50 protein-coding genes, 1 tRNA gene and 5 pseudogenes (2 of these 56 running past the window's edge) are annotated in these 57,671 nt (G+C 36.9%); 28 read left to right on the forward strand and 28 right to left on the reverse strand.

Going from position 1 to position 57,671, the window contains the following annotated elements:
• The 6 genes from pstB to QSG86_RS14695 all read right to left on the reverse strand — a co-directional run.
• On the reverse strand, positions 1-851 hold the 5' portion of the coding sequence (pstB, locus tag QSG86_RS14670) for a phosphate ABC transporter ATP-binding protein PstB (protein ID WP_410487475.1). 70 nt of this gene lie to the left of the window's left edge; only the first 851 of its 921 coding nucleotides appear in the window; its start codon is at positions 849-851; its stop codon lies beyond the left edge, outside the window.
• Positions 852-864: 13 nt separating this feature from the next.
• A complete protein-coding gene (gene pstA, locus QSG86_RS14675) occupies positions 865-2,253 on the reverse strand; it encodes a phosphate ABC transporter permease PstA (RefSeq protein WP_317032177.1) in 1,389 nt (462 codons plus the stop codon).
• Positions 2,253-3,632: a phosphate ABC transporter permease subunit PstC gene (gene pstC, locus QSG86_RS14680; protein WP_317032178.1), complete on the reverse strand. Its 1,380-nt coding sequence runs from the start codon at positions 3,630-3,632 to the stop codon at positions 2,253-2,255. Before pstC ends, pstA begins: the two co-directional genes overlap by 1 nt.
• Positions 3,633-3,736: 104 nt before the next feature.
• The gene (locus QSG86_RS14685; RefSeq protein WP_317032179.1) at positions 3,737-4,762 is read right to left on the reverse strand and encodes a substrate-binding domain-containing protein; all 1,026 of its coding nucleotides are present in this window, start codon (positions 4,760-4,762) and stop codon (positions 3,737-3,739) included.
• A gap of 402 nt (positions 4,763-5,164) precedes the next feature.
• A complete protein-coding gene (locus QSG86_RS14690) occupies positions 5,165-6,697 on the reverse strand; it encodes an aspartate aminotransferase family protein (RefSeq protein ID WP_317032180.1) in 1,533 nt (510 codons plus the stop codon).
• Positions 6,697-8,070, reverse strand: a complete 1,374-nt coding sequence (locus QSG86_RS14695; RefSeq protein WP_317032181.1) for a diaminobutyrate--2-oxoglutarate transaminase — start codon at positions 8,068-8,070, stop codon at positions 6,697-6,699. The genes QSG86_RS14690 and QSG86_RS14695 overlap by 1 nt, the downstream gene beginning before the upstream one ends.
• 556 nt (positions 8,071-8,626) lie before the next feature.
• Between QSG86_RS14695 and QSG86_RS14700 the strand changes: the two genes are divergently transcribed.
• A complete protein-coding gene (locus tag QSG86_RS14700; RefSeq protein ID WP_317032182.1) occupies positions 8,627-9,331 on the forward strand; it encodes an SIMPL domain-containing protein in 705 nt (234 codons plus the stop codon).
• Positions 9,332-9,807: 476 nt separating this feature from the next.
• The gene (locus QSG86_RS14705) at positions 9,808-10,404 is read left to right on the forward strand and encodes a phosphatase PAP2 family protein (RefSeq protein ID WP_317032183.1); all 597 of its coding nucleotides are present in this window, start codon (positions 9,808-9,810) and stop codon (positions 10,402-10,404) included.
• Positions 10,405-10,557: 153 nt separating this feature from the next.
• Here the strand turns inward: QSG86_RS14705 and QSG86_RS14710 are convergent, their stop codons facing one another.
• Positions 10,558-11,433 carry a LysR family transcriptional regulator gene (locus tag QSG86_RS14710; protein ID WP_317032184.1) on the reverse strand — a complete coding sequence of 292 codons (876 nt, stop codon included), beginning with the start codon at positions 11,431-11,433 and terminating at the stop codon, positions 10,558-10,560.
• Positions 11,434-11,801: 368 nt separating this feature from the next.
• Between QSG86_RS14710 and QSG86_RS14715 the strand changes: the two genes are divergently transcribed.
• Complete coding sequence (locus tag QSG86_RS14715) at positions 11,802-12,623, forward strand: AEC family transporter (protein ID WP_317032185.1); 822 nt, start codon at positions 11,802-11,804, stop codon at positions 12,621-12,623.
• A 396-nt stretch (positions 12,624-13,019) separates the two neighbouring features.
• Positions 13,020-13,553 (forward strand): GNAT family N-acetyltransferase, encoded by a 534-nt coding sequence (locus tag QSG86_RS14720; RefSeq protein ID WP_317032186.1) that lies wholly within the window; start codon positions 13,020-13,022, stop codon positions 13,551-13,553.
• 124 nt (positions 13,554-13,677) lie between these two features.
• On the opposite strand, the gene QSG86_RS14725 is transcribed toward QSG86_RS14720, so the two are convergent.
• Together QSG86_RS14725 and QSG86_RS14730 are read right to left on the reverse strand one after the other, a co-directional pair.
• Positions 13,678-14,103: a GNAT family N-acetyltransferase gene (locus QSG86_RS14725; protein ID WP_317032187.1), complete on the reverse strand. Its 426-nt coding sequence runs from the start codon at positions 14,101-14,103 to the stop codon at positions 13,678-13,680.
• A gap of 230 nt (positions 14,104-14,333) precedes the next feature.
• Positions 14,334-14,738, reverse strand: a complete 405-nt coding sequence (locus QSG86_RS14730; RefSeq protein ID WP_317032188.1) for a hypothetical protein — start codon at positions 14,736-14,738, stop codon at positions 14,334-14,336.
• A gap of 110 nt (positions 14,739-14,848) precedes the next feature.
• On the opposite strand from QSG86_RS14730, the gene QSG86_RS14735 reads away from it, so the two are divergent.
• Complete coding sequence (locus tag QSG86_RS14735; protein WP_317032189.1) at positions 14,849-15,232, forward strand: MerR family transcriptional regulator; 384 nt, start codon at positions 14,849-14,851, stop codon at positions 15,230-15,232.
• Positions 15,233-15,627: 395 nt separating this feature from the next.
• Here QSG86_RS14735 and proB read toward each other — a convergent pair whose 3' ends face one another.
• The 4 genes from proB to QSG86_RS14755 all read right to left on the reverse strand — a co-directional run bounded on the left by proB (position 15,628) and on the right by QSG86_RS14755 (position 21,432).
• Positions 15,628-16,761 carry a glutamate 5-kinase gene (gene proB / locus QSG86_RS14740; protein WP_317032190.1) on the reverse strand — a complete coding sequence of 378 codons (1,134 nt, stop codon included), beginning with the start codon at positions 16,759-16,761 and terminating at the stop codon, positions 15,628-15,630.
• A gap of 34 nt (positions 16,762-16,795) precedes the next feature.
• Positions 16,796-18,007 carry an Obg family GTPase CgtA gene (gene cgtA / locus QSG86_RS14745; protein ID WP_317032191.1) on the reverse strand — a complete coding sequence of 404 codons (1,212 nt, stop codon included), beginning with the start codon at positions 18,005-18,007 and terminating at the stop codon, positions 16,796-16,798.
• 289 nt (positions 18,008-18,296) lie between these two features.
• The gene (locus QSG86_RS14750; RefSeq protein ID WP_410487476.1) at positions 18,297-20,795 is read right to left on the reverse strand and encodes a penicillin acylase family protein; all 2,499 of its coding nucleotides are present in this window, start codon (positions 20,793-20,795) and stop codon (positions 18,297-18,299) included.
• A gap of 274 nt (positions 20,796-21,069) precedes the next feature.
• Positions 21,070-21,432, reverse strand: a complete 363-nt coding sequence (locus tag QSG86_RS14755) for a helix-turn-helix domain-containing protein (protein WP_317032599.1) — start codon at positions 21,430-21,432, stop codon at positions 21,070-21,072.
• Between the two features lie 534 nt (positions 21,433-21,966).
• On the opposite strand from QSG86_RS14755, the gene ybgC reads away from it, so the two are divergent.
• The 6 genes from ybgC to pal all read left to right on the forward strand — a co-directional run bounded on the left by ybgC (position 21,967) and on the right by pal (position 27,298).
• Positions 21,967-22,377 carry a tol-pal system-associated acyl-CoA thioesterase gene (gene ybgC, locus QSG86_RS14760; RefSeq protein ID WP_317032192.1) on the forward strand — a complete coding sequence of 137 codons (411 nt, stop codon included), beginning with the start codon at positions 21,967-21,969 and terminating at the stop codon, positions 22,375-22,377.
• 25 nt (positions 22,378-22,402) lie between these two features.
• A complete protein-coding gene (gene tolQ, locus QSG86_RS14765) occupies positions 22,403-23,101 on the forward strand; it encodes a protein TolQ (RefSeq protein WP_317032193.1) in 699 nt (232 codons plus the stop codon).
• Complete coding sequence (tolR, locus tag QSG86_RS14770; protein WP_317032194.1) at positions 23,101-23,553, forward strand: protein TolR; 453 nt, start codon at positions 23,101-23,103, stop codon at positions 23,551-23,553. Before tolQ ends, tolR begins: the two co-directional genes overlap by 1 nt.
• On the forward strand, positions 23,554-24,984 hold the full coding sequence (gene tolA / locus QSG86_RS14775) for a cell envelope integrity protein TolA (RefSeq protein ID WP_317032195.1): 1,431 nt from the start codon (positions 23,554-23,556) through the stop codon (positions 24,982-24,984). It begins immediately after the preceding gene.
• 187 nt (positions 24,985-25,171) lie between these two features.
• Positions 25,172-26,455, forward strand: coding sequence for a Tol-Pal system beta propeller repeat protein TolB (gene tolB, locus QSG86_RS14780; RefSeq protein WP_317032600.1), 1,284 nt, complete (start codon positions 25,172-25,174; stop codon positions 26,453-26,455).
• 267 nt (positions 26,456-26,722) lie between these two features.
• The gene (gene pal, locus QSG86_RS14785) at positions 26,723-27,298 is read left to right on the forward strand and encodes a peptidoglycan-associated lipoprotein Pal (RefSeq protein ID WP_317032196.1); all 576 of its coding nucleotides are present in this window, start codon (positions 26,723-26,725) and stop codon (positions 27,296-27,298) included.
• A gap of 618 nt (positions 27,299-27,916) precedes the next feature.
• Here the strand turns inward: pal and QSG86_RS14790 are convergent.
• A complete protein-coding gene (locus QSG86_RS14790; protein WP_317032197.1) occupies positions 27,917-29,518 on the reverse strand; it encodes an isocitrate lyase in 1,602 nt (533 codons plus the stop codon).
• Between the two features lie 796 nt (positions 29,519-30,314).
• Here QSG86_RS14790 and QSG86_RS14795 point away from each other — a divergent pair.
• The 3 genes and pseudogenes from QSG86_RS14795 (at position 30,315) to QSG86_RS14805 (ending at position 34,478) form a co-directional block, all read left to right on the forward strand.
• Positions 30,315-31,304 carry a LysR family transcriptional regulator gene (locus QSG86_RS14795; protein ID WP_317032198.1) on the forward strand — a complete coding sequence of 330 codons (990 nt, stop codon included), beginning with the start codon at positions 30,315-30,317 and terminating at the stop codon, positions 31,302-31,304.
• A 186-nt stretch (positions 31,305-31,490) separates the two neighbouring features.
• Positions 31,491-32,813 carry a hemolysin family protein gene (locus QSG86_RS14800; RefSeq protein ID WP_317032199.1) on the forward strand — a complete coding sequence of 441 codons (1,323 nt, stop codon included), beginning with the start codon at positions 31,491-31,493 and terminating at the stop codon, positions 32,811-32,813.
• A gap of 321 nt (positions 32,814-33,134) precedes the next feature.
• Positions 33,135-34,478: pseudogene (locus QSG86_RS14805) on the forward strand (CitMHS family transporter).
• An 81-nt stretch (positions 34,479-34,559) separates the two neighbouring features.
• On the opposite strand, the gene QSG86_RS14810 reads toward QSG86_RS14805, so the two are convergent.
• Both QSG86_RS14810 and QSG86_RS14815 read right to left on the reverse strand, forming a co-directional pair.
• Positions 34,560-35,069 (reverse strand): hypothetical protein, encoded by a 510-nt coding sequence (locus QSG86_RS14810; RefSeq protein WP_317032200.1) that lies wholly within the window; start codon positions 35,067-35,069, stop codon positions 34,560-34,562.
• Between the two features lie 237 nt (positions 35,070-35,306).
• The gene (locus QSG86_RS14815; RefSeq protein WP_317032201.1) at positions 35,307-36,299 is read right to left on the reverse strand and encodes an NAD(P)H-quinone oxidoreductase; all 993 of its coding nucleotides are present in this window, start codon (positions 36,297-36,299) and stop codon (positions 35,307-35,309) included.
• Positions 36,300-36,540: 241 nt separating this feature from the next.
• Between QSG86_RS14815 and QSG86_RS14820 the strand changes: the two genes are divergently transcribed.
• Positions 36,541-36,879 carry a thioredoxin family protein gene (locus QSG86_RS14820; protein ID WP_410487477.1) on the forward strand — a complete coding sequence of 113 codons (339 nt, stop codon included), beginning with the start codon at positions 36,541-36,543 and terminating at the stop codon, positions 36,877-36,879.
• Between the two features lie 8 nt (positions 36,880-36,887).
• On the opposite strand, the gene QSG86_RS14825 is transcribed toward QSG86_RS14820, so the two are convergent.
• From QSG86_RS14825 to QSG86_RS14835, 3 genes are read right to left on the reverse strand one after another with little or no spacing between them, the layout of a single operon-like run.
• Positions 36,888-37,157, reverse strand: a complete 270-nt coding sequence (locus QSG86_RS14825) for a DUF2798 domain-containing protein (protein ID WP_317032202.1) — start codon at positions 37,155-37,157, stop codon at positions 36,888-36,890.
• Positions 37,158-37,195: 38 nt separating this feature from the next.
• Positions 37,196-37,498: a DUF3861 domain-containing protein gene (locus tag QSG86_RS14830; protein ID WP_317032203.1), complete on the reverse strand. Its 303-nt coding sequence runs from the start codon at positions 37,496-37,498 to the stop codon at positions 37,196-37,198.
• 9 nt (positions 37,499-37,507) lie between these two features.
• On the reverse strand, positions 37,508-38,026 hold the full coding sequence (locus QSG86_RS14835; protein WP_317032204.1) for a PadR family transcriptional regulator: 519 nt from the start codon (positions 38,024-38,026) through the stop codon (positions 37,508-37,510).
• 342 nt (positions 38,027-38,368) lie between these two features.
• Between QSG86_RS14835 and QSG86_RS14840 the strand changes: the two genes are divergently transcribed.
• Positions 38,369-40,759: a glycerophosphodiester phosphodiesterase family protein gene (locus tag QSG86_RS14840; protein ID WP_317032205.1), complete on the forward strand. Its 2,391-nt coding sequence runs from the start codon at positions 38,369-38,371 to the stop codon at positions 40,757-40,759.
• 137 nt (positions 40,760-40,896) lie between these two features.
• On the opposite strand, the gene cysN is transcribed toward QSG86_RS14840, so the two are convergent.
• Positions 40,897-42,516: a sulfate adenylyltransferase subunit CysN gene (cysN, locus tag QSG86_RS14845; protein WP_317032206.1), complete on the reverse strand. Its 1,620-nt coding sequence runs from the start codon at positions 42,514-42,516 to the stop codon at positions 40,897-40,899.
• A gap of 42 nt (positions 42,517-42,558) precedes the next feature.
• Positions 42,559-43,467 (reverse strand): sulfate adenylyltransferase subunit CysD, encoded by a 909-nt coding sequence (gene cysD, locus QSG86_RS14850; protein ID WP_317032602.1) that lies wholly within the window; start codon positions 43,465-43,467, stop codon positions 42,559-42,561.
• Positions 43,468-43,791: 324 nt separating this feature from the next.
• On the opposite strand from cysD, the gene QSG86_RS14855 reads away from it, so the two are divergent.
• Positions 43,792-44,334 carry a hypothetical protein gene (locus tag QSG86_RS14855; protein WP_317032207.1) on the forward strand — a complete coding sequence of 181 codons (543 nt, stop codon included), beginning with the start codon at positions 43,792-43,794 and terminating at the stop codon, positions 44,332-44,334.
• A 66-nt stretch (positions 44,335-44,400) separates the two neighbouring features.
• On the opposite strand, the gene lysS is transcribed toward QSG86_RS14855, so the two are convergent.
• Positions 44,401-45,927 (reverse strand): lysine--tRNA ligase, encoded by a 1,527-nt coding sequence (gene lysS / locus QSG86_RS14860; RefSeq protein WP_317032208.1) that lies wholly within the window; start codon positions 45,925-45,927, stop codon positions 44,401-44,403.
• Between the two features lie 404 nt (positions 45,928-46,331).
• On the opposite strand from lysS, the gene QSG86_RS14865 reads away from it, so the two are divergent.
• Entirely contained in the window at positions 46,332-46,844 is a 513-nt protein-coding gene (locus QSG86_RS14865; RefSeq protein ID WP_317032209.1) for a YqiA/YcfP family alpha/beta fold hydrolase, read from the forward strand.
• A 142-nt stretch (positions 46,845-46,986) separates the two neighbouring features.
• On the opposite strand, the gene QSG86_RS14870 is transcribed toward QSG86_RS14865, so the two are convergent.
• Entirely contained in the window at positions 46,987-47,526 is a 540-nt protein-coding gene (locus tag QSG86_RS14870) for an adenine phosphoribosyltransferase (protein ID WP_317032210.1), read from the reverse strand.
• A 243-nt stretch (positions 47,527-47,769) separates the two neighbouring features.
• Here QSG86_RS14870 and QSG86_RS14875 point away from each other — a divergent pair.
• The 3 genes from QSG86_RS14875 to QSG86_RS14885 all read left to right on the forward strand — a co-directional run bounded on the left by QSG86_RS14875 (position 47,770) and on the right by QSG86_RS14885 (position 49,587).
• Positions 47,770-48,521 (forward strand): IS5 family transposase gene (locus tag QSG86_RS14875; RefSeq protein WP_410487449.1). Its coding sequence is split into 2 segments (ribosomal slippage): positions 47,770-47,992 and positions 47,992-48,521, totalling 753 coding nucleotides; the frame shifts between segments, so codons are not numbered across the junction.
• Positions 48,522-48,974: 453 nt separating this feature from the next.
• Positions 48,975-49,050: transfer RNA gene (locus tag QSG86_RS14880), tRNA-Asn, on the forward strand.
• Between the two features lie 57 nt (positions 49,051-49,107).
• Complete coding sequence (locus QSG86_RS14885; RefSeq protein ID WP_317032211.1) at positions 49,108-49,587, forward strand: DUF2726 domain-containing protein; 480 nt, start codon at positions 49,108-49,110, stop codon at positions 49,585-49,587.
• Between the two features lie 30 nt (positions 49,588-49,617).
• Here QSG86_RS14885 and QSG86_RS14890 read toward each other — a convergent pair whose 3' ends face one another.
• The 5 genes from QSG86_RS14890 to glnA all read right to left on the reverse strand — a co-directional run bounded on the left by QSG86_RS14890 (position 49,618) and on the right by glnA (position 53,294).
• Positions 49,618-49,869 carry a hypothetical protein gene (locus QSG86_RS14890; protein WP_317032212.1) on the reverse strand — a complete coding sequence of 84 codons (252 nt, stop codon included), beginning with the start codon at positions 49,867-49,869 and terminating at the stop codon, positions 49,618-49,620.
• 88 nt (positions 49,870-49,957) lie between these two features.
• The gene (ubiA, locus tag QSG86_RS14895; protein ID WP_317032213.1) at positions 49,958-50,842 is read right to left on the reverse strand and encodes a 4-hydroxybenzoate octaprenyltransferase; all 885 of its coding nucleotides are present in this window, start codon (positions 50,840-50,842) and stop codon (positions 49,958-49,960) included.
• 12 nt (positions 50,843-50,854) lie between these two features.
• A complete protein-coding gene (locus QSG86_RS14900) occupies positions 50,855-51,364 on the reverse strand; it encodes a chorismate--pyruvate lyase family protein (RefSeq protein ID WP_317032214.1) in 510 nt (169 codons plus the stop codon).
• Between the two features lie 145 nt (positions 51,365-51,509).
• Complete coding sequence (locus QSG86_RS14905) at positions 51,510-51,785, reverse strand: hypothetical protein (RefSeq protein WP_317032215.1); 276 nt, start codon at positions 51,783-51,785, stop codon at positions 51,510-51,512.
• 93 nt (positions 51,786-51,878) lie between these two features.
• On the reverse strand, positions 51,879-53,294 hold the full coding sequence (gene glnA, locus QSG86_RS14910) for a type I glutamate--ammonia ligase (protein ID WP_317032216.1): 1,416 nt from the start codon (positions 53,292-53,294) through the stop codon (positions 51,879-51,881).
• 524 nt (positions 53,295-53,818) lie between these two features.
• On the opposite strand from glnA, the gene QSG86_RS14915 reads away from it, so the two are divergent.
• The 7 genes and pseudogenes from QSG86_RS14915 to QSG86_RS14940 all read left to right on the forward strand — a co-directional run.
• Entirely contained in the window at positions 53,819-54,403 is a 585-nt protein-coding gene (locus QSG86_RS14915; protein WP_317032217.1) for an aminodeoxychorismate/anthranilate synthase component II, read from the forward strand.
• 17 nt (positions 54,404-54,420) lie between these two features.
• Positions 54,421-55,467 carry an anthranilate phosphoribosyltransferase gene (trpD, locus tag QSG86_RS14920; RefSeq protein WP_317032218.1) on the forward strand — a complete coding sequence of 349 codons (1,047 nt, stop codon included), beginning with the start codon at positions 54,421-54,423 and terminating at the stop codon, positions 55,465-55,467.
• A gap of 20 nt (positions 55,468-55,487) precedes the next feature.
• Positions 55,488-56,294, forward strand: a complete 807-nt coding sequence (gene trpC, locus QSG86_RS14925; protein WP_317032219.1) for an indole-3-glycerol phosphate synthase TrpC — start codon at positions 55,488-55,490, stop codon at positions 56,292-56,294.
• Positions 56,295-56,539: 245 nt separating this feature from the next.
• Positions 56,540-56,621: pseudogene (locus QSG86_RS16700) on the forward strand (DNA mismatch repair protein MutS); the annotation flags it as partial.
• 71 nt (positions 56,622-56,692) lie between these two features.
• Positions 56,693-57,229 (forward strand): annotated as a pseudogene (locus QSG86_RS14930) (Smr/MutS family protein); the annotation flags it as partial.
• A gap of 88 nt (positions 57,230-57,317) precedes the next feature.
• Positions 57,318-57,386 (forward strand): annotated as a pseudogene (locus tag QSG86_RS14935) (GTP cyclohydrolase I FolE); the annotation flags it as partial.
• A gap of 31 nt (positions 57,387-57,417) precedes the next feature.
• Positions 57,418-57,671 (forward strand): annotated as a pseudogene (locus QSG86_RS14940) (Smr/MutS family protein); its annotated part runs 142 nt beyond the window's last position; the annotation flags it as partial.

Genomic DNA, 57,671 nt, shown 5'->3' on the forward strand with positions numbered 1-57,671 from the left:
GAATTCACTTCAATTAAATCGCCCAAATGGAAATATGCTGTACGATCAGATACTCGTGCAGCTTGTTGCATCGAATGCGTCACAATAGCAATGGTATATTGGGTAGAAAGCTCTGAAATTAATTCTTCAATTTTTGCTGTTGCAATCGGATCCAGTGCAGAGCATGGCTCATCCATCAAGATCACTTCTGGACTAACCGCAATCGTACGCGCAATACACAAACGCTGTTGTTGACCACCCGATAAACCTGTACCGGGTTGATTTAAACGATCTTTAACCTCATCCCACAACCCTGCTTTATGTAAACTATTTTCAACAATTTCTTCTAAATCATATTTATCACGTGCTAAACCATGTAGCTTAGGGCCATAAGCGACATTATCAAAAATAGATTTCGGGAATGGATTCGGCTTTTGGAAGACCATACCAACCTGTGCACGTAATAATACAACATCAAGATTAGGATCGTAGATATCCTGATGATCTAGCATCACTTTACCTGTCACACGACAACTATCAATAGTGTCATTCATACGATTTAAGGTACGTAAAAATGTTGATTTACCACATCCTGATGGACCAATAAATGCAATCACTTCATTTTCATAGATATTAATATCAATACCTTTAATTGCCTCTGAAGTACCATAATACACATGGACATCCGAAGCACTCAATTTGACTTGAGAATGTTGGGGGTCTTTTTTGGTTGAGGTTTGCGTATCAAATTGTGAGATAAACGAGGTCACTGGAGGTTTATCTGGATCAGAAGACGTAAACTGTTTTGGTTCTGAATTCACTGATTTATCCTGTTGAACAGTATTTTCTGTCGATGCCGTTGTCATATTCATATCATCTTCTCTCTTACCAACGCACTTCAAATTTTTTACGTAGCCAGATTGCTAAACTATTTAAACCAATCATTAAAGCCAGTAATACAATAATGGCTGCTGCAGTTCGACCTTCAAAGAAGTTACGCAACTCATTACCTTGCCATAGAAAAATTTGTACAGGTAAAGCGGTCGATTGATCTAATGGTGTTGCAGGAATACTGGCAACAAAAGCACTCATACCAATTAACAGTAAAGGTGCTGTCTCACCTAGCGCTTGAGCGACACCAATAATTGCACCAGTTAAAATACCAGGTAATGCTAACGGTAGGACATGATGAAAAACCGTTTGTAAGCGTGATGCACCTAAACCCAAAGCGGCTTGTCGAATGGAAGGTGGTACTGCCTTAAGTGATGCACGTGTGGTAATAATCACGGTCGGTAATGTCATTAAACTCAATACCAGTCCACCGACCAATGGTGCTGATAATGGCATATGCATCCAGCCGATGAAAATTGCAGCCCCTAACAAACCAAAAACAATCGATGGGACAGCAGCGAGATTATTAATATTGACTTCAACAATATCTGTAATGACATTTTTAGGCGCAAATTCTTCTAAATAGATAGCAGAAGCAACACCAATCGGAATCGAAATTAAAATAACGATCAACATCATAAACAATGAACCCATAAAAGCACCTGCTAAACCGGATGTTGCAGGAGAGCTTCGCGAATCTGGGCTAAAGAAAATATTGGTATTAAACGTTTTTTCAAGAATACCTTGAGTCTTTAATTGATCTGCTAAATGACGTATTTCAGGACTTAATTGCTGTTGCTCAGCCGGTAAATTTCGATCAATATTACCAGATAACCAAACATCGACATTAGCATCAGCCAATATCTTAATTTCTTTGGTTTTACCAATTAAGCTTGGATCCTTCATCACCATATCACGCAAGGTATAGGCTTCTGAACTGGTATAAATTGAAGAAAGCTCATCACGATCTGCTTCAAGTTGACGATCTTGATGAATTAAACTATTTACAATCAAACCATCCCAATCCACCATCCCTAAATCAGTTTGCCAAGCAATCAAACGTTGCTCAAACTGAACAGGTGCTTCATTGGCCTGAGGCACTGGCTTCGGCCCAACTTGTATTAATGCAGGATCAAAATAAACTGGAACCGTGAAACTATATTGCCAAAATGCAGGCAATCCTTTGGCAAGAATACTACTAAAGAGCAATATCACAAAAAACAAACCTGCAATTACGGCAGAAAAGCCGAAAATCCTAAAGGTTTTTTCCTTGCGATGTCGTTTAGCCAATGAACTTTCAATGGTACGCTTACGCTTTTCTCTTAAATCATTTGCTTGTCGTGGATCAATTTGATCCAATGAATTCGTATCTATCTTACTCATTAGTCATATTGCTCACGATATTTACGCACAATATAAAGTGCTACAATGTTTAAACCTAAAGTAATTACAAATAAGGTTAAACCCAAAGCAAAAGCCACCAAAGCTTGTGGGCTGGCAAAATCTGTATCCCCTGTCAGCTGATTAACAATCGTCATGGTGACTGTGGATACCGCTTCAAATGGATTAATATGTAATAATGGACTGTTTCCGGCAGCCAATACCACAATCATGGTTTCACCAATCGCTCGTGAAGCAGCCAATAGAAATGCACCAATAATCCCAGGCAGTGCTGCAGGTAAAACCACTTGACGAATCGTTTCAGATTTAGTTGCACCCAATCCCAAAGAACCATCACGTAATGATCGAGGTACTTGGGTAATAATGTCATCAGATAAAGATGAAACAAATGGAATAATCATAATTCCCATGACAAAGCCCGCTGTCAGCGCACTGGTTGCATTGATATCTATGCCAATAGATGCACCTAATGCCTTCATAAATGGGCCAATCACCATCAAGGCAAAAACACCATAAACAATAGTTGGAATTCCTGCCAATACTTCAATGGTAGGTTTCGTCCAAGCACGAAATCGAGGAGAGGCATATTCGGCTAAATAGATCGCAATCATGAGTCCCACAGGAACGGCAACCAAGAGTGCAATTGCACTCACCATTAAGGTTCCCCACAATAATGGCACTAAGCCATAACTGCCATCTGCATTTCCAGTCGTACTAAAACCAGGATTCCATTGCGTACCAAAGAAGAAATCAATAGGACTTACAAAGCTAAAAAAACGCAAGGTTTCACTAAACATGGACATCACAATGCCCACAGTCGTCAAAATAGCAACACCAGAACATAATGCTAAAGCAAAATTAATGACTTTTTCGACTTGATTACGCGCACGATATTGCTTACCAATGCGTTTTTTGGCCCAAACCAAACAGATTAATGCGGTACAGATCACCACTGCTAACTTGGCAAATGAAGCAATCATTTCAATCTGTGCCAGCTGTGCTGCTGCTTGAAGTTCATAGGGTAATGGGGTATCTGTTACGCCAAAGCCTGACGCAATCGCTTCAACACGATCAATCAATACGCTAGTACTGGCCTGATCTAATGTCGCCGCCATATTGGCTGGGACATGACTTAAAATCACATGCTTTAAAATAGCAGGTTCAGCAATATTCCATACCATTAGAATTAAAAAAGCTGGAATACCACACCAGAGTGCAACCAATGCACCATAATAACCGGGACGCGAATGCAGCATTGCCGAGTTATTGCCCTTACCTGCCAAATTGCGACTTTTGGTTAAACCAATTTGATAGGCGATAGCCATAATGGCCAATAAGACACCTATAAGTAGCAAGTTCATGTATTCTCCACGATTTTCCAATTGTGACTGTTTGGAAAATTTTGTTAAGACAAATCACCAATGATCACGACGAATCATTGGTGAATTTACATCAAAGACAACGATTATTTCACTGTTTTACCAGCTTTAACATTCGCCAGTATTTGTGCTCTTTCTTTATCAGATAATGAAATTAATCCTGCTTTATCTAATTTAGAGCCTTTACCTGATACTTTTTTACTTAAAAAATATTCTGTAAATTGAGGTAAACCTTTAATTGCTTTTAAATGCTCGCCCTTGACATAAAAATACAATGGACGTGACACTGGATAAGAACCATTAAGAATGGTTTGCTCAGATGGACTAACATTATTGACCGTTGCAACACGTAATTTATCTTTATTTTGATCGTAGAAACCTAGACCAAATACGCCTACTGCACTTGGTGAAGTTTTTAGACGTGCTAGCGTTTCAGTATAGTCACCAGAAATTTCAATTACACGACCATCTTTACGGAAATTAGAACATGCTTTCTTTTGTGCATCTTTATCTAAAGCTTTAATCGCAGCATAGGTTTCACAACCTACATCTACCATTTTCTCTTGGAATACTTCACGTGTACCATGATTTGAAGCAGGAATCACCAAAGTAATCGGTTCATTTGGTAACGATTTATCAATTTGATTCCAACGAGTATATGGGTTTGGAATCATTTTACCATTGGCTGGTAGTTCAGCTGCAAGCGCAGCATAGACATGCTGTGGACGTAGTTTATAAGCTGCTTTTTTAGCATTTGAGGCAAAGACGATACCGTCATAACCAATTTTAACCTCAATGACTTGATTTACACCTGCTTTTTTACATGCAGCAAGTTCAGTATCTTTAATTTTGCGCGATGAATTGGCAATATCAATGGTGTTATCACCAGTACCATTACAAAACTGTTTCAAGCCACCTGATGAACCACCAGAACCTACCACTGGGGTTTTAAATTGTGGAAATGTATTACCAAATTCTTCAGCAACAATACTGGCATATGGCAAAACAGTTGAAGATCCAGCAATTTGAATAGTGTCTCGAGCTGCATTTGCCGTAGTTGCTAGAAGTTCCCCAGAAACTGTTAAAGCTAGTGCGATATACGTTAAGCGCATTGTCTTCTCTCTTTATGAAGCGTTAATTCAAGTACGCCACTTTTTATTGTGTGTTGTACTTTTGGTCAGGTTCATTTTGAGTTTGAAATATGACAATGAGATTACAACAATATGACGCTTTAATGATAATTAAAATGAATATCACAATTTTAAATGAATGAATTTAAACTGTGGTCTTTGTTGTTGTCATCTATTTTCAATATATTAATTTTTAAAATTATCAATTATATTTCATTTTATGTATATGCATCATATCGATTGAATATCCTATAAAACACAGCAATACCAGAATGCTCTACCAGATATATCATCGTTGCGGTTTATACGATATTTCAACTCTTAAATAAACCTATATAAAAAAGCATCCAGTTGGATGCTTTTTTATAGATTCAAGAGTGACATTTAGTCAATCGCAGGGGTATAACAACCATCAGCAATTGCACCTTTAATCCGTTCAGCCTCAGCAAGCACCAGTGCAAGTAAATTTTTTACATTCTCTAATGTTGCAACAGGGCTCAAGGTGGTCATTTTCAAAGATTGAACTTGACCTACTTTAGTTACACCAATATTGGCTTCACCACGTGCAAATAGCTCATCAGCAACATTTTGATTTAAACTATCGAGCAATTCGACTGGATAGCCTTCTGGCACAACCCGGAATAATACAGAAGCAAATTGTGGTTCAACCAATAGTTCTAAACCATCCGTTGCTTGAATATAATCTGCAACTTGACGTGTCAGCACGACACCATGATCAATCATTGAACCATATAGCGTTTCACCCAATGCCTCAACGGTCATCCACAATTTTAGTGCATCAAAACGACGTGTAGTCTGCAATGATTTTGATACTAAATTCGGCACACCATGTTCTTCATCATATGCAGAATTTAAATATTCGGCTTCATAATGCATAAAACGATAGTTAGCTTCATCTTTAAGTAAAAAAGCACCACAAGAGATAGTTTGGAAATAATGCTTATGGAAATCTAAGGTCACAGAGTCAGACAATTCAATACCATCTAACATCGAGCGATAATCATTCGATAGAATTAATGCACCGCCCCATGCAGCATCAATATGCATCCATGTGCCATATTGCTGGGTAATGTCACGAATTTCTTTTAATGGATCAATCGCACCAGCATCAGTTGTCCCAGCAGTTGCCACCACACATGCCACAATCTTACCTTCAGCATGAAGATGCGCCATTGTTTTCGCTAATGCATCAACATCCATTTGCGCACGGTCATTCACTGGAACAGTGACCACTGACTGAAAGCCCATGCCCATCATCGCCATATTCTTTTGTACAGAAAAATGTGCGTTTTCAGAACAGATTACTTTCACATTCCGCATTGCATCAGCAGGGATACCATCACGCTGTACCGACCAAGGCTGGCCATGTTCATCTTGCCAATGTTTTGCAATACAAGCATCACGTGCCAGCAATACGCCCATCAAGTTAGATTGAGTTCCACCAGAGGTAAATACACCTGCTTGACCAGAACCATAACCCACTTTTTGACGTAACCAGTCAATTAACTGCACTTCCATTAATGAACCCGCAGGACTTTGATCCCATGAATCCATTGATTGGTTCGTCGCATTAATCAAAACTTCTGCGATCTGACTGGTCACCATTGTCGGACAATGTAAGTGTGCCAATGAATGAGGATGATGAACTTTTAAACTTTTATTGAGAAAAAGTTCAACCATACGATCTAATGATTTTTGTATACCCATACCATCTTTAGATGGATTAAATGCAATTGCGCTGCGCAGCGCTTTAATGCTTCCGCCAGTATACATTTGATCGTTTTGCAACCATGCAGAAACGGCTTTCACCGCTTCGCCCATTGCTGACTGATAGTCAGCAATGGATTGTGCATCATTGCAGAATAAGGCTTTACGATGTTCTGCAAAATCAACCATTATGCGCCTCGAACTGCAACAAGTGCGTCAGCAATTGCTTTCTTAAAGCGAACAATTACTTCTTCACATTCAGCTTGTGTAATAATTAACGGGCAAAGCAAACGAATCACCGTACCGTTACGACCACCTTTTTCTAACAATAACTGATGGTCAAAACATGCCGCTTGAATTGCCGCAGCCAATTGCGAATCACCAGGTAATGAGCCCATATGATCAGCTTTTTGACGTTCGTCAACAATCTCGATACCAATCATTAACCCACGACCACGCACATTACCAATACATGGAAATTCCAGTGCTAATTTTTTAAGTTCAGCTTGTAAAAAATCACCACGTTCAGTTGCATTTTGTGCCAAGTTTTGTTCTTGAATGGTTTGGATCGTAGCAAGACCAGTCCCCATTGCCAACTGATTACCACGGAATGTACCGGTATGACCAGCAGGCTGCCATGCATCAAACTTACGTTTAATACCAAGAACAGCAAGTGGTAAACTTCCACCCACAGCCTTAGACATCACCACAACATCAGGCTCAATCCCAGCATGTTCAAAGGCAAACATTTTCCCTGAACGTGCAAAACCAGCTTGAACCTCATCAAGGATCAATACAATATTGTGCTTTTCGGTTACTTCACGGATTTTTTTCAACCATTTAACGGGTGCTGTTACCACGCCACCCTCACCTTGAATCGCTTCAAGAATCACTGCGGCAGGTTTAGTAACACCACTTTCCACATCTTCAATAAAGTTTTCAAAATAATAGGTTAATGCATCGACACCCGCTTCACCACCTAAACCTAATGGACAACGGTATTCATGTGGATACGGCATGAATTGTACACCAGGCATTAAACCATTGACGGCATTTTTTGCAGACAGATTACCTGTCATAGCCAATGCACCATGTGTCATACCATGATAGCCACCGGAGAAGCTAATCACAGAACTTCGACCTGTATAGGTCTTTGCTAATTTAATTGCTGCTTCTGTGGCATCTGCACCAGATGGACCACAGAACTGTAGACAATACTCAGCCTTACCACCAGGTAACTGCGCAAGTAATGCTTCAGTAAAAGCATCTTTTAACGGTGTTGTTAAGTCTAAAGTATGCAATGGAAGACCACTCGCGAGAGTGTCTTGAATACTTTGAATGACCGCAGGGTGATTATGGCCTAATGCCAATGTCCCTGCCCCAGCTAAACAGTCAAGGTACGTTGTACCTTCAACATCGGTAACCCAACAACCTTGTGCTTTCGCTATCGCTAACGGTAATTTACGTGGATAACTACGCACATTCGATTCCATCTGACTTTGGCGAGTCAAGTAGTATTCGTTTGTGGAATTGGTGGCAGGGTTTACAGAAGTAACGCTCATATCGAATTACCATCTCTGATATGGGTTGAAAGAAATAAGTCTGGTGACTTGCGGTCCTTTGACTCGGTGCTTTTTAGATCTAGTTAGACTTTTATCTATTCACATAACTAGGAGCGCGATGATACCTAATTTTTGAAGAAAATAAACTGTTTTAATGCTTAAAATCTTTAAAATTTATATCCATCTAACTATTGGTTGGGATTATGGTCTGACTGTGTGACAAGGTAAAGAAAATACTCATTTTTTTACAAAAGTTATCATATTAATCACCATTTATTGATGATTATTGCAATTTTTAATTAATATATCATTGATATAACAGTATTTTATGCCTATATCACCCTAAAATAACAGCGTAAAAATTATGGATAAAATATTAAATATCAAAAAGATAAATAAGATAATTGCTTTAAGTATATTTGATGATAAAGGCTTGATTTGACGAAATTTAACACGATTGTTTACTTACATATGTCACACAAACTCTACTTAAATATCGCATAAATTAAAAATATGTTATTTATAAACAACTCATTCTAAATCAGAAAGGCACAATATGCGTTATCTCTTGACAACTTCATTGCTCTTTATGGCAGGTATCAGCTCAACACTTTATGCGCAAGATAATACATCGCTCAACTACAATATTGCCAATATTCAAGCTGAAGCAAGTCGTGATGTTGCAAATGATGAAATGCATGCCGTATTGTATATTGAGAAATCAAATAAACAGCCCACATTACTTTCTTCTCAAATTAATCAAGCCATGAATCAGGCGATTGCAATAGCTAAAAAATATCCAAGTGTTAAACTCAGTACAGGCGCACAAAGTTCTTATCCAGTTTATAATAATGACAATCGAAAACTACAAGAATGGCGTGGTCGTGCTGAAATTCGTCTTGAAAGTACAGACTTTAAAGCAACCAGTGAACTGATTAATGCCTTACATCAAAACTTTCAAACCCAATCTGTCAGTTTTACAGTTTCAGAAGCACAGCGCAGTAAAGTTGAAAATGAACTGATTGTCGAAGCATCTAAAAATCTGCAACAACGTGCACAATTATTAACCCAGACATGGAGTAAATCTGGCTATAACCTAGTCAACCTTCAAATTAATACACAAAATTATTATTCACGCCCTGTATTTGCTGAAATGGCAATGGCAAAACTGTCCAGCAGTGCTGATGCTCCACCACAAGAAATGGCAGGCGGTGAATCAAAAGTATCAGTTTCAGCCAGTGGTACGATTCAATTTAAATAATCGATCAGATAGGATTGCCATATTACATGATGGCAATCCTGATACACAGTAGAAAAAATAATCCAACAAAACCATCAAACACACAACCGATCAAAAACCATTTAGCAAGCGTTTAGCCAAGTCATCAAGATCTCTTTAATAAACCATATTAATGCAAAACAGTAGATGCCATATTTAATCCTCATCCATCCATATCCAAGGATATTAAACAGGTATATTTGAAAGCTACATGGATATTTTTATTTTTAACAGGCAAACTTTGTGTTGTATATCCGCCGACATCCAGTCACTATCACATTGATCACACATAGACGTATCGAATCTACACGATTATCCTCTATTTCGTTTAAGCTTTATTTAAGCTTTTGCTTTTATGATCAAATCCTTATCCGTATGTAACAAAGATGTAATATTTTTTACTTTCAATTGAAACATATTCTGCTAAATTGCATTTTTATTTTTTGCTCTTATACTGTATGACTGCATCACAACTCAACCTTGATCTTTTTACCCTGATCAACTCAAGTAATCAAAGCTTTACTTGGTTGACTAAATTTGGGTTATTTATTGCCAATGATTTACTGTATCTGTTGATCATGATTTTTGCGATCTGCTGGTTACGTGGCGGCACCCTGATTAAAACCTATATTTTTAAAGCTTTTATTTTTACTGCAATTGCACTCTGTATCAGTTTAAGTTTTTCTAATCTATTCTATTTTCCAAGACCTTTCACTTTAGGTATCGGTCACCAAATTTTAGCGCATACAGCCAATGGTTCCTTTCCTAGTGATCATATGCTCATTTTTAGTTGTATTGCTTTCTCTTATTTATTCTCTCCGTTTAAAAAATTAGGCATATTATTACTCTGTGTTGCATTGCTGGTTGGTTGGTCACGTGTTTTTGTAGGCGTCCATTTCCCTGTTGATATTCTGGGAGGCTTTACGTTGGCATTTATAGTGAACTTGATTGGTTTTAAATTATGGCAACAACACCAAGAGCGTATCATGCGCTTTATTCTTAAAATATACTCTACATGCTGCAAGCCATTAATTAATAAAGGTATTATTAAATAAAATTTAAATCATATGATGCGCTTATAATAACAGCTACAGTTTTGAGTCAAGTAATATGCCCATCCATGATGATGGGCTAATTGCAGTGATATATGAATGACCCTTTGATTTATAAAAAATAAACCATATAACTGCTTAATCTATATAATTGATCTACTCAATTGATTGTGCAATTCGAATAAATGCTTCAAGCAAAGGTGAAAGATGATTTTGACTTTTTACAGCCAAGCCTATCGACCTTTTAACATTGGGTATTAAAGGATGTTTACTCACATTTGGGTATAAACTTAATATACTTTTATCTACTGCCATATCGGCAACAATAGAGATTCCCATCTGATTATTCACCATATTAATAATGGTTAAAATTTGCGAAAAAGTACATTTAATATTGGGTGTTAGATTGGCTTTTTTAAACATGTCACTCACATGTTCCTGACTCCCAGCAGCAGTCATTAAAAATGGATACTCAATCACTTGCTGTAAAGAAACAGCATTATTTTGCGCGAGTGGATAATTTTTAGGAATTAAAGCAACAAAAATATCTTCAATAATAGGATAGGTATAAAAACGATCATCTGGCAGCACTTTAAAACCAATATCAATTTTACCCTCAATAAGCCACTGTGCAATTTGTTGATCTGTTCCTTCCTCAATTAAAATTTCTATCTCTGGATACTTTAAAATAAATTTTTCTAAAATGAGCGGAATTAGGACATTTGATGAAGAGGCACCAAACGAGCCTATTCTGATTGTACCTGATCGAATGCCGTTGAATGCGGCAATTTTTTGCTCTAAACCATATCGACTATGTAAGATATCATTACTATAAATTAATAATTCTTCACCAAGTACGGTCAGTTCAACCTCATTTTTATTCCGATAAAATAAACGTACATTCCATTGTTGTTCTAATGCTTTTAATGCATGTGATACAGCAGATTGTGAAATATTTAACCGCTTTGCTACCGCTGTAAAACTTTTCAATTGCGCAAGCATAGAAAAAATTTCTAATTGAACAAATGTCATCAGATTTAATATGAGTAAAAACTCATTTTATCATGACTATAGATTAGTTTTATATTAAAACCATCCAGAATGAGCAAATCGGGCTGATCAATGTTAAATAGATGACGTAATCATCTCTGCTTAATAATTGATTTAAAACGTGATTATTGTTCATCATGATATAATTTTTTTATTTCATATCCAGTTGGTTTTTAAAGATTTTTGGCAATTTATAGAATTCATATCAATCTATATCGAACTAATTACGCTTTAAAAACATTAAACATCACATCGTATAAAAGCTTATGTTTAGTCTAATCTCCATATTTTTCCCTAGTATTAGCTTAATATTATTAGGATATTTTTTAAAATCGAAAGAACTTTTAAATTTGAATTTTTGGGATGGTGCTGAACGACTAAATTACTATATTTTATTTCCTTCACTTTTATTTCTATCATTGGCAAAAGTCGAAACCAATATCTTAGATCTAAAATCAACACTGATGATCATCGCGATTGTCATCAGTATAATCATCATCACCACATATTTAATCGCTAAAATACGTAAAACACCAATTCAACGTATAGGTGTATATATTCAGAGCTTTATTCGCTTTAATACTTATATTGGCTTATCCATTGCACTCAGCTTTAACAATGAACAAATCAAAAGCATTTTAGTCAGTATCTTAGCCTTAAGCATACCCGTAGTGAATATCGTATCTATCATTTCTCTTACAGCGAAATCTGAGCTAAATTTTACCAATATCACGATTGCTTTAATAAAAAATCCTTTAATTAATTCATGTATTCTAGGGATAATCTGCAACTACTTTTCAATCCCAATCTGGCAAGGACTGGAAAGCTTATTGGTTATTTTATCCAATAGCAGTTTAATGCTGGGCTTATTATGTGTAGGTTCTGCTATTGAACTAACCGTGATCATGCAACATTATCAAAAAGCCCTTGCCGTCAGTTTAATCAGATTAATTCTAATTCCCTCATTTGTTATCTTATTAAGTTATTTCATTCCATTAGCATCAGTTAACCTTATCGCAATCATGATTTTTTTCTCTATTCCAACTGCATCTTCTGCTTATATTCTTACTAAAATTTTAAAAGGTGATCATGAATTAATGGCTGGAATTATCAGTCTACAAACGATACTTTCTGCTTTTTCTTTACCGTTGATGATTTATTTAATTCGCTAGATGTTACTCACCATTGATCTATGATTACAATAGAAAAAGGCTCAATCCATTTTGCCATCAGACCCTAGGTTATAGTCGATAATTGCTCATATATGCTGTATGATTTTAAAATATCAATTATTAAGTATTAAAATATTTAACTGCTAATTCTGTGATATATCTATCTCGGCTTAAACGATAAATTATTTTTATGTATTACGGACAAAATAAATATTCACTCAAACAGTAATAGACTGCGTGTTTTTATGATAATAGAGATAAAAGCTTATAAAAAATAGCCAAAAAGTAGTATCTAATTTGCACATTTAAATGGATTCTAACATTCGCATTTCGTATAATCGCCCAATATTATTGCCATCATGTTAATTTTAAAAACGTTAACGGATATTATTAATAATGATCCCATTACCTCATTCAAAATACTCTATTCGAACTGCCTGTTTATCTGATATAGACCAACTTATTTCAATAGAAAAGTCCGCCTCAAAAGTATTTCTCACTATACCTCACTTAGCTTGGATTGCTGACAGTGAAACTATTACACGTGAATTGCATATCAAATTTATAACAGATTATTATGCATTTGTTGCGATCGATGAATCTGGTCAGCTTGTAGGTTTTTTATATTCAAAAAAATATAATAACGATTTATATATATTAGAAGTTGATGTCGATCAAACTTGCCAAAAACAAGGTATTGGTCGACAGCTCATCCAGACACTAATTGATCAGGCAAAAAAAGCAGAAATAAAACAAATCACATTGACAACATTTAAGAATGTTATCTGGAATCAGTTCTTTTATGAAAAACTTGGATTTAAGATATTTATTAATAATTTACCAATTTATCTAGCGGATATTATCAATGATGAAATATCAGCAGGCTTTTCAAGAGAAAGTCGTTGTGCGATGTATTTAAAAATTAAGTAGTTTTTATTAAACACGAATCTTACATAAAACTTAGACTGTATAATTTAATAAAGTGATAAAAATTCATCTCATAAACTCACTTTATTAACTTAGTGTCGTGCAAATTATATTAATTTGAGCAAGACTAAATTTTTAAATGCAGAATTGGATAAGGCTTACCTTGACCATCTAATTCAGACCGAGCTATTATTTTAAACCCTAATTTTTCATAAAATCCCACTGCCTGAAGATTCTGTTCATTAACATCTACTTTGTCTATTTTTAATGCTGTGACTGCAAAATTAGTTAAAATCCGCCCTATCCCTTTCCCCCTAAATATGGGATCAATAAACAACATTTCTATATTGTCACTACTTGTCCCCATAAAACCTAATATTTTTCCATCTTGAACATATTTATAAAGTAATACCTGATAAAAATATTCATTAAGTATTAAAGGTCTTAAGCGAATAATTTCCTCTTCAGGCAAGAAATGATGCGTCGCTCTTACTGCACTTTCCCAAATATCAATCAGAGTAGAAAAATCACTTTCAGATGCTTTTTGTAACATAGAATATCCTCAACAATTAAATAGATCATCATGGTAAAACAGCTATGTTTAGCATAAAATTTTTTATACTGTTACGATATTTTACATTCTATAGTGATTAAAAAAGGTTAGTACAGCAGCAGCTACAATTACAACCGATTAAGAAGAAAGAATTAAGTTTTTTAATTATTTAATAATTAAAAATTTAGCCATCAGCAAAACTTTTATCACAACTCGATTTAGTTCAAAATCTAACGATGATTTATCGACATAATTCGATAACTTTGACTGATACGCCAATAACCATAAGCTTGAATGATAAACCATGATACTTCCAATAATGCAAATAGCATGATCATTGGATGTGTCTTATAAAACACAATGTTATAGATAAACCATATTGAAAACAGCAATCGGCCAATTGAGTCATAAAATCCATATTGTGGTAAAGGATGTCGAATTCTTAGTACTGACCATACAATTACAATTGAACCAAATAGATTCACAAACAAAATATGTGAGGGTGCAAAAGAAGGTATAGGTGCTATTAAATTTAATATGTTATATACGACTTGAAATGTCCATGGTGTTACAAAAGGTAATGTAAATACGAAGTCATAAAGTGCTGACGCTTTTACGATTTTTTGATATTGCATGATATTCATTAATATTCTCTAGGATAAAAATTTGACTAGTTCATAAAAAAATTTATCCTAAACCTTAGAGTTAACTCCAAAGTCAATAGTGATCTATATTGGAATAAAGCATGAATATTAGTAAATTAGCTAAGAAATGTGATGTATCGACTGACACAATACGCTACTATGAAAAAAAAGGACTGATGAAGAGTCCATTACGTCAAGATAATGGATATCGACTATATTGTGAAATAGATCTGGTTCGACTTCAGTTTATTCGTACAGCAAAAAAACTAGGATTTACATTAGAAGAAATCCGCATATTTCTACCTGAAATTCAAGATAACCAGTTGTATAAAAAAGATTTAGAAAATAAATTACAGCAAAAAGTTATTCAAATTGATAAAAAAATTACTGATTTACAACACCTTAAAGTAGATATTGTGAATACATTACAACTACTTAAATGCAATACAGATACGCCTCTAAATTTAAATCAATTGATAGATTGACTTTAAGCTTTACTAAAAAATGAAGCATGAGTAAATGTAAAATCTGGTCAAAAAACAAGCTTTCAACCCGTCTAATTTAAGTGAAAGATAAACTGGATCACAGTTACAATTAGAGCTGGTTAAATATCAATGATTAGGATAAGCATGTAAATATAAAGTAACCCGATCAAGGCTGAATAGCATTCATATACACGTTAAACAGCAATATTATTTCTCAATAATTCATATCGTTAAAAGTATTTAAAAGTTATGGCGATTAATTTTTTTAACCTCCCATTTAAGCTCTGCTTAACCTCCCATCGTAGTCTATTGCATGTTATTGCATCACATAACAAAAAGGCTCAATCCCTTTTGGAATCAAGCCTTAGTGTAATATTACATTATGATAGGAATTGCTAGTAAATCGCCATATGATTGCGATGAATCATCTCTAAAGAGCGTGCTTCACCTAAAACTTGATAAACTTTATCTGATGATAAACCTTTCACGATTTCAGCAGAACGTGAACTAAAATTTACACGCCCTACCGCAACTCGTCCACCTTCGGAATCGACACATTCCACCACATCACCACGTTCAAAGTGACCTTCAACAGCTTTTACACCAACAGGCAATAAACTGCGATGATTTTCTTTAATGGCTTTGATGGCACCATCATCAATCACTAAACGACCTGCTGTCTGTAAATGTGCTGCCAACCATTGCTGATGTGCAGTGATTCGATCATTATCAGTGACAAATAAAGTACCCAGCATTTCACCTGACATCAAACGAGATAGGACGTGATCACTATCGCCACTGGCAATTAATGTCGGACAACCTGATTTTGCCGCTAGACGCGCAGCTCTGACTTTGGTCAACATACCGCCACGACCAAATTTGCCACCGCCCCCTGCCATATCAAACAAACGATCATCTAAGGCACGAACTGTATCAAATAGCTTGGCCTCTGGATTTGAACGTGGATCAGAATCAAACATGCCTTGCTGATCCGTTAAAATAATCAGCAGATCTGCATGAACTTGACCTGCAACCATGGCAGCTAAGGTATCATTATCCCCAAAACGGATTTCATCTGTCGATACAGTATCATTTTCATTAATGACTGGAATCACACGCCAGTCAATTAAATGCTGTAATGCATCACATGAATTTAGATAACGGCGACGATCAGCAAGATCATCATGGGTCAACAGTACTTGTGCCGTTTGAATCTGCAATTGTTCTAATACACTGGACCAAGTCTGAATGAGGCCCATTTGACCAATAGCAGCACACGCCTGAAGACTGGGTAGATCGGTGGGTCGTTGTGTCAATTTCATACGAACCATTCCCTCTGCAACAGCACCTGATGACACTAAAATAATTTCATGTCCTGCACGGTGTAGATTGGCTATTTGCTGTGCCCAATGCGAAATTGCATTTAAATCTAAACCTTGCCCATTTGCTGTAAGTAAAGATGATCCAATCTTAACAACGATTCGTTTACAGCCCTTAAGCTGACGCTGTCCATCTACCACTTCTATCATCTTGTCCTCAGTCACACTTTACTTTATTGCGTGATTAACGTACGTAATACACTTCTGCTTCACCATCATCTTCATCATCTTCATCATCTTCAGCCAAAAGGCCTTCAAGACGCTGTTGACGGCGCATTTCACGATAAGCTTCTTTTGCAGCAATGGTTTGTTCACGTGTTTCAGCTTCCAACTGATCACGGAAGGCTTTCATTTCTGCAGCATATTCAGGATTTTCAACTTCTAATTCATGCTGCTTTTCAATTTCATCCATCAAATAGTAGACGACGTCTTTCGTTCCTTCAGCAGTTAAACCAGATGTTTTAAATACTGGGCCTTGCCAATCTAATTCTTGTAGAATGTGATTACACCATTCTTCACGAGCATCTTCAGGAATTTGATCTAATTTATTCAAAACCAAAACCATCGGTAATTTTGCCAAAGCGGGAGAAAACTTCTCTAATTCAGCCATAATTGCACGCGCATTATGGACAGGATCAGAGCCATCAATCGGCTGTACATCAACAATATGTAATAAAATACGAGTTCGTGCTAAATGTTTTAGAAAACGAATTCCTAAGCCAGCGCCCTCTGCTGCACCTTCAATTAAGCCAGGAATATCAGCCATCACAAATGAACGATGACGATCAGCATCCACCACACCTAAATTAGGCACCATGGTGGTAAATGGATAATCTGCAACTTTAGGCTTAGCTGCAGAAACTGCACGAATAAAGGTTGACTTACCCGCATTTGGCATACCCAATAAACCGACATCTGCCAGTACTTTTAATTCTAGACGAATATCACGGAATTCGCCTTTAAAACCATGGGTACATTTACGTGGTGTACGATTGGTAGAGGATTTAAAATGGGTATTACCTAAACCACCATCGCCACCTTTGGCAACCAATACGCGTTGACCGTCTTCAATCAAATCACCAATAATATCGCCAGAATCTGTATCAACAATGGTGGTCCCTACAGGTACTTTCAGTACAATCGATTCACCGCCACGGCCTGCACAGTTTGCACCTGCACCATTTTTACCACGTTCAGCACGAAATCTGCGCGTATAGCGATAATCAACAAGGGTACTCGTATCATCATCTGCTTCAATATAAACACTGCCGCCACGACCACCATCACCACCATCTGGCCCCCCAAAGGGTACAAATTTTTCACGGCGAAAACTGGCTACGCCATTGCCACCGTCGCCAGCCTCTACGGTAATGACTGCTTCATCAACAAAGCGCATAATGCCAATCCTCTAAAAACTATAAAATCGCTTATTCTGCCATATATTAAAGTATTTCTCGAATAGATTTATGCAACAATACAATAAATTTCACGAATGTTTTTTTTATCTTTACTCATCATGACTATTTTTTATATTCTTTATTCAAAAAATACCACTTATTCACATATTATTCCGATAAGCATGATGACAATATCATACAACGCTACACCAGATCATTTGGTCTGCTGCAATGATATCAACAGACCAAATCTATACCGTATATAATCGTCACCAATCCTAATCGCTGTTAATGATTGTGTATAGTTGTTCTTTGATTTACTGTATCTTTTTTACATGTATAGTTTTGGAATAGTGTAAGCTGATCAGAAAAATGTGCATCAGCCTGTCCATTTTGATCAATAAAACCACTTTGACCCGGTGCTAGAATTGAACACATCGTCACCTGCTTAGGATCAAGGACCACTTGAAATGAAGCACTGCCCGTATTGCCATAAACCATGGTTTTTTGTTGATAAGCCAGATCAGCCCAAGGGATACCAATAGAATTTTTAGTGGAAAACCCCATGGTTGCGACAGGAATTTTCCAATCCTTTGGATCATTGGAATGATAGTGTTTCTCCAAATCATGGACAGCATTTTCCAGCGCAGTTAAGACCACCGTCTGACTGGTTTGTCCCTGTAAAAAATCTATAGATTGAGGTACAGTTGATTGCTCGGCTTGTAGTGCATTCCAAATCAGTTTTGCAGCACTGGCAGGTTGCGTACTTCTTGGATCTTGATCCACTGGATACAGCATATCTGTATATCGATTATAAATACTTTCAGATAAATTTGGTTTTAATACCAATTCAATCATTTGATTTAACCAAGCACGCATAATTACAGGTGCTGCACCTTGATAATACTGATTTTTCTGATCTGGACGTAATTGATAATCCCATGCGGTTAATAACGGTAATAATCTTTTTACTGCTTGTGATGCTTGTGGACTCTGAGCAGCTTGAATCATTGCTGGCATAAAATAACGAGCATTCAAATCGGACCAAGCACCAGTTTGATTGATTTGCCAAATTTGCTGTTGCGTGAGTTTTTGTTGATTTTCTAAGGGAGCAATTAATTCATTGACGCGATCAACATAAGAAAAATTAGAAGAGTCTGAACGTAAATCAGCATAAGCTTTATTATTCCAACTCACAATATAACCTTTTTCTGGGTTATATTCTTTTGGATTAAAAGAAAAATCATAAAAGCCTTGCCATTCCATACTGCCATCGCCCTGTGCCGGAAACTGCACATTTTGAGTGATTGGTCGTATAGGTAAACGCCCCAACGCAGCAACACCAATATTATTATCAATATCCGCATAAAACCAAGTAATAGAGGCTGCAACACGACTTGCTTGTTTTAAAAAATCATCCCAGTTCGTCGCTTTAGCAGCATTGGCCCATCCCAATAAAGTTTCAACTTCAACACCTTCCCAACTCCGTCGTTGCGCATAAGCAAGATGATTCTGCTCATCCCAAGCATGAATAAAGCCTTGTTTACTCTTATAAACATCTAAAATATGATCAGGCTGTCCACGTACCTTAATGTTGACTTGACGATGTTCTAATGGAATATATTTGCCTTGATATAAATATTCTTTGCGATTATTTGGATTTAAGCTCAATTGATAAAAATCATTGGTATCTAATGATCCCACCGTTGAGCCCCATGCAATTTGGCTATTGGTCCCAAATAAAATCGCAGGTAAACCTAATGGTGTAATTCCAGTTAAATTATATCCAGCACCATGTAAACTGACACTATAAGTAATTGCAGGCGTATACCAGCCTTGTTGAGGTCCATTGTATAATACTGCATGGCCTTCATGAGTTTTTTCACCTTTGACCAGCCATGCATTACTGGCTGTTGGCACACCGTCAATGACTCCCTGTCCTAAAGCCATACGAGAATCTGCTAAATAATGCGCTGCGGCCTGTTTGGAAATCGGGTGTATTCGGCTTAAAGTTGCATTTTCGCTCTCTGCAATCGGAAGTTTGGACTTAAATTCAATAATTGTAGGTGCACTTGGATCATCAAGCCAACGAAGTTGTTGATATACTTTTAAACCCTCAGTCTGTCCTTTTTCAGCTTGTAATTGTGTCAATAAATCTAGATTGGTAATTTCTGAACTGGCTGCAAAAAAACGATTTAAGATCAATCCTCCCCAAATCATTACAATATCTTCTGAATGCCAAATCGATGGTTTAAAATTATAATCAATAAACTCTTTTGGCATTAATGCAGGATTTTTTAATACTTCTTGAATTCTGTTATTAAAACCTGCCGCATATCCATCAAATATTACTCGATCTTCTGGAGAAAGCTGTGCTAATTGTTGTTTAATTTGTTCGGGATCAAAACGACTATGTGTCGCAATATCATATTTAAGATATTCTGCCCCCAGTACCTCTGCAACTGTACCCTGTCCTGTCCGTTTTGACATTTCCATCTGGAATAAACGATCTGTCGCTACGGCATAACCATATCCATAAAATAATCCATAAGAATCATCCGCATAAATATGTGGACTACCAAAATGATCACGCTGAATAGTGACTTTTTGATGTGATGAATGTGTCTGAGAGGTTGCAACACTCTGACATCCTGCCATAAATGTACAACTTAGACTTAAAAGTCCATATCGAAGCCATCTATTTGATCGAACAAAGACATGACTTAACTGAAAATTTTTCAACGTAAATATCCTTACTTTCATTTTTATTGCACATGAACGCGACATTTATCTGCCAATACAGATCAATGCATGCTTATTCACTGATGAACTAACCTTGTTCATGGCTTTATTTATTAACACTTATCCATGTAATTTTCCATTATTATTAAGGTATATTGTTATACTTAAATTAGAAATATCAATTAAAACAAAGGGTAAATATCTATTTGATTGATTATCCAGTCCTTATAAATAATATGGCTGTGAAAAGTGGTTGTCTTCAACCCTGTTTCACAGCCATCATCATTCGATCTAATGGTCAATTTATCACAATTATGAATTAACTTTTATTTTCAATAAAATGAACCAAATTATTTTGTACCCAATCAATTAAATGATTAACTTTTTCAGCCACTTGCGATCCAATAAGTGTCAATTGATATTCTACTTTTGGTGGAACTGTTGGATAAACCGTGCGTAGAATAAACCCATCTTTTTCAAGAATTTTTAAAGTTTGCGCTAGCATTTTCTCACTAATGCCATGAATACGATTTTTGAGTTCACTAAAGCGATGAACACCCTGACTTAAGCAATGTAAAACCAATATTGACCATTTATGTGTAATATGTTCCAAGATTTCACGTGAAAAACACTCTACAGATAAAACCTGACCAAGTAGGTGAGTTGTTGTCGTTGTCGAAATTACATTCATGATTTTAATTTTCACCTCATATTGCTTTTTATTATCTTATTATTCACAAATTAACAGATTATTTTTTCACCTTCAAGCATCACAGCTCAACTATTTTTTTAAGCGCAATAAAAATTATACTCAAATTAAATCACAATCATTATAATAAAATTAATAATATTTTTCAATATCTTAAATACAATTCTAAATCAAAGCAATAATACCTTACAAGCCAAGCCAACCCTTTTTTTTCAATCATCATGATTGAATATTTATCACATAATTAAATAGATATATCTTTAGATGTATCAACATCAATTCCAACGGCTAAAATAACAGTGAAGTCGCGCTAAGTATGACAATCATGGTCATAAAACCATCCGCTAGATTATATTTGAAATCTTGTGCCATTGGACAACACAGTCAAAGTGATAAACTTCAACCCCATTCATACAGCGCTTTACACTAAAATTAAGTGCGAAAGAAATCGCTTAATGATAGTGGATGGACTGCAATTTTTTACAACACCAATAGTGAAAAACGCTCATGGCAAATAAATTTGAATTCAACATTCGTGTCTATATTGAAGATACAGATGCCGGTGGTATTGTTTACCATGCCAATCATATCCGTTTTATGGAACGGACACGTACCGAATGGTTACGTGCATCAGGAATTGATCACTACTGGCACCAAAAAGATTATCACTTCGTTGTTCATAAAGTAAATGTCAAATATATGCGTCCAATTTTAATGGATGATTTAATTACAGTCACTGCAAGTGTGGTTTCTTGTAAAGCGACATCTTTTGTGTTGCAACAAAATATTTATCGTGGTGAAATTATGCTAGCATCTGGCGAAGTTGAATTAGCATGTATTAGTACTGATGCGATGAGACCGGTCAGATTACCTAAAGAGATTCATGAACTGATTCGCAAAGAATTGGAACAGGACTAAAAAAATTAATTGGCTCAATGTAACTATGGCAACTCAATTAGAATCAACACTTCACGTATCAGATCTTATTCTTCAAGCAAGCCCTGTTGTTCAATTCATCATGCTTTTGCTGCTATTCGCATCACTGTATAGCTGGTATTTAATTGCTAAGTTACATATGAGTTATAAAAAAGCGCATGCTGAAGATGAACATTTCCAAAAAATTTTTTGGTCTGGGGCTGAACTCAATACCCTTTATAATAATGCTCAACTTAATTCTAAACGTGTTGGTTTAGAAGATATTTTCTATCAAGGCTTAGGAGAATTCTTTAAGCTAAAAAAACGCCAAGCATCAACAAATCAAACCATTGAAGGTACTGAGCGTATTTTACGCGTCGGTCTTAGTCGTGACCAAAGTGGTTTAGAAGCCGGCCTAAGCGCATTAGCCAGTATTGGTTCTGTTGCACCGTATATTGGTTTATTCGGTACAGTTTGGGGTATCATGAATGCATTTATTGGCTTGGCTGATGTAGAGCAAGTCACCTTGGCAACAGTTGCGCCGGGCATTGCAGAAGCACTGATTGCAACAGCAATTGGCTTGTTTGCAGCGATTCCTGCTGTTTTGGCATTTAACCATTACACCGCAAAAGGAGAGTCAATTTATTCAGATCGTGCACTGTTTGCAGAAGAAATGATTGCATTATTGCAACGTCAATCTCTAAGTTCTCATCAGGATATAGAATAATGGCAATTCAGCGTTCAGGACGTTTCGAGCGTATTAAAAAACCTCTTAAAAGTGACATGAATGTCGTACCTTATATTGATGTTATGCTGGTACTTTTAGTCATTTTTATGGTAACAGCCCCCATGATTACCAGTGGAATAAAAGTTGATTTACCACAAGCCAATAATACGCCTATAGAATCTGCACAAACACCTGCGATTGTCAGTTTAGATAAAAATGGACAATATTTTTTAAAATATAAAAATTTAGGTTCTAATCAACCACTCAGTATAGATCAATTAACCACTATTCTTACTGAAGCTCAAAGTTCAGCTCAAGCTGAAAATCAGCAGCTTAATGTGATTATTGAAGGTGACAAGACACGCTCATATGGTGATGTCATGTCACTAATGAATAGTCTGCAACAAGCTGGATTAACTCAAGTAGGTCTATTGACTGAGCCATTAAACTAAATGAAAGATTTTCATCGCCCCCCTTTCAAACAAAACGCTATCGCAATTGGATTTACGCTAAGTGTACATCTGGTTGCTATTGTTGGTTTAATTTATTGGGGTATGAGCACTCCCCCCAAACCACCTCAACCCATTAAAACAGTCTTAATCAAACCAAGTGACCTACAAAACATTACTGATTTTAATGAAACTACAGATCAAAACCTGAATTTGGAAATAACGCAGACCAATGATGCTGAACTTAACGCACCAATCATTCCAGTGCCTACTCCTACTCAAAATATACAGCGCTTAGATCTTAAAGCCACCGAAGATACTAAAAAAGCAGAACTAGAAACAAAAGCCAAAGCCGATGCTGCAGAAAAAGCCAAAGCCGATGCATTAATAGCCATTCAAAAAGCAGCTGAAGAGGCTAAAAAAGCAGAAGTAGAAGTAAAAAATAAAGCAGAGGCGGCTGCAAAAGCTAAAGCCGATGCAGCAGACAAAGCCAAAGCCGATGCAGCAGCTAAAGCCAAAGCCGACGCAGCAGCTAAAGCCAAAGCCGATGCTGCAGACAAAGCCAAAGCCGACGCAGCAGACAAAGCCAAAGCCGATGCAGCAGCTAAAGCCAAAGCCGATGCAGCAGCTAAAGCCAAAGCCGATGCAGCAGCTAAAGCTAAAGCCGATGCAGCAGCTAAAGCCAAAGCCGATGCAACAGCTAGAGCCAAAGCCGATGCAGCAGCTAAAGCCAAAGCCGACGCAGCAGACAAAGCCAAAGCCGATGCAGCAGCTAAAGCCAAAGCCGACGCAGCAGCTAAAGCCAAAGCCGACGCAGCAGCTAAAGCCAAAGCCGATGCAGCAGCTAAAGCCAAAGCCGACGCAGCAGCTAAAGCCAAAGCCGATGCAGCAGCTAAAGCCAAAGCCGACGCAGCAGCTAAAGCCAAAGCCGATGCAGCAGCTAAAGCCAAAGCCGACGCAGCAGCTAAAGCCAAAGCCGACGCAGCAGCTAAAGCCAAAGCCGATGCAGCAGCTAAAGCCAAAGCCGACGCAGCAGACAAAGCTAAAGCTGATGCAGCAGCTAAAGCCAAAGCCGATGCAGCAGCTAAAGCTAAAGCCGATGCAGAAGCCTCCGCAGCAAAAAAGGCAGCTGAAGAATCAGCCAATAAAAAAGCTGAAGCGAAACGTATAGCCTCATCAGCAAAGAAAGATTTTGAAAGTAAAATCTATCGGGTTTGGGATACACCAACGGGTTCAAATGGTAAAAAAGCAACGGCTCGCGTCACATTAAGTGATAGTGGTGCAGTGCAATCTGTCATTGTAAATTCAAGCGATCCAGATATGAAAGCCAGTATTGAAGCTGCAATTCGTGCAGCAGCACCATACCCAATGCCTGCAGATGCAGATGCGCGTAAAGAAGCTCGATCCTTTAGTTCAACCTTTACCTCCAAATAATCAAATTCAGGCCATAATCTCTTTATGGCCTATTGATTTTTAATACTATTTTATTACTTATTACTTATTTTTAGTGTTTTTTTACAGTTCTTAATCAGGAGATACTTTAAATAAAAAAAAATCGTGCCATTATGTCAAATAATCACAACAGAGAAAAAATCTTTTTGATTTGAGTAAACAACCAATGATGCAAAAGACACGAAAACATCTACTCTGCTTAGCTATTTTTACTGCTTTAGGCGCAACATTATGTGTCAGTGCACAAGCACAACTCCAATTAGAAATTGCTAAAGCTCCTGAAGAGGCGCCTAAAATTGCCATTATTCCTTTTTTAAATGATGCAACGATCTACACGATTGTCGAAAATGATTTAAATCATTCTGGGAAATTTACCAGTTCATCGAAAAATTTAGCTGCAACTGCAAGTTTAAATCAACCCAATGCCGCTGCTTGGCAAACAGCAGGCGTTCCTTATGTCGTTACTGGTGAAGTCAAAACAAATCCAAATGGTGGATATGATGTACAGTATCAGCTTTACGATGTGCAAAAACAACAATATCTATTAAATGAAGTTCTTAATGTTCCTGCAAGTAGAATCCGTGCTGCAGCCCATATGATTAGTGATGCCATTTATGAAGCACTCACAGGCATTAAAGGTGATTTTAGCGGTCGTATCGCTTATGTTCTACGTAATCCAGCCACACCGGCTGAACGCTATACCTTACAAATTGCGGATACAGATGGCGAACAACCGCGTACTATTTTGACTTCACGTGATCCAATTTTATCACCAACATGGACACCTGACGCCAAAAAAATTGCTTATGTATCTTTTGAAACCAAACGTCCTGCTATTTATCTGCAAGACTTAGCAACAGGCCAACGTGAAAAATTAGCCAGCTTTCGTGGATTAAATGGTGCACCAAGTTTCTCTCCAGATGGAAAAAAAATGCTCTTTACAGCATCCATGAATGGTAATCCCGAAATTTACCAAATGGATTTACAAAGTCGAGAATTAAAACGTTTAACACATGATAGTTCAATTGATACCGAAGCTCGCTATATGCCAGATGGCCAGTCTTTTATCTTTACCTCAGATCGCGGTGGCGCACCACAAATTTATCAATATGACCTAAATACGGAAAGTACAAAACGCTTGACCTTTAGAGGAACATTTAATGCACGTGGCGCAGTAAGTGCTGATGGTAAAAAACTGGCATTGGTACATCGAAGCAGTGGCAGTAATTATAAAATTGCTGTACAAGATCTTAAATCTGGTGTGGTGAATATCATTACCCCAACCAGTTTGGATGAATCACCCAGTTTTTCACCTAACAGCCAAATGGTAGTCTATGCAACGCAAGAAGGTTCACGTGGCTTACTCTCAATCGTCTCTTTAGATGGTCGATTTAAAATGAATTTACCGAGTGAACAAGGTGAAGTTCGCGAACCAGCTTGGGCACCTAAATAATCCTTTGCAATAATCAATTAAAGTGATATGCACGTCACTCACTTAAAATAAAGAACAAAACGGTATATTAAAAATAAATGCTGTTTTGTTCTTGATCGTAAATGTATAAATAATCAAGAATTGTCGCTAAACTCTGTGTAGTGTGGCTACTTCAATCGATAGATTACGATTTCCTTGCTTAAAAACTAATCAATATTAAGTTTAAGCCATCAAGATATCAACATTATGATACCCAATGTTGATCAATATAAATCCATGGAGACTGATATGAAACTTGTACAATGGTTTATCTTACCATTATTGGCAACATCACTAGTCATGACTGGTTGTGCAAGCAGAAAACCGACAAGCAATACCACCACCAGTGATCTTGCCGCTGGAAACACCACGTTATCCGTTAATACACAAGGTTTAAGCGAAGATGCTGCCCTCAACGCACAAAATCTAGCGGGTGCTTCAGCAAAAGGCGTGACTGAAGCCAATAAAGCCTATTTGGCAAAACGTGTGGTTTATTTTGGTTTTGACAGTAGTGATTTATCTAACGAAGACTATCAAACCCTACAAGCACATGCTCAATATTTAATGGCCAATGCCAATTCACGCGTTGCCTTAACTGGACATACCGATGAACGTGGTACCCGTGAATATAATATGGCATTAGGTGAACGTCGTGCTAAAGCAGTCGAAAGCTTTTTAGTCAGTAATGGTGTTAATCCAAATCAACTCGAAGCTGTCAGTTATGGCAAAGAAATGCCAATTAATCCTGGCCATAATGAAAGTGCTTGGCAAGAAAATCGTCGCGTAGAAATCAATTACGAAGCCGTTCCACCACTATTAAAATAGGTATTAGCTTAACTGATCATCATGACCATTAACGCTGTTGCTCAATATCTACAAACAGAGTGAAAGACTTATTTATATGCTTTAAATTAGTCCAATCGGTTCCGACTCATAGTTACAAGACACGCTTTACCTCAGGGTAAGGTGTGTAATCGCTTATATCTGGATGGTTTTATCTTAAATACATTTTTCTCACAGTATTGCAGTTTGCTTAGATTTGCCATGAGATCACCAAGATTAATTCGCTGTATATAGCGATTAAAAGCCGACACAAAAAATATCCTATAACATATTCATCTCATACATTACGCTGTTAAGCTAAGATACTTGGTTTGAGAGGCTATGGATATTTTCCAATAGTTGCGTTTACTTTTAAATCAGTGAAATGAAAGCATCATCCAGCATCCCACAATATCGCCAACAATAAGATTCTTTTAAATTATTTTAATTCGACTACTTGGTTTAAATATTGATATGCACATCTAACATGCAAATAATATCTTGATGATTTTTATTAAACAATCATGCAAAAAAATAAGGTTGCCAAATAGACAACCTTATTTCTTGACTTCATCTTGACTAATTCAAATCATTATCCAAGATGAATACCCGATCTCATCATTAAGCTGAGAATTGGTTCATAGTATTTTTCTTATCGTCATGTGCTTTAAGCGCATTATCACCAGAGAAGATTTCTTTATGATCATCACCGATGTCAGAACCCGCCATTGCCTGGTGTTTTACACAAGAAATGCTACCACGGATTTCTTTACGCTGAACGCCAGCTACATAAGCCAACATACCTTCGTCACCGAAGTAACCTTGAGCAAGCTCATGTGTTGAAAGAGCTGCTGTGTGGTAAGTCGGAAGTGTAATCAAGTGATGGAATACACCCGCCTCACGAGAAGCATCTGCCTGGAATGTACGTACTTTCTCATCAGCTTCAGCAGCTAATTCAGTATTGTCATATTCTGCGCTCATTAATTTAGCACGGTCGTATGCAGATACGTCTTTACCTTCAGCAACCCAACGATCGTAAGCTTGTTGACGGAAGTTTAATGTCCAGTTGAATGATGGAGAGTTGTTATAAACAAGTTTAGCATTTGGCACAACTTCTTTAACACGGTTCACCATGTGTGCAATTTCTTCAACGTTTGGCGTTGCAGTTTCGATCCAAAGAAGATCAGCACCATTTTGTAAGCTCGTGATACAGTCAAGTACAACACGGTCAATTTGAGTGTTTTCACGGAACTGATATAAACCAGAAGCTAAACGTTTAGGACGGTGAAGCTTGCCATCGCGTTTGATTAAGATTTCATCTTCTTTTGCATCTGCAATATCAATTTCAGTTGTATCTAAGTAGCTGATATATTGAGAAGCGATGTCGCCTGGCTCTTTAACCACTGGGATTTTTTGAGTAAGGTCAGCACCTTCAGAGTCAGTACGTGCAACAATAATACCGTCATCAAGACCCATTTCTAAGAATGCATAACGAAGTGCATGGATTTTAGCAATAAAGTCTTCGTGTGGAACAGTAACTTTACCAGCTTGGTGACCACATTGTTTCGCATCAGAAACCTGGTTTTCAATTTGTAGTGCACATGCACCCGCTTCGATCATTTTCTTAGCAAGTAAGTAAGTCGCTTCTTCGTTACCGAAACCAGCATCGATATCTGCAATAATTGGCACAACATGTGTTTCAAAGTTGTCGATTTGTGCAGTAATTTCAGCAACTTTAGCAGTATCACCAGCTTCTTGTGCTTTTTTAAGTGCGCGGAATAAATCGTTAAGTTCTTTCGCATCTGCTTGACGTAAGAAAGTATAAATTTCTTCAATTAACGCTGGAACAGAAGTTTTTTCGTGCATTGATTGGTCAGGAAGTGGACCAAATTCTGAACGAAGTGCAGCAACCATCCAACCAGAAAGATAGATATAACGACGTTCAGTTGTACCGAAGTATTTTTTGTTCGCAATCATTTTTTGTTGTGCGATAAAACCATGCCAGCAACCCAATGATTGAGTATATTTGCTAGAATCTGCATCATAAGCAGCCATATCACGACGCATAATTGCAGCGGTATATTTAGCAATATCTAAACCAGTTTTAAAACGGTTTTGCATTTGCATACGTGCAGCATCTTCAGGACTAATGTCTGCCCAAGTACTACCGAATTTTGCTTTTAATTCACGAATTGCATCAATCGCTGTTTGATATGTAGTCATGATATATTCCTGTAATAATATTAGGATTTTTTACAACGAAGGATTCAAAATCACAACTTGAATCAGGTGTTCGGATTTAGATCAATTCGTTGTCATAACTACAGAGTAGATGGACTTTTAAAATTAATCCAATATTCTCCACTAATTTTCAGTATTTATTTAAAAAATATATAGATTAAAGTCGTAATATAATTGTTATAATATATTTTAAGTCATTGAATAATATTAATTATTAAAAATTACATACTGATTACATTCTAAACAATTTGTTTAATTATTCAGCATCAGACTAAAGTCTTGGGTCAATACTTTCCTAGAAGTAACATCAGCATGATCACCTGCTGATCACAGAATATGGGACATTTTAAATACACCATAAACTTTAAAAAACATGCTGATATTTAGCTTTACCTTTCATTTTTCTGCGCTGGCCACAGTCCAAGCTATGCCACCATGATGCTGTTGATAAAATAAACTTTTAAAGGCTTCAATCAATCACGCTGTGAATCCAATCATCAGCGATGAATAACAATAGCGCTAATTTTAAATGTTTAGCCGCATATCACATCTCAATATAATAATGTATTGTTTTCGTTTGCTAGATAGCTGGATTGATAACAACGTAATTCCTCGTTAAATATCTCTAGAATCAATGGACTTTAACTAAAACAACATCTTCAGCTTACTCAAATCTATCATGGTAAATTTACTTTTTTACTTGGTATTTTCTACACAATTCAGACAGCTTATGGCATAATTAAAATAATTTATTAATTTTATTCTCGGTATTTATTTTATGAATCTGGAGCGTGTCGATCTTAATTTACTTATTTATCTCGATGTTCTCTTACGAGAAAAAAATGTAACACGTGCAGCAGAACAACTCGGTGTTACCCAACCAGCGATGAGTAATATTTTACGCCGATTACGTAATCTTTTTAATGATCCACTCCTGATTCGCTCATCAGAAGGGATGACACCTACCGAACGCGCTCTAGAACTTCAACCACGTATTCGTGATGCCTTAGCAGACCTATCAATGATTCTGGAACCACGTACTGAGTTCCGACCATATACATCGAATCGTGTATTTAGAATTATGACGTCAGACTATGCAGAGGCAACACTGGTTCCTCGTTTAGTCAAAGCATTACGCTCCGAAGCACCAAATATTGTTTTAGACTTCTTAACACCGAGTGATGTTTCTTACCGAGATATGGAACAAGGTAAAGTAGATTTAGCCATTAATCGTTTTAATGAGATCCCGCAAAGCTTCCATCAGGTCTTGGTATGGCGTGATAGTTTTTCCTGTTTACTGAATCAAAAACATCCAGCAGCTTCAAATTTAAATCTAAAAAGTTATTTAGATGCACAGCATATCTGGGTATCAAAAACAGGCATGGGCGTTGGCTTTGGTGTTAATCCCGAAAAACAGGCTGGATTAGGCTGGATTGATCAAGCACTCGAACGTATTGGCCAAAAACGGAAAATTTCTGTATTTACTCGTCATTATCAAATGCCTGCACTATTGGCATCGAATGTTGACTTAATTGCAACATTACCAAGTCGTATTGCACGTCTACAAGCCAAAAGTCAAAGTTTACTGATTAAAGACCCTCCTTTTTATATTCCAGAATTTGAGTTAAAAATGGCGTGGTGCCCTTTATTACACCATCATCCTGCGCATCGTTGGTTACGTCAGTTAATTTTATATGTTGCTCGTCAAATGATTGAAGAAGAAAATCGTGAGTTTTTATCCAATAATTCACAATTCTCACATTATTAATGTGTCTAAACTAGCGCTGTGCTAATCTTTCATCGATGCGATTGAATAATCAATAAATCGATCTAACAGCCATGGCTTTAATGCCATAATATGAGGTATGGATGTATCTTCCGTCCAGTGAATTTGCATCCTGCAGCATTTTGTTTTAAAAGTATAGAATATAATGATAAATCCACAGGTGGATTCGTGAGTCTTTTTCAAAATATTGTCATTATCCTGTTATTAATTATTGGTGCAGGCTTTTTATCTCTTACAGAGATTGCATTTGCCGGTGCACGAAGGGTTAAACTGAAAATTCTTGCTGAATCAGGTGAAGAACGCGCACAAAAAGTGCTGGATCTGCAAGTCAACTCTGCAGATTTTTTTGCTGCATCGCAAATTGGTATGAATGCGATTGCAATTTTAGGAGGGATTTTAGGTGAGGCTGCATTTCGACCTTACTTTGTGTTATTGGTCGATCGATTCTATGATGGGCCCGGAACTCAAAGCATTGGCTTTGCCCTTTCATTTACCTTAGTCACATCACTATTTATTCTATTTGCAGATTTAATGCCCAAACGTTTGGCCATGATTGCGCCAGAAAAAATTGCGATCGCGGTAATTAATCCAGTCCAAGTTTTTATTCTCATTTGTCGGCCATTGGCATGGATTATTAATGCAATTGCAAATCTGTTATTTAAACTCTTTAAAGTGAACACCACTCGCGAAGAAAATATTACCTTTGATGATATTTCAGCAGTCATGGATGCTGGTGCACAAGCTGGTGTATTGCAAAAACAGGAACACCATTTTATTGAAAATGTTTTTGAACTTGAAGAACGTAACGTACCTTCAAGTATGACCACACGTGAAAATGTGGTGTTTTTTACTTTAAATGAACCTGAAGAAAGTATTCGTCAAAAATTGGCAGAATATCCTTATTCCAAATTTTTAGTTTGTAGTAAAAATATTGATGATGTGATTGGTTATGTCGATGCCAAAGATATTTTGGTTCGTATTTTAAAAAATCAATCTTTACTGCAATTAAATGAAAGTACGATTCGTAATGTATTAACAATTCCAGATACCTTGACACTGTCTGAGTTATTGGACCGTTTTCGCTCAACCAAAGAAAAATTTGCAGTTGTCATTAATGAATATGCCTTGGTGGTTGGTGTCATTACCCTATCAGATATCATGATTACCGTAATGGGAGATTGGGTCACACCAACTGAAGAAGACCAACAAATTATTCAACGTGATAGTAATTCATGGCTCATTGAAGGCAGTACGCCCATTGAAGACATTAAACACGCCTTAGAAATAGATGAAATGCCTGATGAGGAAAGTTATGAAACACTTGCTGGCTTTATGATGTATCGATTAAGAAAAATTCCTCGTCCTGCCGATGTCGTGGTATTTGCAGATTATAAATTTGAAGTGGTTGATGTCGATCATTTTAAAATCGATCAACTCCTAGTAACACGTCTGACTGAACATGTAGCGACAATAACACAGCAGTCTGAATAAAATTCACCCCTTTATCACTATTTTAGAGCAAGATAAAGGGTATATTGACAATAAAAAATATAAATTAATTAATGTATACATCTAAAGCTAAAGATAAAATCATAATCTTTCTGCTTATATGCCTCATTAAATGGTAATTTAAATTAAACAATAATATAAAAAATTAACGTAATTTTTAAAAATTAAAAAATTTTTTTTAATATAATTATTTAATTTTTAAATTAAATTAGTTAAAAATTAAAATTTTTAAAATAAATATTTGTATAAAAATTATTTAATTAAAATAAATAATTTCATCATTACTTATCAAGGATTGATCATATGTTGACATTTTTAGGTTTAAGCATGATTTTATGCTTTATATATTGCATTATGTCTAAACGTCTTATTCCATTGGTTGCATTAACATTAATACCCATTTTATTTGCATTTTTCGCGTGGGGACTGGGATTTTTTATTGAAGATTTAGCACATATTCAACTCGATAGCTTAAGAGACATGATCTTTGAGGGATTACAAAAATTGGCACCAACAGGAATTATGTTACTGTTTGCCATTCTCTATTTTGCCATCATGATTGATACAGGACTATTTGATCCATCAATCCAGTGGATTTTAAAGCGTGTTCAGGGCGATCCACTTAAAGTAATCATTGGAACCATCAGCCTGACACTCATCGTATCGTTGGATGGTGATGGTTCAACAACTTATATGATTTGTGTTGCAGCTATGCTGCCCTTATATCAACGTTTGGGTATGAGCCCATTGATTATGGCCTGTTTAATGATGCTGGCAAGCGGGATAATGAATTTGACACCCTGGGGAGGACCGACAGCACGTGCTGCAACAGCATTAAAAGTCGATCCAAGCGATGTTTTTGTACCCATGATTTTACCGATGATCACAGCAATTATCTGGCTATATATTTTAGGTTTTATATATGGACGTGCTGAAAGACGCCGCTTGGGTATCATTAATCTAGATAGCCGACATTATGACCAGTCTATAAAAATTTCACAATATCCCGAAGCAAACCGTGCGCATTTACGTTGGTTTAACGCCTTACTGACACTGATTTTAATTGTCTGCTTGATCATCAATTTGCTGCCTATGCCTATCTTGTTCATGTTAGCTTTATGTATTGCGCTAGTAGTGAATTATCAACAAATTGAATTACAAAAACAGCTGATCAGCATGCATGCTGCTAGTGCACTGAATGTCGTAGCAATTATTTTTGCTGCGGGCATTTTTACTGGGATATTGTCAGGTACAGGTATGGTTGAAGCCATGTCTAAAACATTTATTAGCGTTATTCCAACATATATGGGGCCTTATTTTGCACCGATTACTGCTGTGATCAGCCTTCCGTTAACTTTTTTAATGTCTAACGATGCCTTTTATTACGGCATACTACCGATTCTATCTGAAACAGCAGCACATTATGGTATAACACCCGTTGAAATGGCGCGGGCAGCGATTATTGGTCAACCGGTACATCTACTCTCTCCACTGGTGCCTTCCACCTATTTGCTTTGTGGTTTAGCAACAATCGAATTGGATCAGCATCAAAAGTTTACGATGAAATGAGCCATTATCACTTGCATGGTCATGCTGATTGCTGCACTTATTTTAGGCGTTTTTCCATTTTATTCGATATCCAAATAACCAGATTTATCGCAACAGGCATCATCAGGATACCTGTTGCGATTATGAGTGCATGAATCTAGCATTCACTGTCATTTATCATCAATTGACATGAGCAAACAATTCCGCCAGTAGTGCCTGATAATGAATGGCGATATCTTGTTGCAAAATTTGATAGGCATTATCTAACTGCACCATTGGCCAACCTTCTTTCCAAAAAGGGAAAATATTATGCAAATCTGCAGTCACCGTTGCATCTTCATGGGTAATGGCCTGCGCGATTTGTGCTAAAACTTGTGCAGTTTCAGCACCATCAATTGCCAGATAATCAATACCATGCGCTTTTAAAATACGGATACGGTCTTTTTTATAGCGAATTTTTTTTGCTTGCCCATCATTTAAACTTAAGGCCAAACTGACTGCCTCGACAAAATGACGTTCAAATGCATGATGTAATGCAACCAAAGCCTGTTTATGTGCTTCTTGACGCCCTGCCTTACCTCCATGACGAATGATTTCTTGCGCTGCTGTATCGAGCTGATCATTTTTCATTGAGGTTAAAATATCTAAAATTTCGATATCACTTAATGCTGCAGGAGATTGTGGATTCATAAAAGGTCTTGAGTTGAGTATAAAACATTATTTTCGCATAAATCACACGAGAAATACATGAATCATATGATGCTCATCTTAACTAGAGCATCGTATCAAGATCTCAGCAATACAATCGTCATGCTGATCGTAATTTTAACAATATCGTTATACTGAATATCATATCAGTCACTGACTAATCATAAAAAATACCAGCAATATGCTGGTATAGTGATTTATTACACTTAAAATGATCTTTTAAATCACCTGAACCACGACTTTTCCAATATGTTCACCAGTATCCATACATGCATGCGCATCTTGAATATGTTGAAAATCAAATATTTTATAAACCATTGGTAAACACTCACCCTGTGCCCACAGTGGTGCAACATAATCTTGCAAACCTTGTGCGATCGCTGCTTTTTCTTCAGCGCTACGTGCACGCATCGTTGAACCAGTAATGGTTAAACGCTTCATCATAATCTGGCCAAGCTTGACATCTTTTGCTTTGGCGCCACCTAAAAATGCAATATAAACCAAGCGTCCATCACGGCGTAATAAGTTTAAATTTTTCTCCAAATAAGGCGCACCAACCATATCTAATATGATATCCACACCCTGTTGATCAGTGAATTGATTAATGACTTGCTCAAAATCTTCAGTTTTATAATTAATCGCCTGAGTTAAATGAGCGATCGCTTGTACCTTTTCATCGCTTCCCACAGTGGCAAAACTTTTTAAACCCAATGCTTTACATAACATTAAAGCCGTCGTTCCAATACCACTTGCACCGCCATGCACCAATACTGTTTCACCTGCTTTCGCTTGCGCCATCTGAAAAACATTGGCCCAAACCGTAAAAAATGTTTCTGGAATTGCTGCCGCCTGTACAAAACTGACACCAAGTGGAATTTTCAGTACTTGGCTTTCTGGAACGATACAATACTCAGCATATCCTCCGCCATTGGTCAAACCACATACATGATCACCAATTTGAAATCGAGTCACATTTTTCCCCACAGCAACCACTTCACCAGCCACTTCCAAGCCTGGAACAGGTGTCACCCCTGGTGGCATTGGATACAAACCTTGGCGTTGTAAAATATCTGGGCGGTTAATACCAAATGCATGTACTTTAACCAACACCTCATTCTCTTGTGCGATGGGTATTGCCACAGATTCATAAGCAAGTTTATCAACACCGCCTGGCGCTGTAATAATAACCTGTTGCATTGTTATTGCTGACATAATGATTCCCTGATTGATTGCATTATTTCATTTATATTTACGCTATTTGAACATAGCATTGATCTTAAATAAATAATAATAAACTTCTGTATAATGATGCTAATACCCATACAAGCAACATTTATTCCGATGAAAAATAAACGCAGCAATACACAACCCATAAAATATATTTAACCCCAATCACCAATCACCAATCACCAATCACCAATCACCAATCACCAATCACGATATGATAAAAAATATGATTGATTACACTGAAGATAACGCTCATGATTTTGAATGGTTTGATGGCTTTGCTATCATTCGTTTTTATGCAGATTGGTGCCAACCCTGCGTTCAGCATACCCATACATTTACATGCTTTGTCACACAAATGAGTCAGGATTATCCTGAACTTAAATTTGGTCAAGTGAATATTGATCACTCGCCTATTGTCACTTTACGCCATAAAGTATTCGGCTTACCTGCTATCCTTGTTTTTTATCAAGGACAAATCATTCACCGTATTGCAGGTTTAAAAAGTGCTCATGAGTTACGTGTGATTGTTTATAAAATTTTGACCAACTACTTATCTCAATAAATTAAACATCAAGATTCATCCTGCTCTATTTTTTCAGGTAAATGAACAAATTGCATTAAAAATCGACGGACCAAAGGCAATACAATTAAGATCAAGGGAAAAGCAATTAACCAAGACAATGTCCAAGCATGTATCCAGACTGACCAAAAATCATCCGTTATACCGCGATTAATAAACAAATTAAAACATGAGATTGAACCACTCATAATTCCTGAAAGCATCAATGGCATCAGCCATGAAAGATGCTTATGATGAATTTTAGGAAACCGACTTTGCATAACCAACCTTACTATACTCTAGATAAGCAACTAACAACTTAGTGTGCTGTTTTCACTGTTTGTTTTAGTGCTTTCATAAACTGTAAAAACTGTGGCATGAAATCTTTAAATAATGGTAAATCCTTATTTTCCAATAAAGTTTCTCCAAAAAGTTTTAGACCTACAGCAAAAGATTGAGCACTTTCATCATCCAGTAATTGACTTTGCTGAATAATGGCGACAATTTTAAAAATATCATCATGGTTACGAGTATTAAATTGTAAGGCCTCTGTATATTCAGAAGGCTGGCCATGTATATCTGCAAGATGTTTTACTGTCACTTGATACTGATGTTGTTTCATTTTATTTTCCTATAACCGCGCGATACCAGTCGCTGCCTGATCAATGTGTTGTGCAATATCTTGGATTTGTTGCGGGCTTAAATCACAATATTGTATTTTTAATCGCAGCGCTGCTTTTAAATTACTCATAGCACGCTTGATATCTAGATATTGTGCATTGTCTTGAATTTGCTTACGTGTATCAAAACGACAAAAAATTTTATCAAGATCTGCTTGTTGCAATTTAAGGTGCTGTTGCCCTGCTGCAGTAATACAATATTGTTTACGATCGTTATCAACCAAATTTGCCAGGATATATTGCTGTTGTTCTAGATAATTTAGAGTAGGATAAATCGTTCCCGCACTCGGGCTATAGCCCCCACCTACAATATCCGCAATATCCTTCATTAAGTCATAACCATATTTAGGTGCTTGTGCAATCAGATGTAATACTAAAAGCTTCATCTGCCCTGCTTCAAATAAACGCTGTTTACGTGCTGAAGGTACAGTCGAATCAATAAACAGTTCAGATTGAATATCATCTTGCATATTAAGAGTATGTCTTTAAGCTATTAAGATATATCTTAATACTATCTTTATTTTTTAATTACCACAAGTCATAAAAACCAACAAGATCTCGATTTATGTATGATGAAACATCATTATTGAACTTATTTTAATCATCATATCCTTGTGATTAGGTGGTATCGCCAAGCACTGACATTTATACTTTCAGCGCCTTTAAATCATGATTATTTTTTTATATTTAAATTTATTTTTTCATAAATTATTAATATGTAATAAAATTTTTAATATATTACAAATCAACCAAACTGTCATTTTTAAGCTTTAAGTTTAGGGCGCTTAATCAATACCAACTTGGATTATTTCATGACCAAACTTAGTTCCCTAACTTTAGCTATATTACTGACATTCAATTTAACAGCCTGTTTTGACAATGATGACAGTAATAGCACTTCAAATAATACTGAACCACCGACCACACCAAAACCTGAAACACCAGATCAAGAAGTTCCTGTACCCAAAATTTATCTCGATGAACATTTTGATCAAATCACCGCATTACCACCAACATGGACAACATTAAGATCCAATCCTGGTACAGTTGAAATCAAGGAAGGGAGTTTATGGCTGGATGGTCGTGCCAATGATACTCAAATGACGACACTCATGTTGTCTCCAGAATTTCAACAACTGAGAAATTATCGTATTGATATTGAGTTTAGCTACCTTGAACGTAATAATGGCGGTCGTTGGGGAAGTATTATTTATCGTGCTGCAGACAACTATGCTGAACCCGCATTTACCCCCTATTACCAATTTGCTATCCGTGCTGATGCCACAACAGCCAGTGGTCTAGAGCTCGCCCTACGTCAACCAACCAATGCATGGAATGTCCTACATAAATCTTCATATAAAGAAAATATGGAGATCAATCAAGTTCATAAAGCAACTGTAGTGGTTTATGGACAGCGAGTACGTCACTATATTGATGACAATCTAGTCCTTGATACCACACTACCTTATAATCTGAATCAAGGTGGTATTGGCTTATCAACAGCTGGGCTATTAATGAAAGTCGATTCGATTAAAATCAGTGAGCAACTCGAAGCTTTACCTGAATCAAATCGTGTTACAGATTTAATCGATCACCAGCTCCCTGTATCAATGGCTCCCACCTTGATTCAGCCAATTCCCTCGACAGGAATGGCATCACCTACCGCAGCACATGTGGCTTATCAACTAGATGAACAATTAAATTTACGCGATACTCAACAAAAAACAATAAGCACCTTATCAGACTATCTTAAAGATTCCACCCGCCGCAGTATTCCGTTATTTACGATTCAATCTGAAAAAACTATTGAAAATTTAAAAGACTTAAGTGATCAATATGATCTCTCTGATATCACTTTGCTCTCTGATCAAACCGAATTATTACGTAAAGCACGTATTGCACTTCCGATGATTCGTACGGCACTGGATTATTCCAAACATACAGGTTTGAGTAATTCTCGTCAGGATATTGTGACAATTGCGCACAACACCAATACATCATTATCTAAAATTGTGATTCTACCACCGCATTTGCTGCAACCTGATGTCGTGTCACATTTACAACGCTTACTCATCACGCCTTGGGCAAGTATCGAAAATGTTAATTATCTCACTGCTGCACAGATCTTAAGTAGTGGTGTTAATGGTATTTATAGCAATCAGCCTGAAATATTTCAAACACTAATGAAGATGATGGCACCCAATACATTGCTACGTAAACCACTCATTACCGGACATCGAGGTATTCCTGCTCTGGAAGATGAAAATACATTGGAAGGAATGTTAAAGGCCATTCAAGTAGGAGCTGATGCAATAGAATATGATGTCTATCTATCTAAAGACAATCATGTCGTCATTATGCATGATGCCACAACAACACGAACGACAGGAGTAAATCGCAATATTGAAGAGATGACATTAGCTGAAATTCAAAACTTAAGAACCATTCCTAATGGACGAAAAGTCCCGACAATGGCTGAGGTTCTAGCTACAGTCAAAAATTATCCCAATATTACCCATTTTATTGAAATCAAAAGTGCCAAACCTGAAATTGTAGAAAAAATTAAAGCATTACTCGATCAATACAATGCCTATGATCAGGCAATTGTGATTAGTTTTAATGGCAATCAACTGCTTCAAATGAAAAATATTTTACCGGGTGTTTCTACTGGCTTTCTCACCAGCACACCAAGTGCACAAAGTAATATTGTCAATACACGACGCATTCTAGATGCAACACAGAAATATTTCTCAACCTTTAATCCATCTTTTGCTGGCCTAAATAAAGAATTAATGCATATGGCCAGCCAACGCGGTGTAACGTTTTGGCCGTGGACATTCCGTTTAAATAAAGATGATTTTAATCGTATGTATGTACAGGGAACGCATGGTCTTACAACAGATTATTCACATGATGCTGCAAATTTTGTAGTGAAATTACACACTGCAAATCAAATCAAGGCAACAGTAGGACAACCACTTGAAATAAAAGGTGAAATTGAAACACAAGTCGGTAAAAAATCACCATATACAGTGAAAAATATGTTGGTTTTACCCAATTCAGCAGCCCATACATCGAGCGGCCAAACGATTCGCTTTACTGAAAAAGGAACAGCTTATGTTTTACCAAGCTATCAATATAATATTGCACCCAACTATAGCTATACTATTTATGCCCAACCTGTGACGGTTAATATTCAATAACGGGCTATATGAAGTGTTAAGTGAATTGAGATTCAATCCATTAAATCAGCATGATACTGCTCTCAAAGAAAATCAGAATCGATGCTAACAATAAACCCGCAATCAATTGCGGGTTTATTTTAATCTTTACTGATCTTTTATAAACGAACTAAACTGACAATTCTATCCACCAACAGATCAATTGCATCATCCTGTAACAGAACTAAATCAGCACCATCAGCGACATCTGTAATCACGACAACACCCGTTTCAGACAACAAAGCAATTTGTTCGACAGTTAAACCTGCTTTTGCTATCGCAACCACACCCTGTTGAATTAATAAACTTTCTAAAGTTTGTGCATGTTGCAATGCTGCGGCAGAAATAGCAATAGTTGCTGGTTTTTGACCTAAACGTGCTGCACGATCTTCTGCGGTCACTGGATGAGCATGCGCAGACCATTCAACAGATGCCTCCACCATACCAGCACCGATTGTGACATTATTTAGACGGTCAATAAAAATAAATGAACCTGTGTAACGACTGTCTTGATAACGATCAAAAACCACAGGCACATCAAACTCAATCACCACATTCGCAATGGCATTCAGTTCAAGATGATCAACATCTACTTTTTCTAAGGTATTAACGTTGGTCCGATAATTTATTGCAGTCACTTTGGCTGGAACCGTTTGTGTTCCTACCTTTAAATTATACAATTTACCCATCACCAATGGCTGATCCGCCATCCAGACCACGGTTGCATTTACAGCACGTGAAATCGCTGGTGCTTTCTGATCAGCACGTACCAAAACATTACCACGAGAAATATCAATTTCATCATTTAAAGTCAAAGTTACTGCCTGACCCGCAATCGCATGATCTAACAGACCATCAAAGGTCACAATTTCTTTAACTGTCGATTTCTTACCTGAAGGCAAAGCGATAATTTCATCGCCAACCCCAATATCGCCTAATGCAATCGTGCCACAAAAACCACGGAAATCAAGGTTAGGACGATTGACATATTGCACAGGAAAACGGAAATCATTGCGCACAGAATGACGGTTAATTTCAACCGTTTCCAAAGTTTCCATTAAGGTTTGACCTTGATACCATGGAGTATTCAAGGATTTATTCACCACGTTATCACCATTCAATGCTGAAATCGGTGTGAAAATAATATTGGCAGGTTTACGATCACCCAGCTGATGAACAAATTGATTATATTCTGTTTGAATTTCATTAAAACGTTGTTCAGAAAACTCAACCAAGTCCATTTTATTAATGGCAACAATAATATTTTTAATACCCAATAAGCTGGCAATATAGGTATGACGACGTGTCTGTGTTTGTACACCATAACGCGCATCAATCAAAATAATTGCTAAATCACAGGTAGATGCACCAGTCGCCATATTACGCGTATACTGCTCATGCCCCGGGGTATCAGCAATAATAAATTTACGTTTTTCGGTAGAGAAATAGCGATAAGCTACATCAATGGTGATCCCTTGTTCACGTTCAGCTTGTAAGCCATCAACCAACAGTGCTAAATCTGGGGCATCACCTGTGGTACCGACTTTTTTAGAATCGCGAGTGACTGCTTGTAATTGATCTTCATAAATCAATTTTGAATCATACAATAAACGACCGATTAAAGTTGATTTACCATCATCGACGTTACCACAGGTCAAAAAACGTAATAAGTCTTTATTTTCGTGCTGTTTTAAATATGCCAAAATATCTTGGCTAATTAAATCTGATTGATGAGACATTGCTCAAAGCTCCACAATTTTTGAAATCTAATACTGATCTGTTTAGAAATAGCCTTCTTGCTTTTTCTTTTCCATCGAGCCTGCTTCATCATGATCAATCATACGACCTTGACGCTCAGAACTGGTGGCAAGCAACATCTCCTGAATAATTTCAGGTAAAGTATTGGCTGTTGATTCAACTGCACCAGTCAATGGATAACAGCCTAATGTACGGAAACGTACTGATTTCATTTGTGGGACTTCGCCCTCTTTTAAGCGCATACGCTCATCATCAACCATGATCAGTGTACCACTTCGCTCAACCACTGGACGCTCTGCTGCTAAATATAGCGGTACCAAAGGAATTTGCTCTAAATAAATATATTGCCAAATATCGAGCTCTGTCCAATTCGACAATGGGAATACACGAATACTCTCACCCGGATTCACTTTACCATTGTAAAGATTCCAAAGTTCAGGACGCTGGTTTTTAGGATCCCAACGATGTTTTGAATCACGGAATGAATATACTCGTTCTTTTGCACGTGATTTTTCTTCATCACGACGTGCACCACCAAACGCAGCATCAAAGCCATATTTATTCAATGCTTGTTTTAAGCCTTGAGTTTTCATAATGTCTGTATATTTAGAACTGCCATGATCAAATGGATTAATTCCCGCATCTTTACCCTCTTTGTTTTGATGAACAATCAAATCAAAGCCATGCGTTTTTGCCATATTGTCACGAAAAGCAATCATATCCTTAAACTTCCATCCTGTATCCACATGTAATAATGGAAATGGAAGTTTGGCAGGGTAAAACGCTTTAAGCGCTAAATGCAGCATGACTGCTGAATCTTTACCAATTGAATAGAGCATGACCGGATTTTCAAACTCGGCTGCTACTTCACGAATAATATGAATACTCTCAGCTTCTAGCTGTTTAAGATGAGTAAGTCTTTCCTCATTTATTGACATCAAACGCACCGATTTTTTATGACAGGATCTGTGTTTAATACACATTCAACAATATAGATATTCATTATAGTGATTTAGTTATGCAAACTATTGCTTGTTTTATTATATTGATATTCAAAAACATCATATAAAGGTTTTTTGATATCATTTATAAATCAAACTGAGATTAATATCAGTTCACTATACAACTCCATTTAATATCATGTTGACCACTAATAGCTCTAAGTTAATATTTAATTCCTCTCAACAACCACTTCACAGCAATACAAAATACTTTTACAGTAAATACTGTTTTTTGCATGGTATCTTCAGCTCACAATGCCCTATAGTCATTTTAATCTTGAGACATTAAAACAATATCTAGAACAAGCACATCTTGCCGGCTTTATTTATCAACATCAACAACATATGCTGATATTACAAGAACCATTAGATGAACAAGGTCATCGGCTAAATAATTTTATTCAACATGAACATTCAACTGATCAATTGGGTTTACAATTTGGTCTACGACTTTTGCAACAACAATGGCAGTTTATCGTCGGTGTGACACACAGTAATCAAGATCGTGCTTTTGAAATTGGTGCAACACATTTAAAAGGCGATGACCGTGCTTTCAATTTATTATATGCTTTTTATAATTATCCAAAAGGCTTTTATCAGGTTGTCATGCCTTTAGCGGCAACAACAGACCAGTTAGAGCATGCCATTGAACAACAGTTATTTGCATTAACCTCCATGACGTTTTTAAATAGTGCACTTAAAACCAATCCTCTTGGAGAGCAAGTATATTGGATGAAAGCCTTTATTATCCAACAAGCACTAGAAATGAAAGTCCGTATTCAAACCAGTTTGCTCTAAAATATCGAATGGAGCCCTAAATAAAAAAGCCACTTTATACAAAGTGGCTTACAAACTAACATTAATTTAATTTTTATGACGCATATGCGGGAATAAAATAACATCACGAATACTTGGTGCATTTGCAAATAACATCACCAAACGGTCGATACCAATTCCTTCACCCGCTGTTGGCGGTAAACCATATTCAAGTGCTTCAATAAAGTCTGCATCATAATGCATTGCTTCATCATCGCCAGCATCTTTTTCAGCTACTTGAGCTTGGAAACGTTCAGCTTGGTCAATTGGATCATTTAATTCAGAGAAACCATTGGCCAATTCACGACCACCAATAAAGAACTCAAAACGATCGGTAATATGTGGATTATCATCGTTACGACGTGCGAGTGGAGAAGTTTCAGCCGGATATTCCGTAATAAAAGTCGGTTGACGAAGTTTAGTCTCTACCGTTTCTTCAAATACAATCGTCTGCAATTTTCCTAAACCAAAACCTGGTTTTACTTGCTCTTTGAGTTCAGTTTGAATAAATTGCGCTAAAAACTCACGATCTGCGACGTTTTCTGGCGTAAATTGAGGATTATGTTCCAAAATTGCATCAAACATAGAGATTTTCTTAAATGGACCTTTAAAGCTATACACTTCATCACCATAAGGGACATCGGTCGAACCTAAGATATCAATTGCCAATTTTTCCAACATATTCTCAGTTAAAGCCATCAAATCTTTATAATCTGCATAGGCCTGATAGAATTCAATCATGGTGAATTCTGGATTATGACGTGTAGAAACACCTTCATTACGGAAGTTACGGTTAATTTCAAATACACGTTCGAAACCACCGACAACCAAACGTTTTAAGTAAAGCTCTGGTGCAATACGTAAAAATAATGGCATATCCAAAGCATTATGATGTGTTTCAAATGGACGAGCTGATGCACCACCGGGAATTACATGCATCATCGGTGTTTCAACTTCCATAAAGCGTTCATTGCTGAGATAGCTACGAATACCTGAAACTACTTTGGCACGAATTTCAAAGGTTTTACGTGTTTCTTCATTAACGATCAGATCGAGATAACGTTTGCGATATTTAACCTCTGTATCGGTTAAACCATGAAATTTATCTGGAAGTGGACGTAAAGATTTTGTTAACAGTTCAAAATGTTCAATATGCACATAAAGATCACCTTTACCTGAGCGACCAATATAACCTTCAACCGCGATAATATCGCCTAAATCTAGACCCTTGATCTGCTCTAGAACTTCACTGCTCAATTCTTTACGTGCAACATACAGTTGAATACGACCAGTCATATCCTGAATGACGATAAATGAACCGCGATTCAGCATGACACGTCCTGCAACTTTTACATAAACAGGTTCGGCTGCTTCTATATCTTGCTTCGATTGCTCAGCAAATTGTAATTGTAAATCCTGTGCATAATGCTCACGCTTAAACGTATTTGGCCAGGGGCTAACGCCCTCTTGTTTGGCGTGATCTTGAATCTGCTTTAACTTGGCATGACGCTGTGCAATTAAATCGTTTTCGGAAATGTGTTGTTCAGAAGTCGACTGAGCGTTATTTTGCGTCATTTCTGCCTCGAATAAATTGATAAAAACTAAAGTCATATAGCATAGCAGATTTCAAACATAATGCGCAGGGGAAAATAATCAGCAAAGCTGAAAATCAGCAAAATAATCGCCCTATCTTGCTTTATTTGCATCACTGGTGAGATATAACTTGCCGTTATTGTATTTTACAGTATGAATATTATTTGCAATCCATATTTGCATTTGTCATGCAACATCGATCAATAATTAATTTAATTCAGCATCAGTCTTTTTTGTTGAGCGCAATCACACTTTGGCCTTTACTCGCATATCACTGATTAGACCAAAAGCTAACTTGGCTATTGAGCTATTCATACTACAATGGGATTAATGATGCATTGAAAAACTATTTAATTTAAATCAAAGATATAATGTGACTGAAAATAATGAGTGCAACTATTCCCCATACCAAAGTGCTGTATTTTCACGGCTTAGACTCTTCACGCGAATCTAAAAAATTTAATGTAATCGATTTAGAAAAAAAATTTTGTATTAATGTCGATTATCGCAATCTATCCTTTCAAAGTGTTGCTGATTTTTATGATAATATTATTCAAAAAATTACACCTGATATTATTGTTGGGCACTGTGTTGGCGGTTATTGGGCCTTAAAATTATCACTGGCTTACCAAATTCCCTGCGTGATCGCCAATCCAAATCTATTTCCAGATTTTCGTGATGACTACCCTGCTATCTTAGATCATGATCTTGACCATGACATTCCTCAATTTGCTTATTTGGAACTGGGAGATGAGATACTCAATATGCATGAAATTAAAGCACATTTAGAAAACTATATGCCAATTACAGCAGTAGATACAGGGCATCACCAATTACAACATCCTGAAAATATTAACCCATTGATTCAACAAATTGAATCTGCTTTTTTAAACAAATAAAAGCCATATATCATGGCTTTTATTTGTTGATTGATCTAAGTAGGTATCATCCGTTACACGCATAGATTCACATCATGTAAAGGCAAGCTATATTGAATATTTACTACAGATCTTGCCTAATCAAGATCTGTTTTATACCTCATTAAGCCGCAGTATCTGGCTTTGATTTATCATCCAATACCGACCAAATTGGTAAACCCAAATCCTGATGAAGGTCTTTTAAATCCAGAAAAACGCTTACACCTAAAACTTGGTGATCACATTTAGTCATCAATTGCTTAACAGCACGTAGTGTTCCACCAGTTGCCAGAACATCATCGACAATAATGACCTTTTGTGCAGCGATATCGGCAGACATTTCTAAACGATCCAGACCATATTCTAAGCTATAACCCACACCAACAACTGGTGGTGGAAGTTTACCTGCTTTACGAATTAAAATTAGGCCCTTATTTAAGCGTTGCGCCAATAAGCTTGCCAATACAAAGCCGCGTGCTTCTACAGCAACAAAACTTTCCACTTCCGCTAATTTATCTTCAGGAATACTGGCAATTAAGGCATTGGTTAAAGGACCAATATTGTTCATAAAAAGCGGAGTGAGGTCATAAAAACAAATGCCTGGTTTAGGAAAATCTTGAACCGTACGAATATGTGACCACAATTTAGCAGATAAGTTAATCATAGGAGAAAAATTAATCAAAACGACAATATTTGAATTTTACAATTTATTTTAAATTATAACCAGTCAATAAATTAAAATAGCAGTAATCTTAATACTGCCTAGAAATTTAAGTATTATCCTATTAATGATGCAATAAAAAACATAACTACATGATTATTTTAACTAGGGCGTGTCCTCATTTGAAGAATAATATTTAAACGCCTAGAATTAGGCTCTACTTTATCTCCATTTCAATATTTTTCAATGGCACGTACTCTTCTCACAGATGATATTTGGCAACAGATTCAAGTAACAATGAAATTTCATGGTTGCTATAGCTCAAAGAACAGTAGAAATATTATGGAAGCTATTTTATGGAAACTACGCACAGGTGCGACATGGCGTGATATTCCTCAAGAGTTTTGCCCTTGGAAAACTGCTTATAACCGTTTTAATCGCTGGGCTATGAAAGGCTTATGGGATAAATTTTTTTCAAACTACGAGGCAGCTTGGACCAAGAATGGGTATTCATTGATGGAAGCTACATACGCGCGCATCAGCATGCAAGTGGAGCTCGGCATGGCTTCGAGCGTGCAATTGGACAATCTCGTGGAGGACTCACAACAAAGATTCATCTTGCAACCGACGCGAATGGATTACCGATTGATTTTAAAATCACTGGGGGTGATGTCCATGACAGCCAAGTTGCAGAACACCTAATAGATCTAATTGAAACAGCAGATTATCTAATCGCGGACAAGGGATATGATTCTGAATATATCAGGAAGTCTGCTAGAAATCGAAAAATGATACCTATTATTCCATTAAGATCAAATAGTAAGAAATTCAATCTTGATTTTGATAAGTACTTATATTGCTTAAGACATTTAGTTGAGAATGCCTTTGCAAGATTAAAACACTTCCGTGCAATAGCAACTCGATTTGATAAACTCGCACGTAATTATCAGTCTATGATTTATATCGCCTGCATGTTCATTTGGTGTAAATCTAAATGAGGACACACCCTAATTAAAATATAAATTTTTTTTAAATAATTTTTTTACATTAAATCGCTTAAAATTAAAACAAATAGCCGCAATATAAATATTAATTTAATTAATAAATTAATGTGAAATATTAATAAATTTTAAAAAATAAAAATTATGAATAGGATCAGCATTGGTTTTTTCTACCAAATCAACTATAAAACCTTTAAATAATCACTGACTATTTTTTAATGACTGGTGATGTCGATCTATGGTCATTAGATTTCATGTTATTCATACAACAAATCTTGTAACCATGTTGCAGTTGCCAATTTTCATTTAAAATCCATCGATATTAAATTCATCACACAGATCAATCCTATAAGTTCTGTTTATTTTTAATACAGTTAATCAAAAAATTAATACTTTTTCTCGTTATAGCCTTGACCAATAAGCGTTTGCCTCATAGAATGTCGATCATATTCTCCCATAGCTCAGTCGGTAGAGCGACGGACTGTTAATCCGCAGGTCCCTGGTTCGAGCCCAGGTGGGAGAGCCAAGATTTCAAAAACCCACTCTATTGAGTGGGTTTTTTATTGGATTAAGATGACATCCCGTGTTTGATTCAAGTCAATTTACGTTTTTTATGATTGGTTGTGCTGCAACACTGGCATTAATCATGTTAATTTTTCAACCATCGAAACAGCCACGACAACAATTTTTTCCAAAACGCATTCTCACAACATTTGAAACAAAAATGTTTTTACGGCTTAAAGAAAGTTTTCCAGAATACGATGTACTGGCCCAAGTTGCGTTTAGTGCATTAATTACACATCAAGACTATAAAATTCGAGCTAAATTTAATCGCAAAGTTACTGATTTTGTTTTACTCAATCGTCAGACTGATGTTATTGCTATTATTGAACTCGACGATCCAAGCCATATCGGCAAAGAACAAGAAGATGCAGAAAGAGATCGCATGCTATTTGCCGCAGGTTATCTGGTATATCGTTATACCGAAATACCTTCAGTACAAGTATTAAGAAAAGATATTATTGCAAACTCAAGCAGAAAAACACGTCCGTCAGTAAAATGATGCTTATATGACGATCAACTGCTACGATCATCATTTATCCAAAGCAGCTTCACGTATTATTATCTCTGTAGCCAGCACCGAACTCGCAGCATCTTGTTGTGCAGCTTTAGCTTTGCTACGTTGAATAATTTCAGCATGTTGCTGCTTATAGATTGCTTGATTTTTAGCATCACTATTAATCGCTAAAAATGCCATACTGATGATAAAGATAGGAATCAATAATCCTAAGCTTGCCAACGCTATAATTTTTTTATGCTGAATTAAAGTCGAAAAAAATTCCATATACAATCCAGAATTAAAGCATTTAAAAATACCAAACCACAAACAATATGCTACTTATCAATTCAATCAACAACTTAGATAAATAGACTTAAAAAGAAGATAGCTGCATAAAAATTCCAGCAAAAATCAATATACCGACCCACCGATTATGCCTAAATGCCCAAAAGCAACGCTGTGGATCTCGATTTTTAGTTTTTGTCCATTGGTAGATAAAATCAATCATCACCAACAATAATGCAATCAAACCAAAAGGCATAAGCATATTTTTGAGATATAAAGCACTGCCGATTAATACGATACTCAGTGCTTGTAATAATGAAATAATTTCAATATCAAAACGACCAAATAAAATCGCGGTTGATTTTACGCCAATTTTTAAATCATATTCACGATCAGTAATCGCATATTGTGTATCATATGCCACCGTCCATGCCAAATTACCAAAGTACAATAACCAGCAAACCCAATCCAAAGGCTGACCGACTGCGGTAAATGACATGGGAATTCCCCAAGAAAATGCCATACCCAGTACCACTTGTGGTAAATGTGTGTAACGCTTCATAAATGGATAGATAAAAGCCAATAACACAGCGACTAAAGCACAGTAAAACGTTGCAATTGGTAGAAAAAATAAGGTACATGCACTCGCTGCAACCAAGATAAAAAAAACAACCAGTGCTTCTCGAGCAGAAATAATACCGGTTGCCAAAGGACGATTTTTTGTCCGCTCCACATGTGCATCAACTTTACGATCTGCATAGTCATTAATTGCACAGCCTGCAGCACGCATAAAAATAGTCCCCAAGGCGATAGCCAAGAGTGTCACCATATCAGGTATACCTTGTGAAGCAATCCACAGCGCCCACATGGTTGGCCAGAACACCAACTCTGTTCCAATTGGTTTATCAAAACGACATAAATAATAATACGCTTCTAAACGTTCACGCCAAGTGATTTGCTGTGCGAAGGCCATGACTACCCTTTTTTAAATATCAAACGATGAATGCTGTATCGCAAGAAATTTTTCAAATTGTGCTAAAAAAGTTTCTTGAACAATGAATTTACAACCGTGCCAAGTATAACAGCTCTGACGTGTCCAGCCATCTTCTAACCATACAACACGTCGCTCACATAACGGTTGTGTACGCTGGAACAGAAAAAAACCAATCGGCCTCGTACCTAAATGTTGAAAAATACGTGCACGCTTTTGTAAACTCAGAATTGGAAATATACTCTTTGCTCTGACCCAAGCCTGATGTTCACAGCCATATAAATACGCATCTCTAACCCAAGACGTATGCTGATAAGGTAAGTTCATCCACTGTGCATCATGAAAATTTAAACGCTCAAAGTGTTGCTGTATTGGCTCAACTTTAAACTTCCCCCCCGCTAAATCAGTTAACTGCTTGGTCAATGAACCTGGGGCAAATAACCACGGTTGTAGTGCTGCTGGAATTGTGCTTTTGTTAATCGCAAATCGCTGTTTATTTCGCATATATATAGAATTTTTCCATTCCTTCATTTAAAAATATCATCATTCATAAAGGATGATGAAAATCTTCAGCAGTTTCTACCCAATATTATCATACAGCGTATGACGATAGCCCACGATCGCTATGCCATGGATGTTAGACAATAGATTAGCAATGATCTGTTTTTGCAATTGATTCAAATTGACCTTGTGCTGTTTTAATTAAAATCATACCTTCGGTACTCAAATAAAATACTTCAGGATAAGGATAATCTAAAGCCTGCTCAGGATGTTTTAAGCCAACAAATTGTACCTGTTTATAGCCTTCAGCCGTATGTCCAAGCTCAATATAAGTCACCATAGAAAAATTCATTTTAAATCCTTTACGATGATCATGGCGATCTATCCAAGGATAAAAGCTGGTATGTTTTTTACGCGGTGCCATAGATTTCTCATCATCAACTTAATCACAAAACATATCATACAAAAAACCCGCATAAATATGCGGGTTTTTATAACAACAAAGTATACGAATGAATTACAAGCTGTAATACATATCAAACTCAACAGGATGCGTCGTAGTATTTAAACGGCGTACATCTTCTGTTTTAAGCTCGATATAAGCATCGATCATTTCTTTAGTGAATACACCACCTTTAAGAAGATAATCATGATCTGCAGCAAGTGCTTCTAATGCCATATCTAAGCTATGTGCAACAGTTGGTATTTTTGCTTCTTCTTCAGGCGGAAGATCATACAAGTTTTTATCTGCTGCTTCACCTGGATGAATTTTATTTTGAATACCATCTAGTCCTGCCATTAATAATGCTGCAAAACCTAAGTATGGGTTCATCATTGGATCAGGGAAACGCGCTTCGATACGCTTACCTTTTGGATTAGAGACATAAGGAATACGAATTGATGCTGAACGGTTACGTGCAGAGTAAGCCAGCATAATTGGTGCTTCAAAATGTGGTACCAAACGCTTGTATGAGTTAGTTGATGGATTAGTTAATGCATTAAGTGAACGTGCATGTTTAATAATACCACCGATAAAGTACAGCGCCATTTCTGAAAGACCGGCATACTCATCACCAGCAAATAGGTTTTTACCATCTTTAGAAATTGACATGTGTACATGCATACCTGAACCATTATCACCCACCATTGGTTTAGGCATAAAAGTGGCAGTTTTTGCATATTGATGTGCAACATTCCATACAGCATATTTAAACTGTTGTACTTCATCTGCTTTACGTACCATGGTATTAAAGCTCACACCAATTTCTAGTTGGCAAGATGCAACTTCATGGTGATGTACTTCAACACGTCCAGGCCCCATAATATCTTCAATTTTTGCACACATATCAGCACGCATATCTTGTGAAGAATCTACTGGAGGTACAGGGAAATAACCACCTTTTACACGTGGACGGTGACCAGAGTTACCCGCTTCATAATCCTTGCCTGTAGACCAAGCTGCTTCTTCAGCGATCAAGGTATGACGTGCGCCAGACATATCAATGTCCCACTTCACTTCGTCAAACACAAAGAATTCTGGTTCTGGACCAAAAAATGCAGTATCACCAATACCAGTTGATTTTAGGTATTCTTCAGCACGACGAGCAATAGAGCGAGGATCACGTTCATAGCCTTGACCTGTAGAAGGTTCAATAACATCACAAGTGACCACCACTGTTGGCTCAGCAAAAAACGGGTCGATAAAACCAGTTTCTGCATCTGGACGTAGAATCATGTCAGAAGCTTCAATACCCTTCCAACCTGCAATTGAAGAACCGTCAAACATTTTGCCGTCTTCAAATGTATCTTCGTCAACAGTGTCTGCTGGATAAGTTACATGTTGCTCTTTACCCTTAGTATCAGTGAAACGAAAATCGACCCATTTTGCGCCACTTTCTTGGATGAGTTGAAGGACCTTGTTCGCCATGCTCATTTTGCTCCGATGTTTTTTATTGCACCCATGAAGTGCGTGTTAGTAGTTGGCTGTTATTAAGCAATTACCATACCAACTTTAAAGAGATCAGCTAAAATACTGAATTCCATATCAGAAAACACGACATGTCGCTTCCTCTTTGGCACTATTATACTGGCTAAACTTAGAAATGCACCATATTCAGCCATACTTGATCAGAATTATTCACTGTCATTTTTAAATTAGCACTACTTTAGTGCAAATTTTAACAATCTATCGCTTAAAACTGATCATGACCAATCATAAATCCACATCATGAGTGCATCAGATCATAACATCTGTTTTACATTGACTTGTAATTACCGATTTAGAACCGATAAAGAAATCAAAAACTATACGTAAAAATCTGCTAAAGTAGCGATTTAAAGATAACAACTTTTTATTTGGTTAAAAAAGTTGAATATTCTTCTAAGTGAGTAACATGGTGAGTAACTAATCCTACAACCTCTGTTATACATAAATTAAATCAAAAGGTTACGTTCAAAATGCTTTTAATGATCGACAACTATGACTCTTTTACCTATAACATCGTGCAATATTTTGGCGAATTAAATCAAGAAGTAAAAGTAGTCCGTAATGATGCCGTTTCTTTGGAAGATATTGAACGATGGCAACCGAAGTATTTGGTCATAGGTCCTGGCCCTTGTTCCCCCTCTGAAGCTGGTATTTCCATTCCAGCGATTCAACATTTTGCTGGAAAAATTCCATTACTGGGTGTCTGTTTAGGACATCAAAGTATTGGACAGGCTTTTGGTGGCAATATTATTCGCGCCAAAAAAGTCATGCATGGCCGTTTATCCGACATGTATCACAGCAATAAGGGAATTTTCAGTGATCTACCTTCTCCATTTTCAGCAACACGCTATCATTCACTGGTGATTGATCAAGCAACCTTGCCTGAATGTTTAGAAGTCACCTGTTGGACCAATGAAATAGATGGCAGCATCGAAGAGATCATGGGCGTTAAACATAAGACACTCGCTGTTGAAGGCGTGCAGTTTCATCCCGAATCAATTCTTAGTCAACATGGTCATCAAATTTTCCAAAACTTCCTCAAAATTTATGCATAACGAGTAAAAGTGCAATCATGAATATTCAACAAGCGTTAAATCATATTACAAAAAACATCCATCTGACCCAGTCACAAATGGAAGACGTTATGCGTAGCATTATGTCAGGTGAAGCCACTGATGCACAAATTGGTGCACTGATGATGGGCTTACGTTTAAAGGGTGAAAGTATTGATGAAATCACCGCCGCTGCACGTGTGATGCGCGAGTTAGCCATTAAAATTGATGTTAGCGATCTACCCTATTTAGTTGATGTAGTTGGTACTGGTGGCGATGGGCAAAATTTATTCAATATTTCAACAGCTTCAGCATTTGTCATTGCTGCTGCCGGCGCTACCATCGCCAAACATGGTGGCCGTGGTGTATCCGGAAAATCAGGTTCTTCAGACTTACTTGAACAAGCAGATATTAGCTTGGAACTCAATATGCAACAAACGGAACGCTGTATTCGAGAATTAGGAATTGGTTTTTTGTTTGCACCCAATCATCATAAAGCCATGAAATATGCTGCCGGTCCTCGCAAAGAACTCGGCATACGCACCTTATTTAATCTGCTAGGGCCATTAACCAATCCCGCTGGCGTTAAACGCTTTGTCATTGGAGTATTTTCGAGCGAACTATGCCGCCCAATGGCAGAAGTACTCAAACAGCTTGGTGCTGAACATGTCATGGTGATTCACTCAAAAGATGGCTTAGATGAGGTCAGCCTCGCCTCTTCAACCTATGTAGCAGAACTCAAAGATGGACAAATTACAGAATGGATGATTACACCAGAAGATGTTGGAATTAACTCACAAACATTGACTGGCCTCACCATTAACAGCGCGAGTGAAAGTTTAGCGCTGATCAAAGATGCTCTAGGTAAACATAAATCTGAAAAAGGTGAAAAAGCAGCTCATATTATTGCGTTAAATGCAGGTGCTGGTCTTTATGTTTCAGGCTTAAGCTCTTCTTATCAACAAGGTGTTGCCCTTGCGCATGATATTATTTATGGAGGGCAAGCGCTGGAAAAAATGGGAATTCTATCTGAATTTAGTAAAACATTAAAAGCCTATGAAGCTTAAGGAAAATAGGAATAACCCACATGACCGATATTAGAAATACGATTTTAGGTAAAATTGTCGATCGTAAAAAAGAAGAATTTCAGCAACGCTTAAAACAGCGTCACTATAAAGATTTAGAAGCATTGGCACAGGAAGCAACACCTGTACGTGGTTTTGCTCAAGCACTCACCATGAAAAAACCTGCAGTTATTGCTGAAATTAAAAAAGCTTCTCCTTCCAAAGGAATTATTCGCCCACATTTTAATCCTGCTGAAATTGCTCAACAATATGAACAAGCAGGTGCTGCATGTTTATCTGTATTGACTGATATTGACTTCTTTCAGGGTGCAGATGAAAACATTCAAATTGCACGTCAACACTGCCAGCTTCCTGCTTTACGTAAAGACTTTTTAATTGATCCTTATGGTGTCATTGAAGCACGCGCATTACATGCGGACTGTATCCTACTGATTGTGGCCTGTCTCTCTGATCAACAGTTAGAGGAAATGTCAAAAACAGCATTTGAACATCAACTGGATGTATTAGTTGAAGTTCATGATGAAGATGAACTTGAACGTGCCTTAAAACTCTCAGAGCGTTGCTTATTGGGCGTGAATAATCGCAACTTAAAAACTTTTGATGTCGATTTAAATACCTCATTACGTCTAAAAGCACAAATTGATCCAAGTCGACTGCTGATTACTGAAAGCGGTATTGCCACACCAACAGATGTTGAAATAATGCAACAAAATGATATTCATGCATTTTTAGTTGGCGAAAGCTTTATGAAGCAGCCTAGACCGGATCATGCTTTTAGTGCGCTATTTGGTCAACCACAAACACTATAAGCATCTGTCTACCTATCTAGTCAAAAGTTAAGCTCAATCGGTCACGATTGAGCTTGACCCAAATTAAAATCATGCATACTAAGATAAAATCATAAAACTACAACTACATAATAAACAGCACCAATCAGCATGATTATGCTGCATATAGCTCAATTTCATTCTGGATCAATTCAATATAGTTCAAATTATCTCTATTTCAGACTATAATCATGGTCCATTTTTATACTTGCTTATTGTTGTCACTTATGAGTAAACATGATTCTTCGCTTTCAAAAGACCAATTCAAGTTATTGAAGGCGTTTAAAAAGCAAATCACCCAACCTCATTCGTCTACAGCGATAGCCTCTGCTGAGCCGAGTAAAGCAACAGCTGTTGCTGATGCAGAAGATGATCAGGCTTTATTTCAACGACATATGCAAGGTGTGGAAAAAATCCCCCATGCAAATACAGCAAAAATTAAAAAAAATATCGTTCAAAAACCCAATGCCCAAGTCTTAGCAAAACGTGCTGCAGCTATGGGCCCAATGGAAATAGATCAGACAGAATTATCAGATACTCAAGCCATGCTAAATCCCGTTGCGAGCCAAGCCACATTAAGTTATCGTATCGGCACCTTACAACATAAAGTTTTTGAAGATTTAAAAGCTGGCAATTTACGCTGGTTTGAAGCTGTTGATTTACATGGCTGCACTGTAGAAGAAGCGCGTATTGCCGTGTTACAAATTATTCAAATGGCTAAAGATGAAAATCAAAATGTGATTAAAATCGTGCATGGTAAAGGTCCTGAAGCGATTTTAAAAACCTATGTCAATGGATGGTTACGTCAACATCGTGATGTTTTAGCATTCGTCAGTGCGCCTGAAAAACAAGGGGGTACAGGTGCTGTACTGGTCTTGCTTAAGCGAGCAGAAAAAAATCCCAAGTTTAAACAGTAATCGTATTATTTTCTAAAAGACGCCATTCTGGTAGTTTTCTGCTACAATGCCGTCCTTGTTCAATCTCAGTGTACAGTGAACACGCCTTATGTCTATGCAGCAATCCTATGCAAATATCCTCACTTCCGTTGGCGAAGATCTGAATCGTCCTGGTCTTAGCAGCTATGGGCCCAATGGAAATAGATCAGACAGAATTATCAGATACTCAAGCCATGCTAAATCCCGTTGCGAGCCAAGCCACATTAAGTTATCGTATCGGCACCTTACAACATAAAGTTTTTGAAGATTTAAAAGCTGGCAATTTACGCTGGTTTGAAGCTGTTGATTTACATGGCTGCACTGTAGAAGAAGCGCGTATTGCCGTGTTACAAATTATTCAAATGGCTAAAGATGAAAATCAAAATGTGATTAAAATCGTGCATGGTAAAGGTCCTGAAGCGAT

The sequence above is a fragment of the Acinetobacter sp. SAAs474 genome, assembly GCF_032823475.1.
In the GTDB taxonomy this organism is placed as follows: Bacteria; Pseudomonadota; Gammaproteobacteria; order Pseudomonadales; family Moraxellaceae; genus Acinetobacter.

Bases quoted from the DNA above. Each gene is read 5' to 3' on its own strand.
- pstC (WP_317032178.1), bottom strand. From the start codon at position 3,632: ATGAACTTGCTACTTATAGGTGTCTTATTGGCCATTATGGCTATCGCC.
- proB (WP_317032190.1), bottom strand. From the start codon at position 16,761: ATGATAGAAGTGGTAGATGGACAGCGTCAGCTTAAGGGCTGTAAACGA.
- QSG86_RS14905 (WP_317032215.1), bottom strand. From the start codon at position 51,785: ATGGCACCGCGTAAAAAACATACCAGCTTTTATCCTTGGATAGATCGC.
- QSG86_RS14750 (WP_410487476.1), bottom strand. From the start codon at position 20,795: ATGTCGCGTTCATGTGCAATAAAAATGAAAGTAAGGATATTTACGTTG.
- QSG86_RS14815 (WP_317032201.1), bottom strand. From the start codon at position 36,299: ATGTCAGCAATAACAATGCAACAGGTTATTATTACAGCGCCAGGCGGT.
- glnA (WP_317032216.1), bottom strand. From the start codon at position 53,294: ATGAGCATGGCGAACAAGGTCCTTCAACTCATCCAAGAAAGTGGCGCA.
- QSG86_RS14915 (WP_317032217.1), top strand. From the start codon at position 53,819: ATGCTTTTAATGATCGACAACTATGACTCTTTTACCTATAACATCGTG.
- trpD (WP_317032218.1), top strand. From the start codon at position 54,421: ATGAATATTCAACAAGCGTTAAATCATATTACAAAAAACATCCATCTG.
- tolR (WP_317032194.1), top strand. From the start codon at position 23,101: ATGGCAATTCAGCGTTCAGGACGTTTCGAGCGTATTAAAAAACCTCTT.
- QSG86_RS14825 (WP_317032202.1), bottom strand. From the start codon at position 37,157: ATGCAAAGTCGGTTTCCTAAAATTCATCATAAGCATCTTTCATGGCTG.
- QSG86_RS14720 (WP_317032186.1), top strand. From the start codon at position 13,020: ATGATCCCATTACCTCATTCAAAATACTCTATTCGAACTGCCTGTTTA.
- tolA (WP_317032195.1), top strand. From the start codon at position 23,554: ATGAAAGATTTTCATCGCCCCCCTTTCAAACAAAACGCTATCGCAATT.
- QSG86_RS14830 (WP_317032203.1), bottom strand. From the start codon at position 37,498: ATGAAACAACATCAGTATCAAGTGACAGTAAAACATCTTGCAGATATA.
- ybgC (WP_317032192.1), top strand. From the start codon at position 21,967: ATGGCAAATAAATTTGAATTCAACATTCGTGTCTATATTGAAGATACA.
- QSG86_RS14695 (WP_317032181.1), bottom strand. From the start codon at position 8,070: ATGAGCGTTACTTCTGTAAACCCTGCCACCAATTCCACAAACGAATAC.
- QSG86_RS14730 (WP_317032188.1), bottom strand. From the start codon at position 14,738: ATGCAATATCAAAAAATCGTAAAAGCGTCAGCACTTTATGACTTCGTA.
- QSG86_RS14710 (WP_317032184.1), bottom strand. From the start codon at position 11,433: ATGACATTTGTTCAATTAGAAATTTTTTCTATGCTTGCGCAATTGAAA.
- QSG86_RS14820 (WP_410487477.1), top strand. From the start codon at position 36,541: ATGATTGATTACACTGAAGATAACGCTCATGATTTTGAATGGTTTGAT.
- QSG86_RS14705 (WP_317032183.1), top strand. From the start codon at position 9,808: ATGACTGCATCACAACTCAACCTTGATCTTTTTACCCTGATCAACTCA.
- tolQ (WP_317032193.1), top strand. From the start codon at position 22,403: ATGGCAACTCAATTAGAATCAACACTTCACGTATCAGATCTTATTCTT.
- tolB (WP_317032600.1), top strand. From the start codon at position 25,172: ATGCAAAAGACACGAAAACATCTACTCTGCTTAGCTATTTTTACTGCT.
- ubiA (WP_317032213.1), bottom strand. From the start codon at position 50,842: ATGGCCTTCGCACAGCAAATCACTTGGCGTGAACGTTTAGAAGCGTAT.
- QSG86_RS14810 (WP_317032200.1), bottom strand. From the start codon at position 35,069: ATGAATCCACAATCTCCTGCAGCATTAAGTGATATCGAAATTTTAGAT.
- QSG86_RS14790 (WP_317032197.1), bottom strand. From the start codon at position 29,518: ATGACTACATATCAAACAGCGATTGATGCAATTCGTGAATTAAAAGCA.
- trpC (WP_317032219.1), top strand. From the start codon at position 55,488: ATGACCGATATTAGAAATACGATTTTAGGTAAAATTGTCGATCGTAAA.
- QSG86_RS14890 (WP_317032212.1), bottom strand. From the start codon at position 49,869: ATGGAATTTTTTTCGACTTTAATTCAGCATAAAAAAATTATAGCGTTG.
- lysS (WP_317032208.1), bottom strand. From the start codon at position 45,927: ATGACGCAAAATAACGCTCAGTCGACTTCTGAACAACACATTTCCGAA.
- QSG86_RS14725 (WP_317032187.1), bottom strand. From the start codon at position 14,103: ATGTTACAAAAAGCATCTGAAAGTGATTTTTCTACTCTGATTGATATT.
- QSG86_RS14900 (WP_317032214.1), bottom strand. From the start codon at position 51,364: ATGCGAAATAAACAGCGATTTGCGATTAACAAAAGCACAATTCCAGCA.
- QSG86_RS14700 (WP_317032182.1), top strand. From the start codon at position 8,627: ATGCGTTATCTCTTGACAACTTCATTGCTCTTTATGGCAGGTATCAGC.
- QSG86_RS14865 (WP_317032209.1), top strand. From the start codon at position 46,332: ATGAGTGCAACTATTCCCCATACCAAAGTGCTGTATTTTCACGGCTTA.
- QSG86_RS14795 (WP_317032198.1), top strand. From the start codon at position 30,315: ATGAATCTGGAGCGTGTCGATCTTAATTTACTTATTTATCTCGATGTT.
- QSG86_RS14840 (WP_317032205.1), top strand. From the start codon at position 38,369: ATGACCAAACTTAGTTCCCTAACTTTAGCTATATTACTGACATTCAAT.
- QSG86_RS14735 (WP_317032189.1), top strand. From the start codon at position 14,849: ATGAATATTAGTAAATTAGCTAAGAAATGTGATGTATCGACTGACACA.
- QSG86_RS14855 (WP_317032207.1), top strand. From the start codon at position 43,792: ATGCCCTATAGTCATTTTAATCTTGAGACATTAAAACAATATCTAGAA.
- QSG86_RS14835 (WP_317032204.1), bottom strand. From the start codon at position 38,026: ATGCAAGATGATATTCAATCTGAACTGTTTATTGATTCGACTGTACCT.
- pal (WP_317032196.1), top strand. From the start codon at position 26,723: ATGAAACTTGTACAATGGTTTATCTTACCATTATTGGCAACATCACTA.
- pstA (WP_317032177.1), bottom strand. From the start codon at position 2,253: ATGAGTAAGATAGATACGAATTCATTGGATCAAATTGATCCACGACAA.
- QSG86_RS14685 (WP_317032179.1), bottom strand. From the start codon at position 4,762: ATGCGCTTAACGTATATCGCACTAGCTTTAACAGTTTCTGGGGAACTT.
- cgtA (WP_317032191.1), bottom strand. From the start codon at position 18,007: ATGCGCTTTGTTGATGAAGCAGTCATTACCGTAGAGGCTGGCGACGGT.
- QSG86_RS14690 (WP_317032180.1), bottom strand. From the start codon at position 6,697: ATGGTTGATTTTGCAGAACATCGTAAAGCCTTATTCTGCAATGATGCA.
- QSG86_RS14870 (WP_317032210.1), bottom strand. From the start codon at position 47,526: ATGATTAACTTATCTGCTAAATTGTGGTCACATATTCGTACGGTTCAA.
- cysN (WP_317032206.1), bottom strand. From the start codon at position 42,516: ATGTCTCATCAATCAGATTTAATTAGCCAAGATATTTTGGCATATTTA.